Raw genomic sequence first — 57,671 nt, 5'->3', positions numbered from 1 at the left:
AGCCATCATCGCCAATCATCATTTCGCTCATAAACATATCGACGTAATCGTACATCGGCGGGACGTCTTCAGCGTGCTGGTTCTTCACGTAGAACCACAGTGAACGCGCGATAGGATAGTCACCGGAGCTGATCGCCTCAGCCTCAGGATCGACGCCATCAATACTGGCAGCGCTGATCGTGTCAGTATTCTCTTCAAGGAAAGAGTAGCCGAAGATACCAAAGGCACCGGTGTCTTCTGAAAGGCGCTGAACGATCAGGTTGTCGTTTTCACCGGCATCGATGTAAACACCGTCAGAACGAATATCGGTGTAGCCTTCATCGCCGTAAACATCCATACCCTCAGACGCAGATTCCATTACCAGCTCTTCAAAAGCATCGCGGGTACCCGAAGTTGTCGGCGGCCCATAAATGGAGATTTCACGGTCTGGCAGCGAAGAATCGATCTCGCTCCAGTTGGTGTAGGGGTTTTCAACTAACTCGCCATCAACCGGCACCATGGCAGCTACCGCCATGAAGATCTGTTCGCGGGTTAAAGCAATGTCATCGTTTTCGCTTGATTGACCCAATACGATGCCGTCAGAACCGATTTTAGCCTCGGTGATATCGGTAACGCCGTTCTCTTCACAACGCTCAAACTCAGACACTTTCATGCGACGAGAAGCGTTAGTAATGTCGGGTGTGCCTTCACCAACACCATTACAGAACAGACGCAAACCGCCGCCCGAACCAGTCGATTCAATAACAGGCGTCGGGTTACCAGTAGTCGCACCGAACTCTTCCGTTACGTAGCTGGCAAACGGGTAAACGGTACTGGAACCAACGATTCGGATTTGATCACGGGCTTGAGCAACACCGGCAACGCTCATTACAGCAGCCGCGATAACGGTGGTTTTTAGAATACGGTTCATGCGAAATACTCCTGTTCATGTAGGGATCTGGCCTTCGCAAGGCATACCTTGCACTGGTTCCATGACAACTTCATGACAGCGAGCAAAACGTAGAAAATTTTTCGTTACATAGAGGCAACCCGACCTTACATCACCACAAAAGTCCTAGCGCCGCGAGGGTGCATAACGCCAGCGAGGCACCTTGCAGCATGCGTCGGTCTAAACGGTGGGCTACGGTATCTGCCAAGGCGTTACCTATTAATACTGCAGGTAGGAAGGTAAGCGCGACCTGGAAATGCCAAAGCTGAATCTGGTCAGCCAAGGCAAGGGTGATTAAGGTCAATAGAGAGGTCAAAATGAAAAAGGCGGCTAGATTGCCGCGCACACGATCAGTGGGTAAGCCGTGCATCAGCAGCACGATGGGTGGGCCACCAATAGCCGCAACGGTGCCAAAAATGCCAGAGAGCACCCCAGCGCCAAACAGCGTTATTCGGTTTACCGGCAACTGAAAGCGGCACAAGGTGACGAGTACCGCAAACAGGACGATGACCGCAATCAGCTTTTCTAACACAGACATGGGGGCGGCGAGTAGCAGCCAAATACCCAGCGCATTGCCGGGAAGGCGCCCCACTAGCGCCATGCCAATGGAATCCAGGCGCACCTCGTGCCAGTAATGACGCACCATCATCAGGGAGACGGTAAATCCGAACAGTACCAGAGTGACCGGCACCAGACGAGGCTCTAGCATCAACAGTAGCGGTGCGCCAATAATGGCCAAACCAAAGCCGGTAGCGCGCTGCACAAAAGCACCCATTAACAGTACGGCGGAGCAAGCTAACCAAGTGCTCATCGGCATATTGACCCAAGCCAGCATGCTATCCATTCAACTTACCCATTCAAACTATCCATATGCTCTATCCATACGCCCTATCCATTTGAAAACTATTCATCCGCAGCAGGTGCTTTAGTCAGTTTGCGCACACCGATATTGCCTAGCAACGCAGCGCCCAGCATGGTGAGTACCATGGGCCAAAGATGCTCTACCTCGAACAGCCCTACCATCACTCCCGCGAGGGCGCCGCAGGTAAACTGGATCCCGCCCAGTAGCGCCGTTGCCGTGGCGCTGATATGGCCAAAATGATCCAGTAACGACGAGATCGCGTTGGGTGTAATCAGCCCGATCATACCGGTAAACAGCATAATCAACGGCACCACGATCACTAGCGACGCGATGTCCAGGGCGGTCACCGCTACCAACCCAAGCGCGGCCACCAGTTGTATAAGCAACCCTAAACGCAAATTCTGCTGAGGAGTGCGCTTGCGGAGCAGATGAATATTGACCCGATTAGAGAGCGCAATAACGACCACGTTGACCCCAAACACTAGCGGATAAGTGCCGGGCGAGAGGCCAAAATAGTCGAGATAAAGAAACGGCGAAGCGGTCACAAAGGCAAACAGGCCCGCAAAGGAAGCCGCTACCGCACAGATATAGCCCATGCCTTCACGATGCTTAAGCACGCTGGCGTAGTTGCGTATTACCTGCCGTGGTGAAGCTGCCGGCAGCGACATATCGCGGGTTTCAGGTAACCGCGTTCCTAGCAGCCAGAGCAAAAAGCCTGCGTAAACGGCTAAGAACACAAAAATCAGCCACCAGCCGGCCACGTGCAGTAGCAAACTGCCCACTGCAGGCGCCACCAGCGGCGCCAGCATCATAATCATTGCCATGGTGGACATCACTTTGGCGGCCTCACGCCCGCTAAAGCAGTCGCGCACAATCGCCGCCGAGTTGACCACGCAGGCCCCGCCTCCCAGCGCTTGAATAAACCGCCAAGCCAGCAGCGTGGGCAAACTGTTCGCCATCGTAATAGCAAGACTTGCCAGCATAAACACCACCAATCCGCCCAACAGCACAGGCTTTCTACCCATCCGATCCGAAAGCGGCCCAAAGCATAGCTGGCCCAATGCAAAGCCGAACAAGAATACGCTGATGGAGAGTTCAGTACGGTGAATACTGGCGCCAATGCTTTCAGCAATGATACCCATGGCAGGCAAATAAGCGTCGATAGCAAAGGGTGCCAGCGCCGTATTGGCGGCAACCAACAGTGCTACCCGGCGAGGATTAAGATCCATGGGTCTCCTTAAGGCGATAATGTACGCACTGGAATAGATAGGCCGCTAATCATAGCTGATTTTAAGGCCTTTGTCGGGATTGGAGACTATCGGTAGATAGCCCTTGGGAGAGGCCAGGGGCTTATCAAGGAGAGGGGAGCTTAGTGATGCGTAGTGGCGTCTTGCGACTCAAGCATGTCAACCAGTGGCTGAAACTGCTCACGGTTATGCTCGTTCATATGCATTAAAATACGGTGGGCTTCCAGGATACGATCGCGCAGTCCCTCTTCGTCTGCCGGCTCTTGGGGCAGCTCTTCAAGCTCATTGTTGAGCGTACTCGTCTGTTGTAGCGGCGCTTCCATCAGCGTGAAGAAACGCGCAAAGCCCATCACGTCCAACATCTGCCGTACATCAGGATTATCGACAATAATCGTCGGCGGCTGCTCCAGGCGCCCTTTCACCGCCATCGCGACCTTGGCCAAAAAACCAAGCGCCGTCGAATCGACATTGGTGGCTTCACGCAGGTCAATCAATACGGCACGCAACCCCGGCGTCTCGGCAAGACGCTGGGCTTGAGTATCCAGCGTGGCGCAGAGCGTCAAACGCACATCACCACACAGTTTTAGAATAAAAACACCAGAATCGAACGCCGCTTTAATGCGGCCCTCTTCAATCAGCATGACCAAATCCGCTCACCATCATGATTGTTAGATCATCGGGTAAAGCATCGCGCTCTTGGTTGGCATCAAACTCTGCATCCCCTTCGGCAAGGAGTGCATTCGTTTCTGCTAGCCGGTCGCGCAACTGCTCAAGCGTTACACTCTCGCTTACTAATTGCTCAAGCTCCTTGAGCCGCGTGTCGAGCGTTTTACCCGGCAAGCATTCCAATACTCCATCTGAGCAGAGCCATAGACGAAATTTATTCGGCAATGCACAACTCAGCGAAGGATACTCCACATCGGGGAAAAGGCCTACCGGCATTCCCTCGCCTTCTAAACGGCGTAGCTCTCCTTCTGCTGCCAACAGGGGCATGGGAAGCTGCGCGCCGAGCGAATAGTGAAGAGTATGCGCCTCGTGGTCAATAACACCGACAAATAAGGTGGCATGTTTACCAATATCGGTGCCCTGCAGCTCGCGGTTCATCGCCTTTAACCAATCAGGCGGCAGATTTTCCGGATGCTGGCCATCCCACTCACTCAGCCAGCGGTTGCATAAATATTTGAGCAGCACGGTAACAAATGCCGACGAGGCACCATGCCCCGATACATCGGCGAAATAGAAGGCACTGTAGCGCTCGTTATAGCGTTGGTAATCGAGAAAATCACCAGACAAATAGAGCGAAGGAGCAAATACGTAGTCGTAATACACCCCGTTAATCACCTTGGGCCGCAGCGGTAACAAACGCCGCTGGATATGCCCTCCACTCTGCTGATCCATCCGCAGCAGCGCGAGATGGGTCTCTAGGCTCTCGTTTAACTCCGCCAGCCGCGCATGGTCACGCTCGCGCTCCAGCGCCAAATCGTTGAGCTTAATGGCCTTACGGATCATTCGTCGCAACAGCTCGGCGTGTCGCAGCGGATGGACAATATAGTCCACCAGCCCCACATCAATCGCTTTGATCAAGTCGGCGTCCTGACGCGAGTCACTGACTACCAGTGTCGGTAGGCGTCGCGTTAGGTGTGTCCATTGCTGCCGCGGAACTGCCCGAGCATGGGCAACAATGAGCGCCGTGTCAGCAGGCAAATGCGCGATATCCTCAGCGGCAAACACCCACATGCCATCGCAGGTAATCGCTTCAGCCAGCGCATCACGTTCACGACCAGGTTCGTCGATCACCGCGATCAACTGCTTAGAATGATCCATCATAAGCCTCAATCGGTGACTTCGTTGTCACCAAAGTCACTATCATCCTGACCGCTGTCATCAAAATCGCTGTCATCAAAGTCGAAGGTTTCGCTGGCAAAGGGGTCATCACCCAATTCTCCATCGCTCACCTCAAATTGGCGGTTCTGCAAGTAAGCGTCACGAATAAAACGGTAGCGATCACCACGAATTAATTCTTCCTGGTCAAGCAAACCCGCTCGAATATCGATCGCTTTGAGTGCGGTAAGGCCTACTCGAACAATATCGTCTTCTGCATAATTAACGGGGTTCGTTGCCATGTTCGCGGGCATACCGGTGGTATCCCGCAGCGTGCTGGGGCCAAAGAAAGGCAGCACCAGATAACGCGAATCTTCCCACCCCCACACCGCTAACGTTTGGCCAAAATCTTCTTCATCCGCAGTAATTTCCATTAGGGTGGCATAATCTAACAGTCCGCCAATGCCTACCGTGGAGTTAATTAAAAAACGTGACGTGGCGAGGCCCGCGTTTGACGGTTTGCCCTGCAGCACGCTGTTAAGCGCAGTACGCACTTCACCTAAGTTGGAGAAAAAATTACCTACGCCCGTTTCTACCGGGTCGGGGGTAATAGCACGATAGCCTGTTGCCACCGGCTTGAGCGCGTAGCGATCCAACACATCGTTAAACGCAAACACTTTGCGGTTAAAGCCTTCCCAAGGGTCTTCGGGAGCAGTATTTTCCGCCATTTGCGTACTGGCACAGCCTCCGGTTGCGAGTAACGTCACCAGTAGTAGTGGCAACCCTTTGCTACGCAGCGAAAGCGCAGGCTGCGCGTTATTAAACCACTGCCACATGACATTTTCCTTTTTCAATTCCCTTGCACCTTATACAGACATCTACAAACGACGAATAACCACACTGCCCGCGCTATAACCTGCTCCAAAGGAGCAAATCACGCCAATATCGCCCTCCACAAGCGCCTCGCGATGGAGGTGAAAGGCGATTATAGAACCCGCTGAACTGGTGTTGGCGTAACGATCCAAAATAATCGGCGCCTGTGTTTCACTCGGGTCATAGCCCAATACTTTGCGGGCAATCAAATCGTTCATATGCCGGTTAGCCTGGTGTAGCCACATGCGCTTCAGATCGCCACCGGCCAACTCTAAGGAGGCCAAATGATCGGTGATCAATTTAGCCACCATCGGGCAAACTTCTCTAAACACCCGACGCCCTTCCTGCACAAACAGCTTATCCAAGGCGAGTGGGTCACTGTCCGTTACGCGGTTAAGGAACCCTGCATTATTACGGATCGCGTTGGAAAACTGGGTAACCAGACGCGTGCCAAGAATTTCAAACTGCTCATCGGCCACCGCAATAGCGCTATTTTCTAGTACCACAGCGGTACAAGCATCGCCGAAAATGAAGTGGCTGTCACGGTCTCGAAAGTTGAGGTGCGCCGAGCAAATTTCCGGATTGACCACCAGGGCACGCTTCACACTGCCGGAGGCTATGGCGTTGGCAGCCGTTTCCAAAGCAAACGTCGCTGAACTACAGGCCACATTCATATCGAACCCGTAACCACTTGTGCCCAAGGCCTGCTGCACCTCGACCGCCATAGCGGGGTAGGCACGCTCCAGGTTTGAGCAGGCCACGATCACCAGCTCGATGTCAGCAGCTTCTACCTTGGCAGCGGCCAGCGCCTGCCGCGCGGCAGCGGTCGCCATCTCGCACTGAATAGAGGGTTCGTCATTGCCCCGCTGCGGAAGTTTAGGCCGCATACGCTGTGGGTCAAGGATCCCAGCTGCATCGAGCACATAGCGGCTCTTAATACCGGAGGCTTTTTCGATAAATTCGCTGCTTGAATGTGCCAGCGGTTCGCGCTCGCCGCGCGCAATGGCTCCGGCATGCTGTTCATTCTCGCTGTCTACCCAAGCATTAAATGCCGCCACCAGGGCCGCATTATCAATGGCGTGTTCCGGTGTATAGAGACCTGTACCGGTAATCACCACATGTGTCATGCCAATCTCCTCTAAGCGGCTTGCCGACGTGAACGGCCATCAATGTAGCGTGCGACTTACGGCGAACCCATCACGTTACTGTGTGCGTAAAATAGCGGTTTTTCCAGCAACTTTTTTCAACCCCTAGCTAAACGCTAGTGATCTCTTGCCAGCGTTTTTCCAATCGTTTTACCGACACCACCATGTTAGTCCCCAACTGCTGTGCAAATAGCGATACTCTAAGCTCCTGCAGCCACCAGCCAAAAGCGACCAATTCAGGATCTTCCACCCTTCCGCGTCGCTCGCTTTCGCGGCGGGCATCAAAGCGGGCCTCTAATGCCTGGACATCTTGCATCATCATTTGATCGCGACCGCGCTCACGGGCGGCTTTTTCAAGCCGAATGAGCGCCGCCTCGGTGTAGCGCGGGTATTCGTCCAGCCAAGCGCCCGCATCGCGAATAAAGCCTGGATAGACCAGACGCTGCATCTGCGCGCTAACATCGCTATACACCAGCGCCAGAGCAAAATTAAGCTTCCCTTTGAGCACCTTACTGACCGCCAGATGCCCTTTTAGCGCGGCCTCTACGCGTACCAGCAGTGCTTTCGCTTCGTCTACAAGCTGACCCTGAGTAGCGTTTAGTCGCTGGCTAAACTCGCCTTCCGAGCGCGGCAGGGGGTGCTGAGCAATCACCTGGGTAAACACCGCAAGCAGCAGATCGTCGATCAAAGCTTGTTTACTACCCACTTTGGCGAACAGTAGCGCGCACTTCTCAACACCCGGCAGTTGTTTAATCGCTTTAACCTGTTCAGGTAGCTTGGCAATTGCCAGCCGAGCGATGCCCTCCTGGTGGGCAGCGTCAGCTTTTGCAGGGTGATCAAACAACGCCACCTTGAACTCGCTGGCGTCAAGACCGCTGGTTTTCGCAATCCTGCTTTCAGCGACCAGGGCAGGATACGCCTCTACGCGAATACCTGCCTGGGTGGTAACGCGCGAAGCGGGCAGCGGCGTCTTGGGTAGCCCGGCCACAGCGGGCTCTTGGCTAACCTGTTCAGCCAGTGCCTGGGCGCCTGCGCTGGCTGCCGCTTCAAAGCGCTGCTCTAAAGCACGCAGATCGCGCCCCTGCCCTAAGGTTTCGCCCGCGTGATCGACCACGCGAATATTCATGATCAGATGCGGTTCGAGCACGTCGAGGCGCCAGTCGTCGGGATGCACCCGCGTCGATGTACGGCGGCGAATGAACTCCCCCAAGGCCTCGGTTAACGGGCGCTGATCGGGCACCAGGGTTTCCAGCGCCGCATCCACCCAATCAGGAATCGGCACCACCTGGCGGCGGATGCTTTTCGGCAGTGACTTCAGAAGCGCAATACACTTTTCACGCAGCAGCCCAGGTACCAACCACTCCAGAGCATGCACCGGCACCTGGGGCAACATTGCAGCGGGAACGGTCAGGGTAACACCGTCATCCTCGGCTTCGGGGTCAAAGTGGTAGCTTACCGGATACGCGACGCCCGCCAGAATCAAATGATCAGGATACTGCGCCTGGGTAACGTCCTCCGCGTCGCGCGCTTTAAGTGAATCAATATCGAAATGCAGTAATTGTGGCTCTTGCTGCTCGGCCTGCTTGCGCCAGTGCTCAAAGCCCTTGCCGTTGACTATCTCCGCCGGGATCCGCTGGTCGTAAAAGTCATAGAGCGTGTCTTCATCGACCAGAATATCTCGCCGCCGAGCGCGATCTTCCAGCGCTTCGACTTCGTCGATCAACGCGCGGTTATGAGCAAAGAAGGCACCTTTGGTGTGAAATTCCCCTTCCACCAGCGCACGGCGAATAAACAGCTCCCGGGACTCCTGGGGCGCGATTGGCCCGTAATGTACCTTGCGCCGCGCCACAATCGGCAGACCAAACAGCGTGACCTGTTCAAAGGCCACTACCTGGGCGCGCTTCATTTCCCAATGCGGTTCGCTGTAGCTGCGTTTAACCAGGTGCTGCGCCTGGGGTTCAATCCACTGGGGATCGATTTTGGCCACGGTGCGGGCAAACAGCTTGGAGGTTTCCACCATCTCGAACGCCATGATCCACTTGGGCGACTTCTTGGCCAACCCTGAGCCTGGATGAATTATAAACTTGCGATTGCGGGCGCCGAGATACTCGCGGTTCTCCACCAACGTCCCCAGATTAGAGAGCAGCCCCGAGAGTAGCGCCTGATGCACCTTGCCCGACGTTTTACGCCGCGTTTGACGCGCCTGTTCTTCGCTCTCGTCTTCATTACGGGGCGGCGGCGCGGGCACGTCGATATCCATATCGCGCAGCAGTTGGCGCAGTTGGCGGAAGGTGTCGTGCCATTCGCGCATGCGCAGGTAGTTGATGTAGTGCTCGCGGCACCAGCGGCGCAGTTGATTACCTGAAAGCGCCTCACGGGCATTCTCAATGCCGTGCCAAAGGTTCAGCAAGGCGACAAAATCGGAATCCGGATCATGCCAGCGCAGGTGAGCTTGGTCGGCCGCTTGGCGCTTATCCGCCGGTCGGTCGCGGGGGTCTTGGATGGCTAGCGCCGAGACGACGATCAGCACATCGCGAAGGCTGCCGAATTCGGCACCCGCCAACACCATTCGCGCCAAGCGCGGGTCAATCGGCAGCCGCGCCAGCTTACGCCCAAGCGGAGAAAGGCGCTGCTTGTCGTCCACCGCCCCCAGCTCGAACAGCAGTCGAAAGCCGTCTTTAACAAAGCGGCTATCCGGTGGATCAACAAACGGAAAGGCCTCGATATCGCCGAGCTTGAGCCCCAGCATCGAGAGAATCACCGAGGCAAGGTTGGTGCGCTGGATTTCAGGGTCAGTAAAGCCGGGCCGGGATAGAAAATCCTCTTCGCTGTAGAGGCGAATGCACACGCCTTCGGCAATCCGCCCACAGCGCCCTTTACGCTGGTTGGCACTGGCCTGGCTAACCGCTTCTACCGGCAGTCGCTGGATCTTGGAACGGTAGCTATAGCGGCTGATACGCACGAGGCCGGGGTCGATCACGTAGCGAATACCGGGTACGGTCAGCGACGTTTCCGCGACGTTGGTGGCGAGTACAATGCGCCGACCGCGGTGCGGCGCAAACACGCGGTTCTGCTCTTCGTTGGAGAGCCTCGCGTAGAGCGGCAGAATTTCAGTGCCTTTCAGCTCGGCGCGGCGCAGGGTATCGGCGGTTTCACGAATTTCGCGCTCACCAGGTAAAAACACCAGCACATCGCGAGGGCCATGCAACCAGCCTTTTTCGCGCTCAACGGCTTCAATCTCTTCCACCGCGTGCAGAATACCCTCTTGCAGCGTGCGGTCTTCTTCATCGTCCTCGTCGCGTACCAGCGGCCGGTAGTGCACTTCAACGGGGTAGGTACGCCCGGTGACTTCCACCACCGGTGCAGGCGCCTTGGCGGTGCCGAAGTGATTGGCAAAGCGCTCTACGTCGATAGTCGCCGAGGTAATGATGACTTTTAGATCGGGCCGCTTGGGGAGCAAACGTTTGAGGTAGCCGAGTAGAAAGTCGATATTCAGGCTGCGCTCGTGGGCTTCATCAATAATGATGGTGTCGTAACGCAGCAGCAGCGGATCATGCTGAGTCTCGGCCAGCAAAATCCCGTCGGTCATCAGTTTGACCAGGGTCGTCGGGCTGCTCTGGTCGGTGAAGCGCACCTGATAGCCCACCTGCTCACCCAAAGAGACTTCCAGCTCTTCCGCCAGGCGACTGGCGACACTGCGGGCGGCTAGGCGGCGTGGCTGAGTGTGACCAATTAAGCCACGGCGGCCTCGGCCCAGTTCCAAACACATTTTAGGCAGCTGGGTGGTTTTGCCTGAGCCGGTCTCCCCCGCCACCACCACGACCTGATGATCGCGGATGGCGTTGACAATATCCTCCCGGCGTTCGACCACCGGCAATTCTGGCGGGTAATTGAAGGCGACCTTTTGGCTTTCGCGCTGACTGAGCTGCTGCTGGGCACGACCAAGCTCGCGCTGCACCTCGTCCAAGCCACGGCTAATCGGTTTGCTATCACGTAGGCGACGGTTTAAACCAGCCAGCCGGCGCTCCAGCCGCTCTGCATCGCGCAGCATCACATCGCCCGCGGCCTGTTTCAGCGACGCAAGACGTTGACTATCGGTGGGGGCTGGGGATGTGTCGGTGGTCACGATTGAGTCGGCTTCCATTCGCTTGGGCATTTAACAAGAGATATTAGTAAGAGTTATAAAAAATCAACCCGCTCAATTGAGCGGGTCGTATAGTGTAACGCTTTCAGCTCCGCGACGCCTAACCACAAAGCAAGCAGGAAGCGGGCGAGCCCAGGTTTCCACAAGGGCGCTGTGAACCCATCCGTGGGCGCTACTTTCGCCATCTGACCGCCATGGATGGCGGAAATGCCGGAATTGTCAGGAATATTTTCCGGCCATGGCGAAAGACCCTTGTTACAACCTGCCCTCGCCCACTAATCGAGTGTTTATTAATGGCTATCTGATTACGTTTTTGAGGGCTCTTCGTCACGCAGCTGACGGCGGAGTACTTTACCCACGTTGGTTTTGGGCAGCTCATCGCGAAACTCTATGAATTTCGGCACTTTGTAGCCAGTGAGCTCTTTTTTGCACCAGTCGCGTAGTGTTTTTTCATCTAGCTGGTCATTTTTACTTACCACAAACAGCTTGATGGCTTCGCCAGCATTTTCATCTGGCACACCGACCGCGGCAGACTCAAGCACATCCGGGTGGGCTGCCACCACATCTTCAACTTCGTTGGGATAAACATTAAAGCCAGAGACCAGGATCATATCTTTTTTGCGATCAACAATGCGGATATAGCCATCATCCTGCAGCACAGCGATGTCGCCGGTGCGGAACCAGCCATCCTCATCGATGGCGTCACGGGTTTCATCTTCACGCTGCCAGTAGCCTTTCATCACCTGTGGCCCTTGCACGCACAGTTCTCCCGGCTCGCCCAATGCCACGTCGTTGCCATCGGCGTCGACGACTTTTACCGCGGTGCCTGCCACGGGCTTACCGATAGTGCCCAGTTGGATCGCATCGGTCGGGTTGAAGCTAACAATGGGAGAAGTCTCGGTCAGACCATACCCCTCGGCAATTGGGCAACCGGTGGTTTTTTCCCAACGCTGCGCCGCTGCTTTGGTCAGCGCCATGCCGCCGGAGATCGTCAGTTTCAATTTGGAAAAATCGAGCTGCTTGAAATCGTCGCGATTACATAGCGCATTAAACAGCGTATTGAGGCCGATAAAAGCGCTAAAGGGCACCCCCTTGAGCTCTTTGATAAAACCATCCAGGTCGCGAGGATTAGTGATCAGCAAAGAGTGGTTACCGGTTTCCATTAGGAACAGGCAGTTAACCGTAAAGGTATAGATGTGATAAACCGGTAGCGGTGCGATAACCAACTCTTCGCCATCGGTCAGATGAGTACCAATCGCTTCCCGCGCTTGCAGCATATTGGCGATGAGATTGCGATGGGTCAGCATTGCGCCTTTTGGCATACCCGTGGTGCCACCGGTATATTGAAGCGCGGCTAAATCGTCGGGGCTCCTCTTGACCTCGGTATGACTTAGCGAGGCACCTTTTTTTAGCGCATCACGGAAGCCAACCGCACTGGGCAGTGAATAAGCAGGCACCATTTTCTTAACGTGCTTGACCACTGCATTGATTAACCAGCGCTTGGGCACATCGTGCAAGTCAGCTAGCTGGGTGACGAGCACATGCTTGATATCTGTTTTATCGAGCACTTTCTCCAGCTTGTCCGCCATATTGGCCAAAATCACAATGGCTTTAGCGTTGGAGTCCTTGAACTGGTTGGCCATTTCCCGCTCTGTATATAGCGGGTTGGTGTTGACCACTACCAAGCCTGCGCGCAGTGCACCGAATACCGCCACAGGAAACTGCAGTACGTTGGGCAACTGGATGGCGATACGATCACCGGGAACGAGGTCGGTTTCATGCTGTAGCCATGCAGCAAAGTCTGCAGAGAGGCGGTCAAGATCAGCGAAAGAGAGCGTTTTTCCCATACAGGAAAAAGCTGGCTTGTCCTTAAAGCGTGTTACTGCGTTATGAAAAACATCCGTGACTGAATCGTACTGATCCAACCCTTCAAGCGCTGGGCCACGTAAAACGGCGGCGTTGGCGTGTTCGCTCATGGGCAATCTCCGCTATTGGCGTCGGCGTAAGTCACCGACCTTGTTGTTGTCGCTAGGCTCTATCTGAAAAAATAGGTTAAGAAGCCCAACGATATACGACCTCTAACAGGCTGTAAAACGATCGATTGAAACTGACGTTTCAACTTTAGCCCATAGTCGGGCTCACTTGATTTTCTGCTGCGTCCCTCATTCCAATTTAGTAGATCGTTTCTTTATGGACAGTAACGCGCCTGAATTTCTCCATCGCGCCAGACCAATAGCTCACCCGGCACCATGCGCTGCCAGGCTTCATTGTGCGTGAGCGGTTCAGTGGCAATCACTGAAACGATGTCGTCAGGCGTGGTATGTTCGGCAAAATTCACCGTCATCTCGGCGTCGGAGAGTTCCGCCTCGCCGAAGGGCGCGCAGCGGGTAATATGCGCAAGCTTCGTGGCGCAAAATGTATATAAGTAATCGCCATCGGAGAGCAACATATTGAACACGCCCAATGCTCTTAGCTGCTCACATAGCTGGTGCAAGCGCTCCCACAGCATTGCGGGATCAGCGGGCGGGGAAGGAAATTCACGGCGAAGCTCCCCCATTAACCAGCAGTAGGCGTACTCGCTATCGGTGCTGCCAACCGGGGTGTAGTCTCCTAACGTTAAACGCTCCCAGCCACTTAATTGCCCATTGTGAGCATAGCACCAGGGTCGCCCCCACATTTCGCGCGTGAAAGGGTGGGTATTGGCAAGCTTTACGCCCCCCACGTTGGCTTGGCGAATGTGACTGATCACCACATTGGACTTAATCGGGTAATCGCAAATTAGCCGGGCGATAGGGGAATCGACGGAAGGATGGGGGTCGCGAAAATCGCGGTAACCGCCCTCTTCGTAGAAGGCAATTCCCCAACCATCGCGATGAGGGCCGGTGCCCCCACCGCGATGCAAAAAGCCCGAAAAGCTAAAACAGATATCGGTGGGCACGTTGGCGCTCATACCCAGTAGTTCACACATACGCTTTACCAATACATAGACACCCGGCGCTCTCTGCAAAAGCATGGAACCTAAACACAGCCATTAACCAATCACCGGTTCGCGACGGCGTGGTGATTCGCCTTCATCGGCACTCTCTTCTTCCTGGGCGACATACTCATCGTCCCCAGGACGGCGCCACCACCACAGAGCAACGCCAATCAGCGCGCCTAATGCCATCCCTAACACCAGCCACATTAGCCCGCCACGAAGTGCTGCGCCGTTGTTTTCTAAAAACCCAACCGCCGCCACCATCGCCGAAGGTGCCCAACCGGTATAGAATTCACCCTCTTCTATTAGCGGCAGCCGGAAAGTGGCGGGTGCCCATATCGCCCCTGCCACCATCCAGGTCAGTACAAGACGTGGCAAGCGAGGCAGAAAAGTGAACGCAAAGTAGACTGCGACAATCACTAACAGCGACAGCCCGTAATAACTCAACCACAGTAGTGGCGTTGAATTTGCAAACAGCATAATACCCCTCATATGGGTGAGCTCACCCGACGTTGATTTCCCGTTATGGTACCTATCAATTTATGAAAGCACAGCAAGGCATACCTTCAGGCTTACCCGCTGCACGCTATTATCGCGCTAATGACCCGCAATGGCACTGGTTAGAAGAGCGCGATGACCCACAGGTCAGCGCCTTTTTAGAGGCCGCCAATCAGCAACAAGCCGATTGGTTTGCCCCGCTTGCCCCGTTGGAGGAAGCGTTATACCAGAGTCACCTTGCGCGCCGCGAATTAGCCGTGACCAGCCTTAAGACAACGCTTGACCACTTCACGTTCTGGAACGAGACCGGTGCCGAGGATGATTACCCCTGCTGGTGGCGCCACCCCAATCGTCAGCCTGAACAACAGGAATGCTTTTTCGACGTTAGAGCCCGTGCTGCTGAGCACGACTTTTACGACATGGGCGATATGGCGCTGTCTCCCGATGAGCAGTGGTTGGCCTGGACAGAAGATACTCAAGGCGACGAGCGTTTTACTCTGTGGCTGAAAGCGCTGCCTAACGGAACGCCCGTGCAACTATTAAGCGATATTGGTGCGGGGCTTTGCTGGGCAGAAGATCAAACTGCCACTACAGCGACGCTGCTGTTCACGCGGTTTGACGACACTCAGCGCCCCGACAGCGTTTGGCGGCTTTCGCTTTCGCTGATGGAGCCTGACGCTTCAAATGAGCCAGTATTGGTGCTACGGGAAGAGGATCCTGAGTTTTGGCTCGGTATTGGCAAAACGCGCTCGCGGTCGTGGCTGCTGCTAGAAAGCGGCTCAAAAGACACCAGTGAAATTCACCTATTGGCCGCTCACTCTCCTGATTCAGCCCCGCTGTGTATTCAGCAGCGCCAGGCGGGGGTCGAGTACAGCATTGATCACCGGCCAGGCAGCTTTTACCGCCTGCATAACCAGGCAGGTGCTCACTTCCAGCTCGACTTCCTGCCCGAAAGTCAGCTTGGTCAGCTCCAATTGAATTGGCAAACGTTAATCGCCCACCGTGAAGAAGCCACCCTGGAAGGCGTTGATGCGTTCTCTTGGGGGCTGATGCTGGCTGAGCGTGACCATGCCCAAGCGCAAGTGCATTTGCGGCGTTTGCTTTTCGATGCCCAGCATAGCTGCACCCTAGATGAGACCCTGGCACTGCCTGAACAACCCTGCTCGCAGATGCTGGAAGATGCCCCGCACTTCGATACTCAGGTAGTGCGCCTGCGCGAAGAGTCGTTTACCCAGCCGCCCAGCTGGTTTTCACTCGATCTAACCAGCGGCGAGCGAACGCTGCTGAAGCGGGTACCTGTTTACGGCAATTTACAGCCGGAACAGCTAATCAGTCGCCGCCTTTGGGCCACCAGCAGCGACGGTGAGCAAGTGCCCGTATCGGTGGTGATGCGCGCCGACCTGGCGGATCAGCCCTTACCCACGCTGCTGTATGGCTACGGCGCTTACGGTGAGGCTCTCGACCCCTGGTTCTCGATCGCCCGGCTGGAACTGCTTGAGCGCGGTGCGGCCTTTGCCGTTGCTCATGTGCGTGGCGGCGGCGAGCGCGGCGAACCCTGGTATTTAAACGGCAAGATGGCCCACAAAGAGAATAGCTTTGACGATTTCCTGGCCGCCCGGGAAGCGCTTGTGGAGCAAGGTGTCAGTGATGCACAGCGCGTAGCGGCCTATGGTGCCAGCGCTGGCGGGCTGCTGGTCGGCACCTGCATTAATCGTGCCCCGGAAAAGTTTTGCGCCGCTCTGCTAGACGTGCCCTTCTTAGACGTGCTGCGCACGATGCAGAACCCGGAGCTGCCTCTGACGACCGCAGAGTACAGCGAGTGGGGCAACCCTGAAGAACCAGAGGTCGCCGAGCGAATAGCCGCTTACTCACCTATCGATAACATTAAAGCGCAGATATACCCTGCACTATGGATTGAGGGCAGTTGGTTCGACACCCGTGTCAGCTACTGGGAGCCCGCCAAGTTTTATGCCCAGATGGCACAACAGCAGCTGGGTTCAGCGCCGATTTTGATGCGTACCGATATGAGCAGCGGCCACGGCGGCGCATCCGGTCGATTCAAAGCGTGGCGCGATACCGCCCGCCAAGACGCGTTTATTCTCTGGGCGCTGGGACTGCACTCGCCAGCATCTTCAACTGCTGAGTAAAGTGCTCGTAGGGAACTACATCGGCAGCACGGCAATAATATGCGACTCCAATTGCTGCTCGGGCACCTCATCTTGGGACACCGCAAAGCTGCGTACGCTGACGCCTTTGCGGTGAACCCGCTCGGCATCATTGCTTAACAGCGGATGCCAACCCGCCAACTTGCGCCCTTCAGCCACCCGCCGATAACCACAGCTCTGCGGCAGCCAGGTAAACTCTTTAACCAAGGCAGGCGTCAGTTGGGTGCAATCGGGAACGGTTTCAAAGCGGTTCGCATAATCGCTGCACTGGCAACTGTGAATATCCAGCAAGCGACAAGCAACGTTCAGTACTGCTAACTCCTGAGTATCCTCGTCGTGCAACTTTAGCAGGCAGCACTGCCCACAGCCATCGCATAACGCTTCCCACTCCTGGGGCGTCAACTCTTCGAGGGTAAAGCGCTCCCAAAAACGTTCGCGCATTGCGGTCTCCATCGTCTCCTGGCTCATTATTACGAAAAACTCATTATGATGGGGGTGTATCTTGGTGGCTTAATTCAGCCAATAGTTCGGGCCATAGGGTCTGGAAATCGGCCTCTAACGCTTGATAATCGTCGTACAGCCAAGGCACTAAAGCAGCCAACTGATTGGGGCCAGACAAACGCCGCCCAATCCCGGCAACGGCCCGGCAGGTAAACGCAAAGTCAGCATAGCCTCTTAGCCAGTCCTGCTCGACGAGAATCGGCATCATACCGGCCAGCCGGTTCGGCGCGGTACGGGCGGAGAGCAGTCGATAACAGCGCTCAATAATCGCGTCCTGATCCGCCTGCCCTGCCGTATCTCGAGCCAGAAAATGATCCCACACCATATCCAGGGCTATCCCCGCATAGCGCCGCTGCCCCGTTGGCGCACGGCGCCGTGCATTAACAACGCTAGGATGACTATCCACCCAGGCATCTACCCGGCGGTGATGGTGAATGCCCAGTGCAGTAGCAGCAGGCCAATCGGCCAAATTGCGCCCCTTAACGCCATCAGCAATTAAATTGCCGTAGAGGAAATCATCGCTACCAGCGCTCACCAACCATGCATGGGCAAGAAAATTCATAACCAGATGGCGCTACTGTTCGTCAGAGCAGACATCAGAGCGCGAAGCCACATGGGCACGATGCACGTCGAGCAAATAGGCCTCTTTCGGCGGCGGCATTTGCAGGTAGAACCCTTTGTCTTTAATCCCTTCCACCACGTCTGCCGCATTAACCCGTGACAATTTTTTGTCAGCGGTCAACAGCATGGTAAACACCGGTACAGGCTTGCCGAAGGTTTCAAGTAATTGCGCAGGGACGTCTGCAAATCCTTGACGCTTATCGACATATAAATACATTTCATCTTTACGCGAGCTTTTAAAAACCTCGCAAATCAGCTTGTCGCTCATTATGCTCGCTCCTCAAGGGCCTGGGCCAACGCGCCATTCAGACATTCGCCACGCCAACCGGTCGGCCAGGTGAGAGGTTCCCCTGCCAAGTCCTGCATCACCAGTGTTTCAATATCACGGCGGCGCATGAGCATTTCCGGTGCCACACCCAAGTCATTAGCTTTAGCGGTTACCGCCTTCTTGAGTGCTTTAAAGCGTGATTTGAACGTCGGGTGCATGGGGTCTGGCCAACGCTTGGGCAGCGCCTCTTCATCACAGTGCTGGGTCTGTTTGACCATTGCCAGCAGTGCGTCGCCCTCTTTTTTGATCAGCATCGGTTTAACGCCTTCCACCTCAGCAAGCTCGAAGCGATTACTGGGCATCTTTTCGGCAATCGCAAATAGCAGCTTGTCGCTAATCAACCAGTTGCGCGGCAAGTCACGACGGCGTGTCTCGCCTTCACGCCAGGTGGTCATCAGCCGATACGCTTCCATTTGCCGGGGCGTCAAGCGCCACAATTGGCGTTGACGGGTATACCACTGCTGGTCGTTATCGACGCTGCGGCCCGCCTGTTCAATTAAGCTAGCACACTCAGCGTCTACCCATTCACGCCGCCCCAACATGGCGAGTTTTTCAGCCTGGAGCGTCCAGACTTTTAACAAATAGATCACATCCAGAGCAGCGTACTGGCACTGCGCAGGCGACAGCGGGCGTAATAGCCAGTTTGAGCGGGTCTCTTCCTTAGGCAGGGTTTCGCCGACCCAAAATTCGACCAGCTTTTGATACCCCATTCCAGGATTTTCGCCTAAAAATCCTTGTACTACCTGAGTATCGATTAACGGTTCCGGCAATACACCTGCCCAGTGCTGGAAGACTTCTAGATCTTCGCTGCAGGCGTGCAGTAACTTGATAGCACTATTTTGCAGCAGGGCTCGGAATTTATCAGTACACGGGACGGCTACCGGATCAATCAGATAAGCCTCTTCCCCCGCGGTGAATTGAACCAACGCCGGCACTGGAAAGAACGTGTTCTCTCGGAAAAACTCGGTATCCAGAGCAATTACAGAAGCATCGGCTACTTGCTCACACGCTGCATCGAGCGCCTCTGGAGTATCAAGCCATTGATAAGAGGGGGTCAGAGAGGACAAAAGCATTCTTCCAGGTTGGCGCAAATACTAAAGCATTTGCGTTTTAGGTAGGCTTATTCACTGGCAAACGGCAGGCGACCATTAAATGCACGGCTCAAAGTGCCGCCATCTACGTACTCCAGCTCTCCACCCATGGGAACGCCATAGGCAAGCCGCGAGAGTTTGACACCGTGTTCTGCTAGTAGCGAAGCAATATAATGGGCGGTCGCTTCACCTTCGATGGTGGGGTTAGTCGCCAACACCACCTCTTCGATGAGCCCTTCTGCAACACGCGCTTCCAGTAAGTCTAAACCGATCGACTCAGGCCCCACGCCATCTAGCGGCGAAAGGTGCCCGTGGAGCACAAAATAGCGCCCCTTAAAACCACCGGCTTCTTCAATCGCCAATTGATCGGCAGGCGACTCCACCACGCAAAGTAGTGCATCATCGCGCCGCGGGCTTTCACATAGCATGCAGATATCTGCTTCAGTGAGCGTGCGGCAACGCTGGCAGTATCCAACTTCATCGATCGCTTGTTGAATAACCGCCGCCAGACGCTGCCCTCCAGGACGCTCACGCTCCAGCAAATGCATCGCCATGCGCTGAGCCGTTTTGGGCCCAACGCCTGGCAATACGCGAAACGCATCCATTAACTGCTCAACGAGAGGAGAAAAACGCATTGCTTAGAACGGCATCTTAAAGCCGGGCGGAAGGTTCAAACCTGCCGTCGCTTCTTCCATTTTCTGTTTAGAACTGACTTCCAATTTGCGCACTGCGTCATTGACCGCCGCGGCTAGCAAATCTTCCAGCAACTCTTTGTCCTCTTCCATGACGCTGGGGTCAATGGTCACGTTTGAAACGTCATGACGACCGTTCATGGTGACCTTGACCATACCGGCACCCGCCTCACCCTGGACTTCGGCTTTGGCGACCTCTTCCTGGGCTTGCTGCATTTTTTCCTGCATCTCTTGGGCTTGCTTCATTAAGTTGCCCATTCCACCTTTAAGCATGGTCTGATCTCCAACATACGTAGTTAAAAGGTATAGCTAAAACGAGTGTTTCTATCACGCGTCTAGAAAATGAGCTTAGCGCATAGCGTCGGCAGGCTTTACGCTGGATTCTATCAGCTTTGCCCCAAACGCCTGCTGTAACTTTTGTACATGGGGGTCGTGATTGAGTAGATCAACCGCCTGGGCATGACGCTCTTTATTAAGACGCTCTTCGCGCTGCCGTGGCGTCTCAAGGCTATTAGACAACTCGGCAACGTAAAACGCTATTCGCCTTGGCATACCCTGCTCTTTTAGCGCCCGCTCAATGCGGGTTTGATGCACTTCCGCCTGCATGGCCTCTTGGCTGGGGTCGAGGCGCAGCGTCAGCAGCGTACCGTCGTCACTCTCGACCAGACAGTTGCCCGCCAAGTTACGGGTTAAGCCGCCCAAGCCAAGAGAATCAAAGCACTGCAACCACTGCGCATTATCCAGCTTGCCGGACTGAATGTCCGGCCGGCTTTCTGGAAAGGCTTCTGGCAGGGTTTCTGACAGGGCTTCTGGAACGACCTCTGGTTCAGCTTCTGGCGCTGCAGCCGTTGAGGGCTCCACCGTTTGTGGCTCGGCATCGGGTGAAGGCGCTGAGGCTGGCACTGGCTCAGTAACAGGCTTGGGCTCAGTAACAAGTTCTGATTCAGACATAGCCTCTGGCTCAGCGGCTTGCTGGGGAGCTTCCACCTCAGCCGCTTGCGTATCCGCCTCGACTGCCCAAGGCGGTGGCTCTTGCAGCGGAGGCTCCTCTTCAGCGGCAGGCGCTGTCTGCTCAGGGCTTGGCTCTAATGGCGTTTCAGGCTGAGCATCTGGTGTGGAATGAACGTCTGGCTTTGCATCAGCTGCTGGCGAGGGCTGTGGCGCCGGTGATGGCGCCTCTGCCCCTGCCACTTGAGCACTCGTTTCGGTCGCTGCCGATTGAGAAGGCTCGCGGCGAAGCGGTAGCGGGGTACGCGGCGGTTTCGGTACACCCTGAGGGCGAAATGCCAACATACGCAGCAACGTCATCTCTAACGCGCTGCGCAGATCAGGAGCGTGCACCATGTCCCCACGCCCCTGAATACCAATTTGGTAATAGAGCTGAATGTCTTCAGCAGTGAAGCGGCTTGCTAGCTGCAGGATAACGTCACGATCACCATGGCTGTTATCCACGGCATCCGGCACCATCTGCGCCACTGCCAAGCGGTGCAGTATGCTCGATAGCTCATCCAACACCGCGGCAAAGTCCGGGCCTTGCTCGGCTAATTCGGCCACTTCGGAGAGCAGGCGCTGTACATCCACATCGGCCAGAGACTCTGCCAGCCCAAGAATATGGCGATGATCCAAGGTACCCAGCATGGCGGCCACATCCGCATGGCGAACGGCCCCCTGGCCAAACGCAATAGCCTGGTCGGTGAGGCTCATGGCATCGCGCATTGAGCCTTCCGCCGCCTTACCCAATAGCCACAAGGCGCTTTCATCAAAAGCGACGCCCTCTTCACCCAACACATAGGTGAGATGCTCCACCACGCGCTCTGGTGGCATATGTTTGAGGGTAAATTGAAGACAGCGTGAAAGTACCGTCGGCGGCAGTTTTTGCGGGTCGGTGGTCGCCAACAGAAATTTAACGTGAGGGGGAGGCTCTTCCAGCGTTTTCAGCAGCGCATTGAAACTGCTGGTGGAAAGCATGTGCACCTCATCGATCAGGTACACCTTATAACGCCCTTGGGTAGGCGCATACTGGACATTGTCCAGCAGTTCCCGGGTATCTTCTACTTTGGTTCTTGACGCCGCATCGACCTCAATAAGATCAACAAAGCGCCCTTCATCAATTGCCTGACAGCTATCGCACTGCCCACACGGTGTAGAGGTAATGCCCTCATCACCACGTCCGTTAGCCGTGCAGTTCAAACACTTGGCAAGAATACGCGCCAAGGTGGTTTTGCCCACACCGCGAGTCCCCGTAAACAGGTAGGCATGATGCAAACGACCCTGATCCAGGGCATTGACCAAGGCGCGTTGAACATGGGCCTGGCCCACGAGTTCGTGGAATGTGCGAGGCCGCCACTTACGGGCCAGAACCTGATAACTCATGAAGCTGTACTTCCTTCGGCGGGCTGACTTGCCCCACGCTGTAGCCAGCGCGGGGCAAAGGCCACGATGCATAACAAAGACGATGCGAGAACAAACGCCATTCTAACGGTTGCACCGCAGCCCGCCAACCGCCTGAATAAAGCGGGCTATTTTAGACAACGCCTAGGCGTTATCACCACCTTCCGCCGCACCAGCACGCTCAGCAGCGGCTTTTACTAGCTTTTCCAGCTCGCCACTTTGATGCATCTCAACCACGATGTCGCAACCACCCACCAGCTCGCCTTCTACCCACAGTTGTGGGAAGGTCGGCCAGTTAGCAATTTTGGGCAGCTCGGCGCGAATATCCGGATTATCCAGAACGTTAACGAACGCAAAACGCTCGCCACAGCTCATAAGCGCTTGGACGGTCTGGGCAGAAAACCCACACTGAGGCAGTTGGGGCGAACCTTTCATGTAAATCAGGATCGGATTTTCGCTAATTTGACGCTGAATGTTTTCGGCAGTTGTGCTCATACTATTTCCTCGCTTATTGATGACCGATGCCCTCTCACTCATCTACTAGGCTTAGCCCTTGAACCTGATTCTAAAACCTAGCCCTTGTAATGGGTACTTGAGACTAGTACTTAAGAAATCGTACTTAGAATAGTACCTGAGTAGAGCGCTCGGCTTTAACGTGTATATGGCATTCTACGCATGCCGTTCGCGTTGCGCATCCCCTGCAGCATAGCTAGGATAGTGTTTTTGCGCGGAGAGAAGCCCTTATGGCGACACGCCATTTCCTGACCTTGCTAGATTTGACCCCAGATGAGCTGGACTATTTGATCCAGCGTGCCATTACGATCAAAACTAATCTAAAAGCCCAAGGTCCTGTTTACACACCCTTCCCCAACCGTACCCTGGCGATGATCTTTGAAAAATCATCGACGCGTACACGGGTTTCGTTTGAAACGGGAATGGCACAGTTTGGCGGCCATGCACTCTTTCTCTCCCCCCGCGATACTCAGCTGGGTCGTGGCGAACCAATTGAAGACACCGCTCGCGTACTGTCTGAAATGGTCGATGCGGTGATGATTCGCACCTTCTCCCACGCTGGGCTGGAAACCTACGCCAGCGCCAGCAGCGTACCGGTGATTAACGCCTTAAGCGATGACTACCACCCCTGCCAGCTACTTGCCGACGTGATGACCTGGACTGAGCTACGCGGCAGCGTAAAGGGACGCACAGCAGTGTGGATTGGTGATGGTAACAACATGTGCCACTCCTGGATCAATGCCGCTCGCCAATTCGGTTTCCATCTGCGCATTTGCTGCCCGAAAGGCTACGAGCCCCGAGCCGATATTATGGCGGCCGCTGGCGATCAAGTAACGCTGCTGCACGACCCTCAGGAAGCGGTAAAGCACGTCGACCTGATCACCACCGACGTTTGGGCCTCCATGGGCCAAGAGGAGGAGCAGGCGAAACGTGAAGCCGACTTCGCAGGTTTCCAAGTTACTGAAGCCATGCTCGATCAGGCAGACCAAGACGTCCTCTTCCTGCACTGCCTGCCTGCCCATCGCGGAGAAGAGATCAGCCACACGCTGCTCGACGACCCACGTGCCGTGGTTTGGCAGGAAGCAGGCAACCGCCTGCATGCACAAAAAGCGTTGATCGAGTTTTTGCTTCTGGGTAAGGTCACTGAATAAACGATTTACTGCAAACAAAAAAAGCCTCGTTTAAACAACGAGGCTTTTTTCTAATATTGGGTGAAATTTTTGTTGGTGGAGCCTAGCGGGATCGAACCGCTGACCTCAACACTGCCAGTGTTGCGCTCTCCCAGCTGAGCTAAGGCCCCACGTGCTGTCTTTCCAACAGCGAGGCGGATACTACGGTGAACATTTACCGCGGTCAAGTTTTTACATCAGCAGCGGACAACTAATTCTCCTTTGTCGTTAGCTGTGGCACTCTATATGCACATATAGTTAACAAGATAGAGTAGTGTCCAAGGCCAACGCCTGAGTCCATGATGTTTCCAAGCAGGAGCCTGTCCATTGATCAGTGTACTTATCGCCGATGATCATCACCTAGTAAGAACTAGCATTGCTCACCTGCTAAATGAAGAGTGTGACATTAAAATTGTGGGCGAGGTCGACGATGGCGAAAGTGCAGTAACACAGTGTCGCCATTTAAAACCCGACATCGTGTTGATGGATATTCGCATGCCGGGCATAGGCGGGCTCGAAGCCACTCGACGCATTCACCGCAACATGGAAGACGTGAAGGTCTTGATCTTGACCGCGCATATGGAAGACAGCGTGCTGCGCCGCATGCTTGAAGCAGGTGCTTCAGGCTTTTTAAGCAAAGGTGCAGATGCGATAGAGATGACCGATGCCATTCGCCAAGTGTTTCATGGCCGCCGCTATGTCAGTCAGGAAATTGCCCAACGCCTGGCGCTTTCGCACTTCACCGAGGAAGATAATCCGTTTAGCCACCTCTCCCACCGTGAGCTACAGATTGCCCTGATGATCGTTAACTGCCAGCGAGTGCAAGATATCTCCGATCGCCTGCACTTAAGCCCTAAAACGGTAAACACCTATCGTTACCGACTCTTTGATAAACTACAGGTTGCCACCGACGTCGAGCTTACTCACTTAGCGCTCCGTCACGGGCTGGTCGAGGGGTTTGACGCCACCCAAATATAACCCCTATCTTCCCTGCTGTTATCGGGTACCGACACGCTAATATGACCTTTGATTCAAAACAGTTCTTGAGCTCGGTAAGCTCCTCGCCAGGGGTTTACCGCATGCTCGACGAGCAAAGCAATACGCTCTATGTGGGCAAAGCCAAGCGCTTAAAGGCACGCCTAGCCAGCTATTTCCGTGGTCAACTGAATACCAAAACCCAGGCCATGGTGGGGCGTATCGCCGACGTTCAGGTCACCGTCACCCGCACGGAAACTGAAGCCCTTCTGCTCGAACAGACGCTGATCAAACAATTGCGTCCGCCTTATAACATTTTACTGCGCGACGATAAGTCCTACCCGTTTGTCTTTGTTACCGACCGCCATCCTTACCCGGCACTTGAGTATAAGCGCGCCCGTCAGCGCAGCGACGATGGTCGCTACCTAGGCCCCTACCCTAGCAGCGGAGCCGTGCGTGAAAGCTTGGCGCTGATGCAAAAGATATTTCATATTCGCAACTGCGAGGACAGCGTCTTTGCCCATCGCTCACGCCCCTGCTTGCAGTATCAGATTCATCGCTGTAGCGCTCCCTGCGTCGACTATATCTCCGCCGAAGACTACCGGCGCGACCTCGAACACGCAGTGATGTGCCTGGAAGGCAAAAGTGAGAGTGTTACTCAAGAACTGATGGAGGCGATGGAAAAGGCCAGCCAGGCACTCAACTTCGAGGAGGCCGCCCGTCTTCGCGACCAGGTTCAGCAACTGCGCCAGCTTCAGCAACGCCAGTTTGTCGACACCGGCGGCGGTGATGCGGATATTTTCGCCCTCGCCCAGCGCCCCGGTGCACTGGGCGTTTCGGTGTTGAGCGTGCGCGATGGTCGCCTGCTGGGGGCGCGTCATCACACGCCGAAAAACGATCTGGATCTACCGCTTGAAACGCTGCTCACCGAAGTAGTCAGCCAATACTATTTCGGTCAACCGCACAACGTGCCCAGCGAAGTGATTACCAGCCACCCGTTAGACGACAGCGAGCTGATTGCCGAAGCGCTGACCCAACAGGCGGGCAAGCGCATTCGCGTTACCAGCCAAGTGCGCGGCCACCGCGCCCAGTGGCAACAGCTCGCCATTACCAACGCTGAGCAGCAGCTAGCCTCTCAACTGGCCAACCAAACCCAGCTCACTCAACGCTTTACCGCCCTGCAGAAAGCGCTGGGCTTAGCGGACACACCGCAACGCCTGGAGTGTTTCGACATCAGCCATAGCCACGGCGAGGCGACCGTTGCCTCCTGCGTGGTGTTTGATCACCAAGGCCCACGCAAAAGCGATTACCGCCATTTCCGCATTGAAGGGGTAGCCGCCGGTGATGACTACGCTGCCATGCAGCAGGCCCTAACCCGACGCCTTAAGCGCGTGAAAAGCGGTGAAGCAGTCGCCCCTGACATCCTGATCGTCGACGGTGGCAAGGGCCAGCTCAATATGGCCCGCGAGGTGTTTAAAGAACTCGACATCGTCAACATCATTCTATTGGGTGTCGCCAAAGGCACCACGCGCAAGGCGGGGCTTGAAAGCCTGTTTGTGGAAACAGCGGACAATCCGCTAGATTTGGACCCTGCCTCCCCCGCCCTACACTTGATCCAGCATATTCGTGATGAATCACACCGTTTTGCCATTGCTGGCCACCGCGCTCAGCGCGATAAAGCGCGACGCACTTCAACCCTACAAGATATCCCCGGCATTGGCCCCAAACGTCGACGGGAATTACTGCGCTTTTTCGGCGGCCTGCAGGGCGTGCAAAAGGCCAGCCGCGATGAACTCGCTCGCGTACCGGGCATTAATGCGTCGTTAGCCGAGAGTATTTACCGAGCACTCAACGGATAAACGCCCGTTTGGCATGGATGCCATCGGCCAAGGGGGATAGAATGAGGCCAGACACTTCGAATCCTCTGATTTTCCGGCAAGGATCGCTCTCTGCGATGAATATACCCAACATACTGACACTGGCGAGAATCGCCTTTATTCCGCTGCTAGTGGTGCTGTTTTATCTACCCTTCAGTTGGAGCATGCCCGTGGCGGCCGGTCTATTTGGTCTGGCCTCCATTACCGACTGGCTGGATGGCTATTTAGCGCGACGCTGGAATCAGTCAACGCCTTTTGGCGCTTTTTTAGACCCAGTGGCTGACAAACTCATGGTGGTCGTCGCCCTAGCGCTATTGATCGAGCGTTACGACACCCTGGTGCTGACGCTCCCTGCGCTGGTGATTATCGGCCGGGAAATTGTCATTTCGGCGCTGCGTGAGTGGATGGCTGAAATGGGCAAACGCGGCATGGTGGCGGTTTCTTGGATAGGCAAGCTTAAAACCACTCTGCAAATGGTGTCACTGCTGATCTTGCTGGCGCTTCCACCGACGCACGAATTTGCGCTGTTAGGCGTTGTAGTACTATATACCGCCGCTATCCTAACGCTGTGGTCGATGATTCAGTACCTAAAAGCCGCCTGGCCGCATCTTAGCCGCTCCATGTAAGCTGCTGATAAGTAAATAAGGAACACACGCTAATTCATTGATTGACAACGCGGTGGCGATCCGTATAATTCGCCCTCGAGTCGAGCGGGAATAGCTCAGTGGTAGAGCATCGCCTTGCCAAGGCGAGGGTCGGGAGTTCGAATCTCCTTTCCCGCTCCAACGACTTTTGAGGCTGGATGGCAGAGTGGTTATGCAGCGGACTGCAACTCCGTGTACGCCGGTTCGATTCCGACTCCAGCCTCCATCTTTGTGTAGCAATGGTGTTTTAAGTAGAACGAAACAGCATTGCGATGTGATCTTTTTGTGATGTATAGCCCGGATGGCGAAATCGGTAGACGCAAGAGACTTAAAATCTCTCGGGGGCAACCCCGTGCCGGTTCAAGTCCGGCTCCGGGCACCATTTCTGTTGTTTTACTTCCCCTCCAGCTTTTCTTCTTCAGTCATTTATTTCCTGTATCGGTTTTCTTTACGCGGCCTTTTACCGCGCCTATTCGCGTACTCGAACATCGCGCAATTGTCTCCCCGAATATCACTCATTTCTTAAGCCGAAGCATCGCTAAACGCTAATCGCCGCGCTATGATGCCTGCCTTCTAACTTTTCGCGCGCGACGAAGCTAGTGACGTTTAGGGTTTGCAATATTTCGGTCAGTATCAAGGGGGAGCGGGCACCATGAGCACGCCAACATCCGATGTACTTATCATTGGCGGCGGCGTCGCTGGGCTCACCCTTGCCTTGGAAGTGGCTGACCACAGGTCCGTGACGCTGGTTCGCCCTGCACAAGATGATCAAGGCGCCAGCCGCTGGGCTCAAGGCGGCATTGCGGCCGTGCTCTCGCCGGATGACGACCTTGACGCGCATATCAATGACACCTTGGTGGCTGGCGATGGGCTATGCGATATCGAGGCCGTTCGCTTTACCGTTACCCATGGGCCCGCTGCTATTCAGTGGCTGATTGATAAGGGTGTTCCCTTTACACCCGAGCACGACCCTGCCGCACGCTACCCATATCATCTAACCCGAGAAGGCGGCCACAACGCACGGCGGATCATACATGCTGACGACGCCACCGGCCGTGCCGTGGTGGATACGCTGGTAGACAAAGTAGCGCAGCACCCCAACATCACCCAGCGCAACGATCTAACGGTGGTTGGCCTGCTACAAGATCCCCAAGGTGCCTGCCGCGGCGCCTATGGCAGCGATGCCAACCACCAGTGGCACTCGCTCACTGCGCGCCATACTGTATTGGCCACTGGCGGCGCAAGCGGCCTTTACCGCCACACCACTACGCCCGCTCCTAGTAGCGGCGAAGGCATGATGATGGCTGCTGAGCTGGGTGCTCGGTTAATGAATCTAGAGTTTCAACAGTTTCATCCAACCTGCCTGTTTGACCCCGAAGGCCCGGCGTTTTTGATAAGTGAGGCGGTTCGTGGTGAAGGCGGGCATCTGCTCAATGAGGCGGGAGAGCGTTTCATGCTGGCGCTGGATAAGCGCGCGGAGCTAGCCCCGCGGGATGTCGTCGCCCGCGCCATTGATGCAGAAATACAGCGCAGCACTCTGGGCCACGTGTGGTTGGATATTCGCCATTTAGGTGAAAAGGCAATTCGCCACCACTTCCCCACTATTCTGGCGCACTGTGCCTGCCGGGGGATTGATATCACCCAGCAGGCTATCCCCGTGGTGCCTGCCGCCCATTATAGCTGCGGCGGTGTCGCCACCGACTTGCAAGGCGCCACGAACGTTGCCAACCTCTATGCCATCGGTGAAACCGCCTGCACGGGGCTTCATGGCGCCAACCGTATGGCCAGCAACTCGCTGTTAGAGTGCTTGGTATTTGCCCGCAGCTGTGCACAAGCGCTGTTAGCCGACGTGGAACAGCACGGCCAAACGACCAGCGGTAGCGGATTTCAGCCCCCGGCGCAGGCTGCGGCGACTGTCTTACCCAAGGCAGTACTCAGCGATATACGCCAACAAATGCGCACCACCATGAGCCAGCATGTCTCCATTGTGCGCAGCGCCACCGGGCTAAGTACTGCCCTGACGCACTTGAAGTCACTGCTAAACAGCGTGGAAGAGATTCAGGGAGCCCTAACAGCCCCGGAAGGCAAACGCCTGCACCAGACCCTACAGTTAGCACTATTGACTGTTCTCGCCGCTCAGCAGCGGCATGAGTCACGCGGACTGCATTACTCCACCGACTGGCCTAGCCGGCAGCCTGAAGCCGTTGCTTCTTCGCTTGCGATGAACGACTTAACAGACGCGTTAGCAACAAACCGCTAGCGGCCCGGACGATGAAAGAGCTTGCGCGCCTCACGCAAGCTTTGTTGAGGCGCGCTATCAGGCCAGAGCCAAACCCGCTGCTTACCCACATAAAGCCCTATTAACCAGGGCCCTAGATAGTCACAGCGTACTCGATCCGTATCGCCCAGAGCCTCATTTCGCGTGAGAGCCCCCTCTTCAGGCTGCGACTCGCGCAGCCAACGACCTTGAACTTGTGGCGCCGTCGACGTCAGCGAGAGCACGCCTTTGGGTTGACGAAGATAGCCGCGCCATCCAAGGACAACGCCTAACACCGTTATCGCCACCGCCGCTGGCATGCCCCCTACCCAATAGCTCAGCGCCACAATGCCGATCAACAATCCACATTGGGCTAGTAGCCAATACTTAGAGGGTACGATAGGCAGAATTATCGGTGGTTTCAGCATGTTCAACGATCATTTGTACGATACGCCGCTGGCTAGGCTCCTCGGGCCACTCTCGGTGCATCAGCCAGACAAAAAGATCCTGATCCTCGCCTTCAATGAGCTGCTGGTAGGCCAGTTGATCCGCTTCGCTAAGATGGTCAAAACGCTGTTCAAGAAATGGAATAAGCAGCAGGTCAAGCTCCCACATACCGCGCCGGGAGTGCCAGTAAAGCCGTTTGCGCAAAATGGCTGCTGGGGAATTATCGTCGTTCAACGTCAGCCGCTCCAGTTATATAAATGAAAGGCCAGTATACCTAAGCTGTGGGGTCGCGCCAGCGCCCTCCATCGCCTATGCTATTAAAGAGTGTAGAACCTTGTTTTATCTGAATTGTTTTATACTGAATTGCGCAGTATGCTGAATTTGATGTTAGCGAGGTCGAGAGCGCGTCACGGCCTTCAATGTTCGCAGGGAGCCAACCGATGACTAAATCTGAATTAATCGAACAAATTGCGATGCGTCAGCCGGAGTTATCCGCCAAAGATGTTGAAACGGCGGTGCGTATTATCCTGGACGACATGACGGATTCTCTAGCTAGCGGCGGTCGCGTTGAAATTCGTGGTTTCGGCAGCTTTTCACTGCACTATCGGGAGCCGCGGGTAGGGCGCAATCCAAAAACAGGCGATGCAGTCGATCTGGAAGGTAAGTATGTGCCGCACTTCAAGCCTGGCAAGGAGCTACGCGAGCAGGTAGACGCTAGTCGAGCACTAGGCTACTAAAACGCGACTATTAATTTCTGTGGGATGACGTCGCCGCTTGAGTCGTACACAATAGCGCTACCGTGAACGTCACAGACTAGGAAACTCACATGCGTTGGATCAAAGGGCTGATTTTAGCCGTTATTTTGCTGATAGTAGTGCTGGTAGGTATTCTGTTTGCCGTTAATAATCAGCAAACCATTGCCTTAAACCTTATCTGGCTGGAGCTGCCAGCGGTATCACTCTCGGTTTGGCTACTCGCGACCCTGGTGTTTGGCGTCATACTCGGCATGCTCGCCATGCTAGGTGTCTACGTGCGGTTAAAAGCCACCCTGGCCCGCAGCCAGCGCCAGAATAAGCAGCAGCGTAAAGAGCTCGATAGCCTACGCACCCAGGAGTTTAAGGAACTGGCATAAATGCTGGATGTCGCGCTGCTAAGCGTACTGTTGGTCGCCATTGCCATTGGTTACGGGTTAGGTTATCGCCAAGCCTTACGCCGCCGACATCGCACCCATCCGCCTGCGGCCTCTTCTCAAGGCCTCTCCCGGGACTACTTCGTCGGGCTTAATTACCTGCTTAATGAGCAGCCCGACGAAGCGATCAATACTTTTATCAACGTGCTAGCGGTCAACAGTGACACGGTTCACACCCATATCGCCCTCGGCAAGCTGTTTCGCGCCCGCGGAGAGGCCGACAAAGCCGTTAGCATTCACCAAAACCTATTGGCTCGCCCTGCCCTTTCGCAGCACACCAACGAACAGATCCAGCTTGAACTTGCTCGGGATTTTATGGCGCTTGGTGTTCATGACCGCGCCCAGCGGCTACTCAATACCCTGCTGGAGCATAGCGGTGATGATGATCACCGCTATGCTGCCAAACAGCTGCTCGTCGACTTATTAGAGCGTGAAAAAGCGTGGCAGCAAGCCCTTGACGTTATTCAGCCGCTGCTTAAACAGTATCCTAAGATGCGTCGCCCCGCGGCGCACTGGCTATGCGAGCTGGCACTGGAAGAAATTAGTGAAGCCAGTCGACCTCTGGCGAAAAAGCATCTCAAAAAAGCCCTGCAGCTGGATGAGAAATGCGTTCGCGCCACCCTGATGCTGGCCGAACTAGAGATGGACAACGGGCACTATGCCCGCGCTATTGAGCGATTAGACAACATCCCCGGCCAGGAGATAGCGCATATCCCCACCATGCTGCCTGCCCTTAAGCACGCCTATATGCGCAATAATGATGACACCGGCTACGAAGCGCACCTCTATCGCCTGCTTGAGCTAGCGCCTTACACCAGTACCATTATTGCCCTAGGTCAGCTCGTTCATCAGCGTGACGGCGTCGACAAAGCGATTGAGTTGATTGGTGAGCGATTGCGCGCCGTGCCGAGTTTAGGCGGGCTGGATTATTTGATCGATCTGTATATTGAAAGCCAGCGCCTTAGTGGAAAACCTTCCCCGGATACGCGCCTACTGTTACTAAAACATCATACCGATGCGCTGCTGCTTAACCGCACGCGTCATCGCTGCCAGCGCTGCGGCTTTGCTAGCGACGCGTTACAGTGGCAGTGCCCCAGTTGCCGCTTCTGGGGCACGATTAAGCCGGTCATTGGCGTGGAGGGCGAATAGTGCTCACAAAGCTAAGGTATGCAGAAATATTTAGTGCCCCTCTAGCTCCGCCTCAATCGCCTCAAGCGCTACCATGGGGTCGTCAGCCTGAGTAACGGGGCGACCAATGACCAGGTGGCTGCTTCCCGCTGCCATAGCCTCATTGGGGCCCATCGTCCGCTGTTGGTCATTAGCGACTGCAAAACTTGGCCTAATACCAGGGGTCACTTTCAAGAACGACTCACCGCATAGCGTTTTGATTCGCGCAGACTCCTGGGCCGAGCAGACCACCCCTTGCAAACCACTCTGCTTGGCCAGGAGCGCTAAGTGCTCCACGTGTTCTGCCAGTGGAGTCTTGATCCCCAGCTCTGCCAAATCATCGGTCTGCATACTGGTCAATACGGTAACGGCGATTAGATGGGTCGTTAAGGCATTCTGATCCAGGCGTTGCACGGCCGCCTCCATCATCCGCCGCCCACCGCTGGCATGTACGTTGACCATCCACACGCCCTGCTCCGCCGCCGCCTGCACAGCGCTGGCAACGGTATTGGGAATATCGTGGAATTTAAGATCCAAAAACACCTCAAACCCGCGCCCATGCAGCGCCTCAAGCACTGCCGGGCCGCTACGGGTGAACAGTTCTTTACCCACTTTCACACGGCATCGGGTGGGATCCAACTGATCAGCCATGCACAGCGCGGCGTCTAGCGACGGGTAATCAAGGGCAATAATAATCGGGGAATCGGTGACCACAACGTTACTCCAAGTACGTTTTTGACCATTATATCAGCCTCTCCCTACTCCTCGCGCCCTCATCATGTAAGCCATTTGCCATATATCCATAGCTAAAATCTTACAACTGCTGTCATATATCGCTGACATAAACACGCTTTAAATAAGGCTAAGTTAACAAGTGCAGCGGCGTTTATCTTGCCCACTGATAACGCGGGCACAGGTAGAAACCTCTACACGACGTCGCATGTGTAAACACAAAAAACCAACGCTATTAAAAGGATCATTGCATATGAAAATGACACTTAAAGGAATGCTGGCCGCACTACTGTTTAGCATTAGCTTAGGGCTTTCCAGTGGCGTGCTGGCACAAGATGTAGCCCCGATTAACGTCAATACTGCCGATGCTGAACTGCTGGCCGAACTACCAGGGATCGGCCCCAGCCGAGCCGACGCGATCATTGAAGAGCGCGAAACCAATGGCGTCTTTGAAAGCGCTGCAGATCTTGAGCGCGTCAGCGGCATTGGGCCTGCCACCGTTGACCGCATGCGCGATCAAGTGACATTTGAATAGCCTCATTGGAGAGCATGTCGCTCGTTAACACCACAGTGCCCGGTGTGTATAAGCACCGGGCACTGTGAATAGCGCACGTTAAATCATCCACATATCCATAAATTTGTGTACCGGCATCGCTTCAAGTGTTGTTTGATGGCTGCACAGCTCGGCGATTTTTTGGCAACGACTTGTCGGAAAGCGAGTTGCCAGATTGCGCTCAAACTTTTCAACCAATAGCGGCATCCCCTCTTCCCGACGACGTCGGTGGCCGACCGGATACTCCACTGTCACTTTATCGGTCGCACTCCCATCGCTAAAAAACACCTGCACTGCATTAGCGATAGAGCGCTTCTCAGGGTCGTGGTAATCCGCCGAATACTCGGCGTTTTCTTCTACCACCATTTTATTACGCAGCTCATCTATTAGCGGATGAGCTGCATGAAAGCTGTCTTCATAGTGCTCGGCGGTAAGCGCACCAAAGATAAGCGGCACCGCTGTCATGTATTGCAGGCAGTGGTCACGATCCGCCGGATTGGCGAGTGCGCCGGTTTTGGAAATAATCCGAATAGCCGAATCGTGGGTGGTGAGCACGATTTTCTCGATATCGGCCAAGCGGTCTTTCACCTGCGGATGGAGCGTCACGGCGGCTTCACAGGCGGTTTGAGCGTGAAACTCAGCGGGGAAGGAGATCTTAAACAGAATGTTCTCCATCACGTAGCTGCCAAACTCCCGCTGAAAGCGTAGGCGGCGGTCAGCTTCCGGTTTGAGGCTCAAATCTTTGTTGGCATGACTGAACAGCACATCGTAGAAGCCCCATTGGGGCGCCGAGAGCGCGCTGGGAATACCCATTTCACCGCGCAGGGCGATATCCGCTAAGCGCACGCCCCGTGAGGTGGCGTCCCCTGCGGCCCAGCTTTTACGTGAACCAGCATTTGGCGCATGACGATAGGTGCGCAGGCTCTGACCATCCACCCAGGCGTGTGAAAGCGCCGAGAGCAACTGTTCACGATTGGCGCCCAACAGCTTGGCGGCCACCGCCGTAGAGGCGACCTTCACCAGCACCACGTGATCGAGGCCAACCCGATTGAAGCTATTCTCCAGCGCCAGCACGCCCTGAATCTCATGGGCCATAATCATGGCGTTGAGCACATCGCGCATCGCAAGCGCAGCGTCGCCTTGTGCAACCCGCTGCTGGGAAAGGTGGTCAGCAACGGCGAGTATCGCGCCAAGATTGTCGGAAGGGTGCCCCCACTCGGCGGCAAGCCAAGTGTCGTTATAATCCAACCAGCGAATGATACAGCCGATATCCCACGCCGCCTTAACCGGGTCAAGGCGAAGCGAGGTGCCCGGTATCCGCGACCCAAACGGTACTACCGTGCCCTCCACTATCGGGCCTAAGTGCTTTGTGCACTCTGGAAAACGCAGCGCCAACAGCCCGCAGCCAAGCGTATCCATTAAGCAGTAGCGAGCGGTTTCCAATGCCTCATCGGACGCCACCTGATAATTGAGTACGTAATCGGCAATAGCCTGTAGCTCGGGGTCGTAATCGGGCCGCTCATTGGCTTCGGATGTGGCAGACATGGATCTATCTCCTACTGTTGAATCACCTACTCAGTATGGCCCAAGGAATGCGTCCTAAAAGCTGTCACCAGGAATTCTCACAAATCCTTCCATCAACACCCGCGCGCTGCGGCTCATCAGTGCCTGTTCGATATGCCAACGCCCTTCCACCAGGCTTGCCTCAGCTCCCACCCGCAGGCTGCCGGAAGGATGCCCGAAGGTGACCTCGTTTCGTTTACCGCCACCGGCGGCCAGGTTCACTAATGTGCCTTCAATGGCCGCCGCCGCAGCAATGGCAACGGCGGCGGTGCCCATCATGGCGTGGTGCAGCTTGCCCATGGAGAGCGCTCGCACCAGCAGGTCGATATCCGTCGCCAGTACGTTTTTACCGCTCGATGATACGTAATCCGCCGACGGCGCTACGAAAGCCACTTTGGGCGTGTGCTGTCGTTTACCCGCTTCGCTGACATCACTGATTAGCCCCATGCGCACAGCACCATGGGCACGGATAGTTTCAAACATCTCAAGCGCCCGGCTGTCACCATTGATGGCATCCTGCAGCTCGGCGCCGGTATAGCCAATGTCGGCGGCGTTAATAAACACGGTGGGAATACCGGCATTAATCAAGGTTGCTTTCAATATCCCCACGCCTGGCACATCAAGCTGATCAATGAGATTACCGGTGGGAAAAATGGCTCCCTCGCCATCGGCCGGATCCATAAAGGCCACCGGAATCTCGGCAGCAGGAAAGGTCACGCCATCCAGCTCAAAATCGCCAGTTTCCTGCACTTCGCCATTGACGATAGGCACCCGTGAGACGATGGTTTTCTGTATATTCACCTGCCAAATGCGTACCTCGGCCACCCCGTTTTCAGGAATACGTGCAGGGTCAACAAGACCATTGCTAATCGCAAAAGGGCCGACCGCCGCGGAGAGGTTGCCGCAGTTACCGCTCCAATCCACATAGGGCTTGTCGATGGAGACCTGACCGAACAGGTAATCCACATCGTGTTCTGCCGATTCACTTTCAGACAGAATCACCGTCTTGCTGGTACTTGAAGTGGCGCCCCCCATACCATCAATCTGCTTTTCGTAAGGGTCGGGGCTACCGATGACACGCAGTAGCAACTGATCCCGCGCCACGCCCGGCTGCTGGGCCGCTTCAGGTAGATCGTTGAGCTTAAAAAATACGCCCTTACTGGTGCCGCCGCGCATATAGGTGGCTGGAATTTTTATCTGCGGCACATGTTTGTTTTGAACTGACTCGCTCATCATTACCACTCCTAAAAAATAACCCGGTGCTCTAAGCCTGATTCGAAAAGCTAGGTTCGAAAAGCTAAAGGCACCGGGTTCACTTGGTCAGCTAGGCCGTTTCAATTAAGCCGCCGTGGACTCAAGAAAGTCCTGGGCAAAACGCTGCAGTACACCACCAGCAGTGTAAATAGACACCTCCTCGGCGGTGTCCAAACGGCACTTCACCGTAACCCGCTCGCTTTCACCGTTTTGGCGGTGGATCACTAGGGTGAGCATCGCCCCTGGCGAAACGGCGCCTTCGACATCAAAGGTTTCAGTGCCGTCCAGGCCCAGTGTCATACGCGTAGTCCCGGGCTCAAACTCCAGCGGCATCACCCCCATCCCGATCAGGTTGGTGCGGTGAATACGCTCAAAGCCTTCGGCGGCGATCGCTTCCACGCCCGCCAGCGCCACGCCTTTAGCCGCCCAGTCCCGTGAGGAGCCCTGACCGTAATCCGCCCCGGCAATAATGATCAGCGGCTGCTTGCGGGCCATGTAGGTTTCAATCGCCTCCCACATGCGGGTGACTTGGCCTTCCGGCTCTACCCGCGCCAGCGAGCCCTGTTTAACGTTGCCGTCGGCATCGCGCACCATCTCGTTGAACAACTTCGGGTTGGCGAAGGTAGCGCGCTGGGCAGTCAGGTGGTCACCGCGGTGGGTGGCGTAGGAGTTGAAGTCTTCCTCCGGCAGGCCCATTTTGGCCAAGTACTCCCCTGCCGCGCTGTTCAACTGAATCGCGTTGGAGGGTGAGAGATGATCGGTGGTGATATTGTCCGGCAAAATTGCCAGCGGCCGCATGCCTTTCAGGGTGCGCACTTTAGCCATATTGCCCTCCCAGTAAGGCGGGCGACGGATATAGGTGCTCTGGGGCCGCCAGTCATATAGCGGGCTGACCTGAGCGCGGGCACTCTTATCCAGATCGAACATGGGAATATAGGTCTGGCGGAACTGCTCCGGCTTCACCGACGATTTAACAATCGCATCGATCTCTTCATCCGCTGGCCAGATATCCTTCAAAGTGACAGGATTTCCCGCCTGATCCACGCCCAGGACGTCTTTTTCGATATCAAAGCGAATCGTGCCCGCGATGGCATAGGCAACTACCAGAGGCGGTGACGCCAGAAAGGCTTGTTGGGCATGGGGGTGGATACGGCCGTCGAAGTTACGGTTGCCGGAAAGCACGGCGGTCGCATAGAGATCACGCTCAATAATCTCCTGCTGGATTTTTGGATCCAGCGCTCCAGACATGCCGTTACAGGTGGTGCAGGCATAGGCCACCACCCCAAAGCCGAGGCTTTCCAGCTCGCTCATCAACCCAGCTTCTTCCAGGTACATCTTGACGGTTTTCGAGCCCGGCGCCAGCGACGACTTCACCCATGGTTTACGCAGCAGACCCAGCCGGTTAGCGTTGCGGGCGATAAGCCCGGCGGCGACCATATTTCGTGGGTTAGAGGTATTGGTGCAGCTGGTAATGGCGGCGATGATAACCGCGCCGTCGGGCATTTTGCCCGCTTTCTCTTCCGCCTGTGCCGCCTCAAGCCCAACAGCAATACCACGCTGGGCAAGCTCTGAAGTTGGCAAATGGGCGTGGGGGTTGGAGGGCCCCGCCAGGGTGCGGGTTACCGACGAGAGGTTAAAGGTCAGTACCCGCTCGTACTCAACCTCGGTCAAGCTATCCGCCCACAGGCCGGTGTGCTTGGCGTAGGTTTCGACCAGCGCCACCTGTTCATCTTCACGGCCGGTAATTTTCAGGTAGTCGATAGTTTGGCCATCGATGTAGAACATCGCCGCGGTCGCGCCGTATTCGGGGGTCATATTGGAGATAGTGGCGCGATCTCCGACCGTTAGCGCGTCGGCACCTTCACCGTAGAACTCCAGGTAAGCACCAACCACCCGCTCTTTACGCAGGAACTCGGTAATCGCCAGTACCATATCGGTGCCGGTAATGCCGGGCTGCAGCTTGCCGGTCAGCTCCACGCCGACGATATCCGGCAGGCGCATCATGGAGGCACGGCCCAGCATGACGCTTTCGGCCTCCAGACCACCCACACCTACGGATATAACGCCAAGGGCATCGACCATGGGCGTATGGCTATCGGTACCCACACAGGTATCCGGATAGGCAATGCCGTCACGGTTCTGCACCACCGGTGACATCTTCTCCAGATTGATCTGGTGCATGATGCCGTTGCCGGGAGGAATTACATCGACGTTCTCAAAGGCCGTTTTAGTCCAGTTGATAAAGTGGAAGCGGTCATCGTTACGGCGATCTTCAATGGCGCGGTTTTTCTCGAAGGCGCCCTCTTCCGACCCTGCGTGCTCCACTGCCAGTGAATGATCGACGATTAGCTGGGTGGGCACTACAGGATTAACCTTGGCGGGGTCACCACCCTTCTCGGCAATAGCGTCACGCAGCCCGGCCAAATCGACCAGAGCAGTCTGGCCTAGGATATCGTGGCAGACGACACGCGCGGGGTACCAAGGAAAATCCAGGTCACTCTTGCGCTCGATCAACTGTTTTAGCGCATCGGTGAGCAATTCAGGATCACAGCGACGCACCAGCTGCTCCGCCAGCACACGAGAGGTATAGGGCAGCTGTGCATAGGCACCGGGCTGGATATCTTCCACCGCCTCGCGAGCATCAAAAAACTCAAGCTCTGTGCCAGGCAGCGGTTTACGGTATTGGGTATTCATAGCAGGCAGACTCACAAGAAGGGGGCTGAAAAAAGCCCGGTGTCCAAGTCACCGGGCAGCAAGCGGTTCAGTCTCGCGCTTCTATCGGCACCCACTCGCTCTTCTCGGGGCCAGTGTAATCGGCGCTAGGGCGAATAATGCGGTTATTGGCGCGCTGCTCAAATACGTGCGCCGCCCAGCCGGTCAGCCGAGAGCAGACGAAAATCGGCGTAAACAGCTTGGTGGGTATATCCATGAAGTGGTATGCGCTGGCGTGGAAGAAGTCTGCGTTACAGAACAGCTTCTTCTCACGCCACATGACCTCTTCGACCCGCTCAGAAACCGGGTAAAGCACCTTATCACCCACATCGTCAGAGAGCTTCTTGGACCAGTGCTTGATAATCGCGTTGCGCGGGTCGGACTCGCGATAAATCGCATGCCCGAAGCCCATAATTTTATCCTTACGCTCCAGCATGCCCATGATCTTGCTTTCTGCTTCTTCCGGCGACTGCCAATCCTCGATCATCGCCATGGCCGCTTCGTTGGCGCCGCCATGCAGTGGGCCGCGCAGCGACCCAATCGCACCGGTCACGCAGGAGTGCATATCGGAAAGCGTCGAGGCGCATACCCTTGCGGTAAAGGTAGAGGCGTTAAACTCGTGCTCGGCGTAAAGAATCAGCGATACGTTCATGACCCGCGCATGCAGTTCAGAGGCGGGCTCGCCGCGCAGCATATTAAGGAAATGCCCGCCTACTGAGTCATCATCCGTTTCGGTATCGATGCGCACACCGTCGTGGGAGAAGCGGTACCAGTAACAAATAATCGAGGGCAGCACCGCCAGCAGCCGATCAGCAACGTCTTGCTGCTGATCAAAATTCTCCTCGGTTTCTAGATTGCCCAGCATTGAAGTGCCGGTGCGCATTACGTCCATCGGGTGAGCGTCTTTGGGGATCTGCTCAAGTACCGTTTTTAATGCATCGGGCAAGCCGCGCAGGCTTTTGAGCTTGCTGATGTAGTGGTCTAGCTCACCCTGATTAGGCAACTTGCCTTTTAACAGCAGGTAAGCGACCTCTTCGAATTTGGCTTTTTCAGCCAGCTCTTTAATATCAAATCCGCGGTAGGTCAGGCCTGAGCCTGTTTTACCTACCGTACACAGCGCGGTGGAACCAGCGCTCTGGCCACGCAGTCCTGCTCCTGTTGCGGGTTTATCAGCCATGGTGTGTCTCCTATTACTGCTTTTATTTTTACTATCGATTTATGAATAAGGTCGTTCATTAAACTTTCGGCAAAGCTATCTTGGTGAGAGGACAGGTTTCCGCGAGGGCGCTGTGAACCCCTCCCTGGGCGCTACTTTTGTCATCCATGACAAAAGACCCTCGCTTCAACCTGTCCTCTCACCAGTTTGCAGAAGAAATCATTTCCAACTGCGCTTCATCTTAACTGGCGGTTTATTGGTCATCGCCTTTCTCGGCAAACAGCGCGTCCAGCTTCTGCTCAAAGTCGTGGTAATTGAGAAAATCGTAGAGTTCGTCGCGGGTTTGCATCAGCGGCACCACGTCTTTTTGGTGGCCGTTGTCGAGGATGCTTTGATAGACCTGCAGTGCCGCAGCGTTCATGGCGCGGAAGGCCGAGAGCGGGTAAAGCACCATGCGGCAGCCAACCTCGCCAAGCTCCGTTTGAGTAAACAGCGGAGTAGCACCGAACTCGGTGATGTTAGCCAAAATGGGTGCATTGACCCGTTCACAGAAGGCTTTGTAATCATCCAGGGTATGAACCGCTTCAGCGAAGATGGCATCTGCACCGGCTTCAACGCAGGCGTTGGCACGCTCAATGGCAGCATCAAGCCCCTCTTTTTGAAACGCATCGGTGCGAGCAATCAAATAGAAGTCGGGGTCGATCTTGGCATCGGCGGCAGCTTTAATGCGGTCGACCATCTCCTGCTGAGAGACAATTGCTTTATTGGGGCGGTGTCCACAGCGCTTTTGAGCCACCTGGTCTTCCATATGTACCGCGGCCACGCCAGCGCGCTGCATTTCTTTTACCGTGCGTGCAATATTGAAGGCACCGCCCCAACCGGTATCGATATCCACCAGCAGGGGCAGCTCGGTAGCGCCGCAGATACGGTGGGCATCTTCCACCACATCATTCATGGTCGTCATGCCCAGATCCGGCAAGCCGAACGAGGCGTTAGCTACGCCGCCACCAGAGAGGTAAATGGCTTGATGGCCAACCTTGTCGGCCATTAGCGCTGTATAGGCATTAATGGTGCCTAAGATCGGCAGCGGACGGTTAGCCTCAAGCGCGGCTCGAAACCGGGCGCCGGGAGTCATCTGGGACATGGGGTGTTTCTCCTATTGCTAATTTCTAGTTATGTTTTAGCTGCGTGATTAAGAGCTTTGCGATTTAGATGCTGACTCTTCGAGGGTCGCTGCATAGCGATCCGCCACATTGGCGCGGGAGGCGCTGACATGGCGGCGCATGAGCAGCTCGGCCAGCTCCGCATCGCCAGCTTCAATGGCATCAACAATGCGATGGTGTTCCACAAAGGCGCGCTGCGGTCGCGTGCCGCTAGCACTGAACTGAGTGCGATAAAGGCGCACAAGGTAGTAAAGGTCATCACAGAGCAGGTTCATTAGCATTTTGTTGTGGCTGCCCTGAACGATGCAGTAGTGAAAATCGAGATCGCCTTCGCGCTGGTAGTAAGCTTCGCCACGCTTTAAATCCGCCTGACCTTCGTGCAGCGCCAGCACATCCCGCAAACCCTGAACCTCTGCCGGTGACATATGCTCAGCCGCCAAGCGCGCCGCCATACTTTCCAGGGCTTCACGCAGGTCAAACAGCTCTAAAAGCTCTTTCATTGAGAGCTTAACCACCCTTGCGCCCACATGGGGAACCCGCTCGATGAGGCGGTGTGCTTCCAGGCGGCGCATCGCCTCGCGCAGCGGCCCACGTGAAATACCGTAGGTTTTAGACAATCCCGGCTCGGTGATCTTACTGCCGGGAGCAAGCTCGCCGCGTACGATGGCATCCTGCAACTGATGAAATACCCGCTCGGCGAGCGTGCGTACTTCAGGGGTTGCCATTTCATGCGGCGAGGAATCGGAATAAGAAGAAGAAACAGGTAAGCTCATGGCGAATTGTCGACAATTAGAAACATAGCGAAACTTTAGCCCCGCGAACCACCGCCGTCAACCTGCTTATAAAGCGACTTTATACATCTTTCGTTGTAGGCAAAAAGTCTAGCTGCAAAAACAGTGTCAACAATCCTCTTCCGAGCGTGAGAAATGCGTCAATCGTGCGACTGGTGCCGATCTTCAACGACCTCTAACATATGCAGCCCTTTTACCGGCCAGGCGTTTGCTTAATGAACCAGGCGTTGACGATAACTGCCCTGCCCTATTCACCCGACCCATTGGGTATATTCGCCTGCCTACGTGCTAGGCCCGGCGCGGTGCTGCTCGATAGTGGCCGCCCTATCGCCACCGGTCGCTTTGATATTATCAGCAGCGACCCACTTGCTACGCTGGAAGTTACTCATCATGGCGAAGCGAGTATTGCGTCAGATCAGCTTAGCCCACCGGCGCACTTGGCTAACGATGCGTTTGCCCTTCAGCAGTGGCTACTGGATCAACTGGATATCCCTGATGAAACCAGTGAACTCCCTTTTCTAGGCGGGCTAATAGGCTACTGGGGCTACGATTTAGGGCGTAAAACCTTATCGGTTCAGAGTGCTCAGGCAAGCCCGGTCACCTTACCGCAAGCCCGTTTGGGGCTTTACGACTGGTGTATCACCCTGGATCACATGGCCCAGCAGGCGTGGCTAATCGCCACTCCGCAGCGTCGTGAGCAGGTGGAAAACTGGCTTACCAAGACGCCAGAGCCAACTAGCGCGTTTACATTAACGAATACCTTTAAAGCAGAACTTAGCCACACCCAATATGTCGCACGCTTTAACGCCGTGCAGCGCTATATTCGCGCGGGTGACTGCTATCAGATCAACCTGGCTCAACGCTTTTATGCCGACTACCAAGGGGATGAGTGGCAGGCGTACCTGCAGTTACGCAAAGCGACCCCCACACCCTATTCAGGTTTTATGGCCTGGGGCGATAAGGCCGTACTGTCACTTTCACCCGAGCGGTTTATTCAGTGCAGCAACGGCGAGGTCGAAACACGGCCGATTAAAGGTACCCGCCCGCGAGGGGCCACACATGAAGAGGATCAGGCGCTGGCGGCACAGCTATTGAGCAGCACTAAAGATCGCGCTGAAAATGTGATGATCGTTGACCTGCTGCGCAATGACCTGGGTCGCGTCTGCCAGCCAGGCTCCATTCGCGTTCCGCAGCTATGTCGCTTAGAGAGCTACCCTAACGTGCACCACCTAGTTAGCGTGGTGCAGGGAACGCTGGCCGGTAATTACACCCCGCTGGCACTGCTTAAGGCGGCCTTTCCTGGCGGCTCAATTACCGGTGCACCTAAAATTCGCGCGATGCAGATCATTGATGAACTAGAACCCTGCCAACGCAGTGTTTATTGCGGCAGCCTTGGCTATGTCGATGTACGTGGCAGCATGGATACCTCCATCGCTATTCGCACTATGGTTGCCGAGGCGGGAAGACTGCATGTATGGGGCGGAGGGGGCTTAGTAGCAGACTCTCAAGCGGACGAAGAGTACACCGAAACTCTGGATAAAATTCGCCACCTTATTGGCGCTTTGGAATAAGCAGTGCGAGCTCTATATCAAAAAGGAATATAAAAGCCAAACTAAACGGTATTGGGGTTCGCTGCCTCCTGTTTGGTAGCCTAGTCAGTATTATTTAATTTCCGATTAGGAGGCAGTATGTCCTCAGAGCTTGAAGCGATTAACAGAGATTTCGCAAATAATCCTCAAGGGTTAGTTGAGTGGGCGCTGACCCAGGGTGCACGACCTATTTGCACCACCAACTTTCGCCCTTTTGAGGCGGTGATTCTTCATATGGTGACCCAGGTGCGCCCGGATATACCCATTGTGTGGATGGACAGCGGCTACAACACCGAAGCAACTTATCAATTCGCTGACGAAGTGATTCAACAACTCAACCTGAACATCGTGAGCTTTGTACCCCGGCGCACGCGCGGCCACCGCGAGGCGCTGGAAGGCCCCATGCCGGGTATCGACGACCCGCGCCACGCAGCCTTTACTCAGGAAGTTAAAATCGAGCCCTTCGAGCGTGCGCTGCGTGAAATGCAGCCCGACGTATGGTTCACCGCACTGCGCGCTGAGGACACCCCCGAGCGCGCAAAAATGCAGCCGGTTAGTCGCAACAGCGATGGCCTATTGAAAGTTGCCCCGTTGCTGCAGTGGAGCGCCAAAGATATGTACCAGTATCTACAGGCGCATAATCTGCCCAATAACTTCGATTACTTCGACCCTACCAAGGTGGAAGAGAAGCGCGAGTGCGGGCTACATTTGCAGCACTAACTCCACACTGCGGGTTAATACTCCGGCAGGTCCAGGTCGTCAAACAACGACTGCTCATGGCGCGGGCCTGCCGTTAATGCTTCATCAACCCGGTCGCGGGTTAAATGAGGCGCAAAGCGCTCCAAAAAATCATACATGTAACCGCGCATAAAGGTGCCACGACGGATACCAATTTTTGTCGTAGAGCTGGCAAACAGGTGGCTTGCATCCAGTGCCACCAAGTCATCATCAAGCGCCTCGTCCACAGCCATATGCGCCACAATGCCAACCCCCATGCCCAGCCGTACGTAGGTCTTGATCACGTCGGCATCGGCGGCGGTTAGCACCACATTGGGCGTTAACCCTTTCGCTTTGAAGGCGTCGTCTAACTGCGAGCGGCCGGTAAACCCAAACACGTAGGTGACCAGCGGATGTTCACCGAGCGCCTCCAGGGTCAACGGGCCCTGATGAGTGGCTAGCGGGTGCCCTTTAGGCACCAGTACGCAGCGGTTCCAACGATAGCAGGGCAGTAGCACTAAATCGGTAAATAGCTCCAGCGACTCGGTCGCGATGGCGAAATCGGCCTGGCCTTCACTGACCATCTGTGCAATCTGCTTGGGCGTACCCTGCTGCATATGCAGCGCCACATCAGGATATTTAAGGGTGAATTCGCTGATAATGGGCGGTAGCGCATAACGGGCCTGGGTATGGGTCGTAGCAATGGCCAGGCTACCGCGGCGCTCATCGCTATGCTCCTGAGCCACCTGCTTGATGTTTTCGGTGAGACGCAGTACCTGCCCGGCCAGGTCAATAATTGACTGCCCGGCAGGCGTCACACGTGTCAAGTGCTTACCACTGCGCGCAAAAATCTCGACGCCAAGCTCATCTTCTAACAAACGTATCTGTTTAGAGATCCCCGGCTGTGAGGTAAATAGACTTTGCGCTGTGGCCGAGACGTTCAGGTTATGTCGATTGACTTCCCAGATATAGCGGAGCTGTTGTAGCTTCATATCCTCACCTTATTTATTCTCTATACAGATCTATGTAGACCGTATCTTGATGTAGGCCGAATCTTTAAGCACACACAGGCGCTGATGCCACATCACGCCTGACGGATCGTGTCGTCACACTCGGCACTCTACAGCACCATATAGAATAAAAAACACCAAAATAATACTTTTATATTATAAAAAAAACGCCCTACCAGCACCCTTTAATTTCTGCTATTTAGTTAACTCACTGTGCAGGAAATTTGCCAGCAACCTTCGCGCCCGCTAACATCTGCCCACACTTATCGCGATAGACACGAGGCGCGCTTAAAGAGCACCAATGGATCGCGTAATGACCGTTGCTCCATTTGAGGCAACGAAACAGTAAGAGCAACGCAAACGGGAGAAGCAAATGGCTAATAATGTTGATGTCACCAACGCCAATTTTGAGCAAGAAGTCCTCAACGCTGAACAGCCTGTGCTAATGAAGTTCTGGGCGCCCTGGTGTGGCCCATGCAAGGTCATGGCCCCGGTCGTTGATGAAGTAGCTGCAGAACGTCAGGAAAGCCTGAAAGTTGTTAGTGTCAATGTAGACGACGCACCAGAAATTGCTGCCGAGCAAGGCGTCCGCGGTGTACCTACCGTCATGCTGTTTAAATCTGGCACCAAAGTCGCTTCACTGGTTGGCGCACAATCTAAGTCACAACTGACGCAGTTCATCGAACAAAACGCCTGATGAATGTGTAGCACTTGTAATAGCCGCCGACTCTGTCGGCGGTAACACGCCTTCGCTAAATTTCCTGCCTAATTTTTGCGTTTCCACGGCGGCAGACTCGCATCGCTTACCCGAATATCTTTTACACGACGCCTTCCAGGCCCTAACAGCCTAGCGATCCACCGTGTTTGTGGGTGACTATCAAGTGCGATCTTCAACGTCATCGTTAGTACCACCGAAAGTAGCATCCCCGCCGCACCAAAGATCCACCCCCATACCACCAGCGATAAAAACGCCACAAATGTAGAAAGCCCCAACGCCTGCCCCATTACCCGCGGTTCAATCAGATTGCCGAGCACAAAGTTGATGACCAAATAAGCAGAGGCTAGCAGTAACGCCTGAAAAGCACCGCCGTCTTGGGCGACCAACAGCAACAACACGGGGGGGATCGCCGCCAGCGCGGAGCCAATATTGGGAATAAAGTTGAGTGCAAAGGCCAACACGCCCCACAACAGCGGAAAATCCACGCCTACAATCATGCAAGAGAGCCATACCAGCGCCCCAGTGGCCAGGCTAATCATGGTTTTTACGGCTAGATAGCGCTTCAGCGTTAAGCTGAACTCACTAAAACGCTTCAAGCTAGGCGCCGGATTTTCCAGTGCGCGGGAAATTTTATCGCGCACGTTCAACGTCTCGAACAGCATGAATATAACCAGCAGTCCAACAATGATGCCCTGCATAAAGAGGTTGCCTAGCTGACCCAGTAAGGCAGGCATCCAAGAGCCCTCATCCTCCATTTCAAACAGCGAGTTAATCTGGTCGGGATTAATTGCTAGCCCGCGTGAAGAGAGCGCATTAAGTAAATTCCAATACTGTTCATAAAGCCGCGACTCAATTTCCGGCAACGCTGCCACGAAGGTACTGAAGCTATTGACCACCAGCAGGCCAATCAGCGATATAAACGCCAGCAATACCATCAATGTTAGAAATGCCGACATTCGCATGCTTAAGCCACAGCGATGCAGCCACTGCACCGGTGAAGTACACACTACTGCGATAAATATCGCGAGCAGCAACGGCACTAACAAATCAGCACCTGCTTTCATTCCAGCGATGATCACTACCAACGCAGCGAGTGCCAAGGTGGCATTGAGAGGAATACTGCGGTAATCCTCGTCCGACAAGTTCGACATAATCCATCCCTAGCTTGTTGTCCATATATGATGGCTGCATTCGGCGTATTGCACAAACCGTGCAAATAATAAGCAACTGTTTTGCGTCCACTCTTCCGTACTGAACTTTCTTTTCTACTTCGCTTCAAAGCTGCGTCTACTTGAATGATTTATACCCGGTTTTAACTTGGCGGCGCCACTGCCCGCTCACTAAGGAAAACATTTATGCAAGCCATACCAGCTAACCTTCAAAAACCAGGCTCTAAACGTTTACGCAATGGCCTACTAGGCGGCGCTCTATTGGCACTCCTTAGCGCTCCTTTTGCACACGCTTCACCGTCAACACCGCCCCAGCCAAGCTTGCATGTTCAAGCGCAGTCTTGGGTTGAGGTAGAACCCGACAAGGCCACCCTGAATGCACGATTGTGGGAAAACACACCCGCCCTTTCCACCTTGGAAGAGAGCGATAGTAGCGCACTTAGCGATGCCCGCGAGCGCTTAGAGACCCGCGCCAGCGAATTAATCGAACAAATGGAAGCCACCGGCCTTGAACGCAATGCCATCAATGCAGGCTCGCTAAATGTCTATCCTGAGCATATTCAAGGGCCACGCAATGAAGATGGCGAGCATGAGACCCTGCAGCGCACACGTCTTGAGCGCCCGATCACCGTCGAACTCACCGACCTTGGTCAGTTAAGCGAGGTGTTAGACGCGCTAATAGCCGCTGGTGTTAACTCATTGGATGGCGTGCAGTTTGACCTACAAGACCGCGACGCTGCCACTGACGAAGCGCTGGTCAAAGCGCTGGAGAAAGCGCAACACAAAGCAAACCTGATGGCCGACAGCTTAGATGCTGAGCTTGGTCATGTGCAGCGCATTGAAGAGACGCAATCACCTATCTTCCAGCCGCGCATGATGGCGATGCGTGCAGAAAGCGATGCCGCTGGCGCCAGTCAATCCAGTGCCGCCAGCGATTACAGCCCCGGCACCATCCGCATTGATGCCGGGGTTAGCGTTGAGTGGGCGCTTAAAGGGCCAGACGCTCCACGCCGCCCAGATAGCGACGTAGCGGCTCAGGAATAATCACCGAGCCATCTGCCTGCTGGTGGTTTTCAAGCACCGCCAGCAGGCAACGACCAACCGCCAGCCCTGAACCGTTCAGCGTATGTAGCAACTGCGGCTTTTTGGAATCCGGATGGCGATACCGCGCTTGCATACGCCGGGCCTGGAAATCCTCGCAGTTAGAGACAGACGAGATCTCCCGGTAAGTCTCCTGGCTGGGCAGCCACACTTCCAAGTCGTAGGTCTTCGTGGCCCCAAAGCCCATATCCCCAGTGCATAGCGTCACTACGCGATACGGCAACGCCAGTGCCTGCAGGATCGCCTCTGCATGACCACGCATCTCTTCCAACGCTTCGTAGCTCTTCTCCGGCTCCACAATCTGCACCATCTCGACTTTATCGAACTGATGCTGGCGGATCATTCCGCGGGTATCGCGCCCGTGCGAGCCCGCCTCGGAGCGGAAACAGGGCGTATGTGCGGTAAGCTTCATCGGCAATGCCGCTTGCTCGATAATTTCATCGCGTACAAAGTTGGTCAGTGGTACTTCTGAAGTGGGAATCAGGTGATACTCGCGCTCATCGTCCAGCTTGAACAAATCTTCGCCAAACTTCGGCAGCTGGCCGGTGCCCATCAGCGAATCGCGGTTGACCATATACGGCACGTAGCACTCTTCGTAGCCGTGCTGTTCGGTTTGGGTATCCAGCATAAACTGCGCCAACGCCCGATGCAGGCGCGCTATGGGCCCGCGCATGACCGCAAAGCGAGCGCCAGTGATTTTAGCCGCCAACTCAAAATCGAGATAACCCGACTGCTTACCCAGATCAACGTGATCCAACACCTCGAAATCAAACTCCCGCGGCGTGCCCCAGCGGTGCAGCTCGACATTCTCGTCTTCGCTTTTGCCTTCCGGCACGCTTTCATGGGGCAGGTTGGGAATACCGCTGATAGCGTCGTCCCATTCTTCCTGGACGTCGGCTAGCTCGCGCTTGGCTTTATCCAGGCGATCACCTAAATCGCTGACTTCATCCAGCAGCGGCTGAATATCTTCACCGTTGGCCTTGGCTTTACCAATCGCTTTGGAGCGCATATTGCGCTCATTTTGCAGCTGCTCGGTTTGCGTTTGCAGCTCGCGGCGACGCGACTCCAGCGCCTGCAATCCCGCTTTATCAAGCACAAAGCCCCGCCGGGCCAGTTGTTGAGCAACCGTGTCAAGATCACCGCGCAGCAGTTTCGGATCGAGCATGAATCCTGTCCCTTGGCCTGAAAACAATAAAAGCACCGCGCCAATGCGCGTGCATAAAGGGGTCTATTGTAGGCAAAAGCGCGGCGAGGAGCTATGGCCGGTATCACCAGACGCACGTTTAGCTACGCTAAAAGGCTCCAGCACCAGAGAAGTCAGCACTAGCTAACGCCACACTCCAGTAGCGCGTGGTAAGCCTACGGCGCACCCGCGAATGCAGCGCATAGCGCTGCTAGAAGGTAGCGGCACGTAATAAGTTTGCACTATCGCTAAGCAAGGTTCAGTTATCGAATCGACTGTATGTGCTATGACCACTCGGCATATCCATCCCAGCCCGTTAGCCAAAAGTGATAGAGTGCCCGCCGATTCGTCTAACGAATCGATAAATAATAGGTTTTAACACTTTTGACAGGAGAAGCGCAGTGCAGGAGACAGCACAGCAAGGAAAGTTTGCCTGGTGGCGACGAATTGCCCTATGGAAGAAGATTCTCGCCGGCTTGGCGTTGGGTATTTTGGCAGGCGCGCTGCTAGGCGACACCGCCAGCGTGTTTAAGCCGCTTGGCGATATTTTTATTAACGCCATTATGATGCTGATTGTGCCGCTGGTATTTTCCACCTTGGTGGTGGGTATTACCTCCATGCGCGACCCTCAGAAAATGGGCCGCATTGGCGCGCGTACCATTACGCTCTATTTGGTCACCACCGCCTTTGCTATCTCCATCGGTCTGGTACTTTCCACCCTGCTGCAGCCGGGCGTGGGCGTTGATTTAAGTTTTGACTCTGAAGTGGCCGCTAACGAAGCGCCATCGCTGGTCTCTATTCTGGTTAACTTAGTGCCGCGTAACCCGTTGGATGCCCTGGCCAACGGCAACATTATGCAGATCATTGTGTTTGCCATTGGTTTAGGTATTTCGCTGACGTTGATCGGCGATAAAGGCGAGCCGGTCATGAAGGTCTTCGATAGCTTTGCCGAGGCAATGTACAAGCTCACCGGCATTGTGATGGCCTTCGCGCCCTTCGGCGTCTTTGGCTTGATCGCCCACGTCTCCGGCCAGTACGGTTTAGAGATATTGCTGCCGCTGGCCAAGCTAATTGGCGTTGCGTACCTGGCCAGCATACTTCACGTGTTAGTGATCTACTCGGGTTTTATTTCGCTACTGGGGCGGCTAAACCCCATGCGCTATTTGCAGGGCAGCCTGGACGCTATTGTCGTGGCGTTCTCATCCGCCTCTTCTGCGGGCACCCTGCCGGTCTCTATACGCTGTGCGCAGAAGAACTTGGGCGTTTCCGAGGGGGTATCGGGGTTTGTGCTGCCCGTGGGCGCCACCATCAATATGGACGGTACCGCGCTTTACCAGGGCGTGGTGGTGCTATTTATTGCCCAAATGACTGGCACTGATTTGAGCATGATGGATTACGGCATGATTGTCGCCACCGGCACGCTGGCTTCCATTGGTACCGCAGGCGTACCAGGCGCTGGCCTGATTATGCTCTCGATTGTGATGGCCCAGGTTGGCCTGCCGCTGGAAGCCATCGCCGTGGTCGCGGGGATTGACAGGATCCTTGATATGGCACGCACCAGCGTCAACGTTGCAGGCGATTTAATGGTCACCACGCTAGTAGGTAAAAGCGAGGGTGAGCTCAACGAAGAAATCTACAACCGTCGCTAACTTTAACGCTAGCATTTATAGCGTATGAAAAGGCGTCCGCTGTGCTTAGCAGCGGGCGCTGCGCTTTACCGCCTTTCATAACCTCCCCTCCCATACAGCAGTTGTGATTCGCACGGTTTCTCGGCAACCTATTAGCATCATTTTTAGCCGAGCAACGCTGCTATGCCTACCGCTTTTGATCAAACGCTCATCGCCATCGATGCCCTGCATGCCGAAGACCCGCGCTCCACGACGCTTGCCGATGGCACATCCATGCCCCAGGAACTGGCTTATGCCCAGCGCATGAGCGACTGGCTAGACCGCGTGCATGACGCTCCAGATGAGGTGCTGCGCTTAGCCGTACGCGCCCAGCACTTACAGCGCTGGTTAGTGCCGCGTGAGGAGTACCCCGAAGGGCGCGTAGGCTACTTAACCTGGCGACGCGACCAGGGCAAGCGCGCAGGCGATACCACCGCCCAGCTAATGCGCGACGCAGGCTATGCAGACGAAGATGCCGCCAGAGCCGCAACGATTATCGGCAAGAAAGGCCTGGGCCGCGACCCCGATGTACAAGCGCTGGAAGATTGCGCCTGCCTGGTGTTTCTAGAGAACTACTTTGCCGATTTCTCGCGCAAGATCGAGCACGACCATATGGTGCGCATTGTGCAGATGACCTGGCGTAAAATGTCACCCCGCGCCCATGCACTAGCCTTGAAGCTACCGATGTCGGATGCCTCATTAGCGCTGGTAAAAGAGGCCCTGGGAGCAGAGTAAAGCGCTACAGTGAGATGCAGCGAGGCAGCCGCTGCGGTAAAGTAGCGGTCTTCTTTTATTGCGCCCCCGGCACTGACGGCTTGATCAACTATGATTGCATCCTTGGACACCCGTACCGCCCCGTTCGCACGCTTGGGCAATGAGTATGTACGTTTTTTACAGGCTCTTAAAACGCGCGGTTTTGAAGGCGAAATTGCTCCCGATTACGCCAACCGCACGGTGCTGGCGACGGATAACTCAATTTACCAGCGCCTGCCCCAGGCGGCGGTCTACCCCAAGCATGCCGAAGACCTAGAGCGCCTTACCCGGTTGGCCGTGCAAACCACTCACCGCAGCATTGTGTTAACGCCCAGAGGCGGCGGCACCGGCACCAACGGCCAGTCGCTCACCGATGGCATCGTGGTGGATGTCTCCCGCCATATGAATCAGATCCTAGAGATCGATGTGGAAGCACGGCGGGTGCGCGTTCAGGCGGGCGTGGTGAAGGATCAATTAAACGCCGCGCTCAAACCCCATGGGCTGTTTTTTGCCCCGGAGCTTTCGACCTCCAACCGCGCCACTATAGGCGGCATGATCTCTACCGATGCCAGCGGCCAGGGTAGCTGCGAATACGGCAAAACCCGTGATCATGTGCTGGAGCTCGATACCATTTTGATCGGTGGAAAGCACCTGCACAGCCGCGCTTTAACATCGGACGAAGAGCAGGCTGAGTGCCAGCAGGAAGGTATTCTGGGCCGCGTACATGCCACCGCCGCCAATATTATCGACCAACAGCGCGAATTGATTGCAGCCAAGTTCCCACCGCTCAACCGCTGCTTGACCGGCTACGATTTGGCCCACCTGCGCGATAGCGAGGGGCAGCTCAACCTCAACAGCCTGCTGTGCGGCTCGGAAGGCTCGCTGGGCTTTTTGAACGAGGCGGTGTTGAATGTGCTGCCGATTCCCAAGCACTCCACTCTGGTCAATGTGCGCTACACCAGTTTTATGGATGCACTGCGGGATGCCAAAGCGCTGATGGCCGCTAGCACCTCTTCACAACCTCAGCCGCAGGCGCTACAACCCCAGCCGCAGGCGCTTCGCCCGACTTCCATAGAGACCATCGATGACACCGTGCTGCAGTTGGCCATGGAAGACTTCGTCTGGGACAGCGTAGCGGAATTCTTCCCGGCGACCGCTAACACGGCGATTCGTGGCATTAACCTGATCGAGTTTAATGACGACGATGAAAGCGCCCTCGCCGAGCGGGTACAAGCCTTTACCGACCACCTAAGCCAAGACACCACCGTTGAACGCCTAGGCTACACCTTGGCCGAGGGGCGTGGGCAGATCCAGAAAGTCTACGCCATGCGCAAGCGCTCGGTGGGTTTGCTCGGCAATGTGCAGGGCGAGAAGCGGCCGATTCCGTTTGTGGAAGATACCGCCGTGCCGCCGGAGCACTTGGCGGACTTTATCACCGAGTTCCGCGCCGCGCTGGACGCCCGAGGCCTCGCCTACGGGATGTTTGGCCATGTAGATGCTGGGGTACTGCACGTGCGCCCCGCCATCGATATGAAGGATCCCGAACAGGAAACACTGATTCGCGCGGTATCCGATGAAGTGGCAGCGCTGACCCAGAAATATGGCGGCCTGCTGTGGGGCGAACACGGTAAGGGCGTGCGCTCGGAGTATTCACCTAAATTCTTTGGTGAGCTTTATCCCAGCCTACAGCGGGTAAAAGCCGCCTTTGACCCCTATAACCAGCTAAACCCTGGCAAGATCGCCTCGCCTCTCTCTAACCCGCCCGGGGCCGCGGGCATTTCCACCTCGCCCGACGCTGCGAGTAAGCCTCAAAGCAACGAGCTAATTGCCAGGGATAGCGACCCCGATCTGTTGACGGTGGATGGCGTGCCCATGCGCGGTCAGTTTGACCGCACCATCGATGAGCGCGCCTGGCAGGCCTACGACGCTGCGGTGTACTGCAACGGTAACGGCGCCTGCTACAACTACGACCTTGATGACCCCATGTGCCCCTCCTGGAAGGCGACGCGGGATCGTCGCCACTCGCCCAAAGGCCGCGCCAGTCTGATCCGCGAGTGGCTGCGCCTGCAGACCCAGGCGGGAATCGATGTTGTTGAGGAATCGCGCAAGAAAAAAGCCGAAGGCGGCTGGGGCTTCATTAAACGCTTTCCGCTGCGGGTGGCGAATACTCTAAGCCGCAAGCAGCACCACGACTACTCCCATGAAGTTTATGACGCCATGGCGGGTTGCCTGGCGTGTAAGTCCTGCGCGAGTCAGTGCCCGATCAAGGTCAACGTTCCCCAGTTCCGCTCGCAGTTCTTGGAGGTCTACCACGGCCGTTACCTGCGCCCGCTGCGCGACTACGTGATTGGCGGCACCGAGTTTATGCTGCCTACCCTGGCCAAAGCCGCACCGCTGTATAACGCCGTGATTGGCCAGCGCTGGGTAGAGCAACTGATGCGCCGTACGCTGGGCATGAGCGACTCCCCGGCGCTTTCACGGGCCAGTGTTAAAAAGCAGCTGAACGCCTGGGGCGTCGCCGAGGCAACACCGCTCTCACTGGCCCTGTTAACCGAACAGCAGCGTGCCAATAGCGTGATTATTGTCCAGGATGCCTTCACCACCCACTTTGAAGCCAAGCTGGTGATGGACGTGGTGGAACTGCTCTCGCGCCTCAATCTACGCGTGTTTGTGATGCCCTATTCGGCGAACGGCAAACCACTCCAGGTGCAGGGCTTCTTGGGCGCCTTCGAACGTACCGCCGCCAAGCAGGCCGAGCGGCTACGCACCTTGGCCCGCTTTGATATCCCCCTGGTGGGCATCGACCCGGCGATGACGCTCACCTACCGCCAGGAGTACGTCAAAGCGCTAGGTAATGAGGCGGTGCCGGAGGTGCTGATGCTGCAGGAGTGGCTCATGACCCGCATCAATACGCTAGCGCACAACCAACTTAAGCTAACCGACCCCGGCTTTAAGCTGCTCTCCCACTGCACCGAGAAAACCAATGCACCGGGTAGCCCTAAAGCATGGCAGCAGGTATTTGCGGCGTTTGGGTTAGAGCTTGAGCTGATGGGCACCGGCTGCTGCGGTATGTCCGGCACCTATGGCCACGAAACCCGCAATGCCGCTACGTCCAAAACGATCTACGCCCAGTCGTGGCAGCCCCAGGTGGAGGCCGAAGAAAACACAGGCAAGCTATTGGCCACCGGCTATTCCTGCCGTAGCCAAGTGAAGCGTTACTCGGAACAATCATTACCGCACCCGCTTCAGGCACTGCTTGTGTGCCTAAAGCAAGCAGGTTAAAAGAACAGCCTTTTCAGCGCCAATCCCGGATCACTTTCGCGCATAAAGGCTTCGCCAACCAGAAAGCCGTTAACGTTATGATCGCGCATTAGCTCAACGTCATCGCGGGTATGAATACCCGATTCGGTAATCACCGTGACGTCCTCAGGAATGCGCGGCAGCAGATCCAGGGTGGTATTCAGGCTGGTTTCAAAGGTATGCAGATTACGGTTATTGATGCCGACCAGCTTTAGATCCAGTGCCAGGGCACGCTCAAGCTCGTTGGCGTCGTGCACCTCGACCAGCACACCCATACCCAACTGATTGGCCTGCTGATGCAGGTCGCGCAGTTGAGCATCATCCAGGGCGGCAACGATCAGCAGAATACAGTCCGAACCAATCGCCCGCGCTTCACAAACCTGATAGCCATGGGTGATAAAGTCCTTGCGAATCACCGGCAGCGTGCAGACGTCCCGAGCGGCAATTAGATAGTCTTCATGGCCCTGGAAAAAGTCGGCGTCGGTAAGCACAGAGAGACAGGCAGCACCGCCCTGGGCGTAGCTTTTGGCGATATCCGAGGGGTGAAATTCTTCGCGAATAACGCCTTTTGACGGTGAGGCTTTTTTCACCTCGGCGATAATCGCCGGATCACCCGTTGCGATGCGCGTATTAAGCGCCTCAATAAAGCCACGCGGGGTGCTCTGCTGCTCTCCTAACGCGAGCAAATCCGCCTCTGAAACGGCCTGACGGCGCTCTGCCACTTCCTGGTCTTTGCGAGCAAGAATGCGCGTTAAAATAGTCGGCGTTGCCTGTTGAGTCATGGTGGTCTCTTACTGTTTAAAAACGCTGGTGAAGTGCGAAAGCTCTCTAAGCTTCTCAAGCGGCAGTTTAGAAGCTTGCGCGTCCTGGGCTACCATCACACCCTCTTTTAACGTATCCGCAACGCCCGAACAGTAGAGCGCGGCCCCTGCATTTAGCGCGACCATATCGGCAGCGGCACCTTCACCGGAAAGCGCGGCCTTAACCAAGCGCAGGCTGTCTTCGGCGCTGGCGGCTTTCAGTGTTGCCAAGCTTTGGCGCTCAATACCCAGTTCTTCGGGTGTAATGGTGTACTGGGTAATCTCACCCGCTTTAAGCTCGGCTACCAAGGTGGGGCTGGCCAGAGATATCTCATCCAGACCGTCCTCGGAGTGAACGACCATCACATGGCGGCTACCCAAGGTTTGCAACACTTCCGCCATCAGCGGCACCAGCTCCTGCGCGTAAACACCCAGTACCTGATTGGGAGCACCAGCAGGATTGGTCAACGGGCCCAAAATATTAAACAGCGTGCGCACGCCCATTTCGCGGCGGGGGCCAATGGCATAGCGCATGGCCGGATGATGATTAGGCGCAAACATAAAACCTACACCCACCTGCTCGATACAGCGCGCTACCTGGTCAGGCTTGAGATCCAGGTAGATACCCGCCACATCGAACAGATCCGCACTACCCGATGAAGACGAAACGCTTCGGTTGCCATGTTTGGCCACATGGGCACCAGCGGCAGCGGCGACAAAACTGGCGGCGGTGGAAACGTTAAACAGGTTGGCACCATCGCCACCGGTGCCGACAATGTCCACAACGTTTTCAGCACTCAGTTCAACGCGCTTCATCAACTCGCGCATTACTTGAGCAGCGGCGCTAATTTCCTCGGCACTTTCACCTTTCATGGCGAGGCCTACTAACAGGCCACCAATTTGTGCATCGCTTGCATCGCCGGTCATAATCTGACGCATCAAAGCGTGCATGGCATCGAAAGAGAGGTCTTCGCGGCGCATCACCGCATTAATCGCATCTCGCATTTGCATGAGCAGAGGGGCCCCTAAAAGCGTGTGAAACCGGCTATCAGCCGCGTTTTAAAAAGTTGGCCAACAGCTCATGGCCTTGGCGGGTAAGAATCGACTCGGGGTGAAACTGCACCCCTTCAATATCCAACTCGCGGTGACGAAACCCCATGACTAAACCGGGGGTTACGTCGTCATCACCTGTCCAGGCAGTGATTTGTAAACAGTCGG

The 57,671-nt window shown here is 55.5% G+C and carries 51 protein-coding genes and 4 tRNA genes (2 of these 55 cut by a window edge); 20 read left to right on the top strand and 35 right to left on the bottom strand.

The annotated features are described in order from the left end of the window. From RO22_RS20055 to RO22_RS20005, 11 genes are all read right to left on the bottom strand, one after another. Window positions 1–910 carry the 5' portion of a PstS family phosphate ABC transporter substrate-binding protein gene (locus RO22_RS20055; RefSeq protein WP_009288020.1) on the bottom strand. It extends 104 nt beyond the left edge of the window, so the window shows 910 of its 1,014 coding nt (coding positions 1–910); the start codon lies at window positions 908–910; its stop codon lies off the left edge, out of view. Between the two features lie 130 nt (window positions 911–1,040). Then, the gene (locus RO22_RS20050) at window positions 1,041–1,772 is read right to left on the bottom strand and encodes a sulfite exporter TauE/SafE family protein (RefSeq protein WP_052475727.1); all 732 of its coding nucleotides are present in this window, start codon (window positions 1,770–1,772) and stop codon (window positions 1,041–1,043) included. A gap of 59 nt (window positions 1,773–1,831) precedes the next feature. Continuing rightward, window positions 1,832–3,019, bottom strand: a complete 1,188-nt coding sequence (locus RO22_RS20045; RefSeq protein ID WP_009288019.1) for a multidrug effflux MFS transporter — start codon at window positions 3,017–3,019, stop codon at window positions 1,832–1,834. Window positions 3,020–3,159: 140 nt separating this feature from the next. Beyond that, entirely contained in the window at window positions 3,160–3,678 is a 519-nt protein-coding gene (locus RO22_RS20040; protein ID WP_022522924.1) for an STAS domain-containing protein, read from the bottom strand. After that, a complete protein-coding gene (locus tag RO22_RS20035; RefSeq protein ID WP_027958456.1) occupies window positions 3,668–4,861 on the bottom strand; it encodes a PP2C family protein-serine/threonine phosphatase in 1,194 nt (397 codons plus the stop codon). The genes RO22_RS20040 and RO22_RS20035 overlap by 11 nt, the downstream gene beginning before the upstream one ends. An 8-nt stretch (window positions 4,862–4,869) precedes the next feature. Beyond that, on the bottom strand, window positions 4,870–5,694 hold the full coding sequence (locus RO22_RS20030; RefSeq protein WP_035537982.1) for a VacJ family lipoprotein: 825 nt from the start codon (window positions 5,692–5,694) through the stop codon (window positions 4,870–4,872). A gap of 42 nt (window positions 5,695–5,736) precedes the next feature. After that, entirely contained in the window at window positions 5,737–6,858 is a 1,122-nt protein-coding gene (locus tag RO22_RS20025; protein WP_027958455.1) for a beta-ketoacyl-ACP synthase III, read from the bottom strand. A gap of 127 nt (window positions 6,859–6,985) precedes the next feature. Beyond that, window positions 6,986–11,020: an ATP-dependent RNA helicase HrpA gene (gene hrpA, locus RO22_RS20020; protein ID WP_041159214.1), complete on the bottom strand. Its 4,035-nt coding sequence runs from the start codon at window positions 11,018–11,020 to the stop codon at window positions 6,986–6,988. A gap of 305 nt (window positions 11,021–11,325) precedes the next feature. Next, on the bottom strand, window positions 11,326–12,996 hold the full coding sequence (locus tag RO22_RS20015) for an AMP-binding protein (protein WP_027958453.1): 1,671 nt from the start codon (window positions 12,994–12,996) through the stop codon (window positions 11,326–11,328). A 212-nt stretch (window positions 12,997–13,208) separates the two neighbouring features. Continuing rightward, window positions 13,209–13,988: a class II glutamine amidotransferase gene (locus tag RO22_RS20010; protein WP_041159213.1), complete on the bottom strand. Its 780-nt coding sequence runs from the start codon at window positions 13,986–13,988 to the stop codon at window positions 13,209–13,211. Window positions 13,989–14,051: 63 nt separating this feature from the next. Beyond that, window positions 14,052–14,477 carry a hypothetical protein gene (locus tag RO22_RS20005; protein ID WP_041159212.1) on the bottom strand — a complete coding sequence of 142 codons (426 nt, stop codon included), beginning with the start codon at window positions 14,475–14,477 and terminating at the stop codon, window positions 14,052–14,054. Between the two features lie 62 nt (window positions 14,478–14,539). Here RO22_RS20005 and RO22_RS20000 point away from each other — a divergent pair, with 62 nt between their 5' ends. Then, entirely contained in the window at window positions 14,540–16,642 is a 2,103-nt protein-coding gene (locus tag RO22_RS20000) for a S9 family peptidase (protein ID WP_041159211.1), read from the top strand. A gap of 15 nt (window positions 16,643–16,657) precedes the next feature. Here RO22_RS20000 and RO22_RS19995 read toward each other — a convergent pair whose 3' ends face one another. From RO22_RS19995 to grxD, 8 genes are all read right to left on the bottom strand, one after another. Continuing rightward, the gene (locus RO22_RS19995; RefSeq protein ID WP_041159210.1) at window positions 16,658–17,113 is read right to left on the bottom strand and encodes a YcgN family cysteine cluster protein; all 456 of its coding nucleotides are present in this window, start codon (window positions 17,111–17,113) and stop codon (window positions 16,658–16,660) included. A 31-nt stretch (window positions 17,114–17,144) separates the two neighbouring features. Next, window positions 17,145–17,723: an ACP phosphodiesterase gene (locus RO22_RS19990; protein WP_041159209.1), complete on the bottom strand. Its 579-nt coding sequence runs from the start codon at window positions 17,721–17,723 to the stop codon at window positions 17,145–17,147. Between the two features lie 12 nt (window positions 17,724–17,735). Beyond that, complete coding sequence (locus RO22_RS19985; RefSeq protein ID WP_041159208.1) at window positions 17,736–18,050, bottom strand: YcgL domain-containing protein; 315 nt, start codon at window positions 18,048–18,050, stop codon at window positions 17,736–17,738. After that, window positions 18,050–19,183 carry a ribonuclease D gene (rnd, locus tag RO22_RS19980; protein WP_041159207.1) on the bottom strand — a complete coding sequence of 378 codons (1,134 nt, stop codon included), beginning with the start codon at window positions 19,181–19,183 and terminating at the stop codon, window positions 18,050–18,052. Before rnd ends, RO22_RS19985 begins: the two co-directional genes overlap by 1 nt. 47 nt (window positions 19,184–19,230) lie before the next feature. Next, complete coding sequence (gene recR, locus RO22_RS19975; protein ID WP_041159206.1) at window positions 19,231–19,836, bottom strand: recombination mediator RecR; 606 nt, start codon at window positions 19,834–19,836, stop codon at window positions 19,231–19,233. 3 nt (window positions 19,837–19,839) lie between these two features. Next, complete coding sequence (locus RO22_RS19970; protein ID WP_022522912.1) at window positions 19,840–20,166, bottom strand: YbaB/EbfC family nucleoid-associated protein; 327 nt, start codon at window positions 20,164–20,166, stop codon at window positions 19,840–19,842. A gap of 75 nt (window positions 20,167–20,241) precedes the next feature. Then, window positions 20,242–22,266 (bottom strand): DNA polymerase III subunit gamma/tau, encoded by a 2,025-nt coding sequence (gene dnaX / locus RO22_RS19965; protein ID WP_041159205.1) that lies wholly within the window; start codon window positions 22,264–22,266, stop codon window positions 20,242–20,244. Window positions 22,267–22,428: 162 nt separating this feature from the next. Continuing rightward, window positions 22,429–22,779 carry a Grx4 family monothiol glutaredoxin gene (gene grxD / locus RO22_RS19960; RefSeq protein WP_022522910.1) on the bottom strand — a complete coding sequence of 117 codons (351 nt, stop codon included), beginning with the start codon at window positions 22,777–22,779 and terminating at the stop codon, window positions 22,429–22,431. Window positions 22,780–23,027: 248 nt separating this feature from the next. Between grxD and argF the strand changes: the two genes are divergently transcribed. Continuing rightward, the gene (gene argF, locus RO22_RS19955; protein ID WP_009288008.1) at window positions 23,028–23,948 is read left to right on the top strand and encodes an ornithine carbamoyltransferase; all 921 of its coding nucleotides are present in this window, start codon (window positions 23,028–23,030) and stop codon (window positions 23,946–23,948) included. A gap of 73 nt (window positions 23,949–24,021) precedes the next feature. Here the strand turns inward: argF and RO22_RS19950 are convergent. After that, window positions 24,022–24,097: transfer RNA gene (locus RO22_RS19950), tRNA-Ala, on the bottom strand. 196 nt (window positions 24,098–24,293) lie between these two features. On the opposite strand from RO22_RS19950, the gene uvrY reads away from it, so the two are divergent. From uvrY to nadB, 7 genes are all read left to right on the top strand, one after another. Further along, window positions 24,294–24,944 (top strand): UvrY/SirA/GacA family response regulator transcription factor, encoded by a 651-nt coding sequence (gene uvrY / locus RO22_RS19945; protein WP_009288007.1) that lies wholly within the window; start codon window positions 24,294–24,296, stop codon window positions 24,942–24,944. A 41-nt stretch (window positions 24,945–24,985) separates the two neighbouring features. Next, a complete protein-coding gene (gene uvrC, locus RO22_RS19940) occupies window positions 24,986–26,800 on the top strand; it encodes an excinuclease ABC subunit UvrC (RefSeq protein WP_009288006.1) in 1,815 nt (604 codons plus the stop codon). A gap of 95 nt (window positions 26,801–26,895) precedes the next feature. Then, a complete protein-coding gene (pgsA, locus tag RO22_RS19935; protein ID WP_027958445.1) occupies window positions 26,896–27,444 on the top strand; it encodes a CDP-diacylglycerol--glycerol-3-phosphate 3-phosphatidyltransferase in 549 nt (182 codons plus the stop codon). Between the two features lie 84 nt (window positions 27,445–27,528). After that, window positions 27,529–27,603: transfer RNA gene (locus tag RO22_RS19930), tRNA-Gly, on the top strand. 11 nt (window positions 27,604–27,614) lie between these two features. Then, window positions 27,615–27,688: transfer RNA gene (locus RO22_RS19925), tRNA-Cys, on the top strand. A 69-nt stretch (window positions 27,689–27,757) separates the two neighbouring features. Further along, window positions 27,758–27,844, top strand: a tRNA-Leu gene (locus RO22_RS19920). 270 nt (window positions 27,845–28,114) lie between these two features. Continuing rightward, window positions 28,115–29,722, top strand: coding sequence for an L-aspartate oxidase (gene nadB, locus RO22_RS19915; protein ID WP_039860105.1), 1,608 nt, complete (start codon window positions 28,115–28,117; stop codon window positions 29,720–29,722). Here the strand turns inward: nadB and RO22_RS25090 are convergent. Then, a complete protein-coding gene (locus RO22_RS25090; RefSeq protein ID WP_230805493.1) occupies window positions 29,719–30,147 on the bottom strand; it encodes a hypothetical protein in 429 nt (142 codons plus the stop codon). The genes nadB and RO22_RS25090 overlap by 4 nt on opposite strands. Next, window positions 30,107–30,400, bottom strand: coding sequence for a succinate dehydrogenase assembly factor 2 (locus tag RO22_RS19905; protein ID WP_039860102.1), 294 nt, complete (start codon window positions 30,398–30,400; stop codon window positions 30,107–30,109). The genes RO22_RS25090 and RO22_RS19905 overlap by 41 nt, the downstream gene beginning before the upstream one ends. A 206-nt stretch (window positions 30,401–30,606) precedes the next feature. Here RO22_RS19905 and RO22_RS19900 point away from each other — a divergent pair, with 206 nt between their 5' ends. The 3 genes from RO22_RS19900 to lapB all read left to right on the top strand — a co-directional run bounded on the left by RO22_RS19900 (window position 30,607) and on the right by lapB (window position 32,504). Beyond that, window positions 30,607–30,903, top strand: coding sequence for an integration host factor subunit beta (locus RO22_RS19900; RefSeq protein ID WP_008959540.1), 297 nt, complete (start codon window positions 30,607–30,609; stop codon window positions 30,901–30,903). An 89-nt stretch (window positions 30,904–30,992) separates the two neighbouring features. Further along, complete coding sequence (locus RO22_RS19895) at window positions 30,993–31,298, top strand: lipopolysaccharide assembly LapA domain-containing protein (protein ID WP_027958442.1); 306 nt, start codon at window positions 30,993–30,995, stop codon at window positions 31,296–31,298. After that, on the top strand, window positions 31,299–32,504 hold the full coding sequence (gene lapB, locus RO22_RS19890; RefSeq protein WP_009288003.1) for a lipopolysaccharide assembly protein LapB: 1,206 nt from the start codon (window positions 31,299–31,301) through the stop codon (window positions 32,502–32,504). It begins immediately after the preceding gene. A 30-nt stretch (window positions 32,505–32,534) separates the two neighbouring features. Here lapB and pyrF read toward each other — a convergent pair whose 3' ends face one another. Further along, window positions 32,535–33,236, bottom strand: a complete 702-nt coding sequence (gene pyrF / locus RO22_RS19885) for an orotidine-5'-phosphate decarboxylase (RefSeq protein WP_041159204.1) — start codon at window positions 33,234–33,236, stop codon at window positions 32,535–32,537. A 271-nt stretch (window positions 33,237–33,507) separates the two neighbouring features. Here pyrF and RO22_RS19880 point away from each other — a divergent pair, with 271 nt between their 5' ends. Continuing rightward, window positions 33,508–33,789 (top strand): ComEA family DNA-binding protein, encoded by a 282-nt coding sequence (locus RO22_RS19880; protein ID WP_022522901.1) that lies wholly within the window; start codon window positions 33,508–33,510, stop codon window positions 33,787–33,789. Between the two features lie 78 nt (window positions 33,790–33,867). Here RO22_RS19880 and prpD read toward each other — a convergent pair whose 3' ends face one another. From prpD to RO22_RS19850, 6 genes are all read right to left on the bottom strand, one after another. Next, on the bottom strand, window positions 33,868–35,352 hold the full coding sequence (gene prpD / locus RO22_RS19875) for a 2-methylcitrate dehydratase (RefSeq protein WP_009288001.1): 1,485 nt from the start codon (window positions 35,350–35,352) through the stop codon (window positions 33,868–33,870). 54 nt (window positions 35,353–35,406) lie between these two features. Continuing rightward, window positions 35,407–36,606 (bottom strand): 2-methylaconitate cis-trans isomerase PrpF, encoded by a 1,200-nt coding sequence (prpF, locus tag RO22_RS19870; protein WP_052475726.1) that lies wholly within the window; start codon window positions 36,604–36,606, stop codon window positions 35,407–35,409. A gap of 102 nt (window positions 36,607–36,708) precedes the next feature. Beyond that, window positions 36,709–39,318, bottom strand: coding sequence for a Fe/S-dependent 2-methylisocitrate dehydratase AcnD (gene acnD / locus RO22_RS19865; RefSeq protein ID WP_041159203.1), 2,610 nt, complete (start codon window positions 39,316–39,318; stop codon window positions 36,709–36,711). A gap of 67 nt (window positions 39,319–39,385) precedes the next feature. Then, window positions 39,386–40,513, bottom strand: a complete 1,128-nt coding sequence (gene prpC / locus RO22_RS19860) for a 2-methylcitrate synthase (protein ID WP_022522897.1) — start codon at window positions 40,511–40,513, stop codon at window positions 39,386–39,388. 232 nt (window positions 40,514–40,745) lie between these two features. Next, window positions 40,746–41,636 (bottom strand): methylisocitrate lyase, encoded by an 891-nt coding sequence (prpB, locus tag RO22_RS19855; RefSeq protein WP_022522896.1) that lies wholly within the window; start codon window positions 41,634–41,636, stop codon window positions 40,746–40,748. Window positions 41,637–41,684: 48 nt separating this feature from the next. Continuing rightward, window positions 41,685–42,428, bottom strand: coding sequence for a GntR family transcriptional regulator (locus RO22_RS19850; protein ID WP_041159202.1), 744 nt, complete (start codon window positions 42,426–42,428; stop codon window positions 41,685–41,687). Between the two features lie 233 nt (window positions 42,429–42,661). Here RO22_RS19850 and pabB point away from each other — a divergent pair, with 233 nt between their 5' ends. Together pabB and RO22_RS19840 are read left to right on the top strand one after the other, a co-directional pair. Then, entirely contained in the window at window positions 42,662–44,017 is a 1,356-nt protein-coding gene (gene pabB, locus RO22_RS19845) for an aminodeoxychorismate synthase component I (RefSeq protein ID WP_022522894.1), read from the top strand. Window positions 44,018–44,134: 117 nt separating this feature from the next. Next, window positions 44,135–44,755 (top strand): phosphoadenosine phosphosulfate reductase family protein, encoded by a 621-nt coding sequence (locus RO22_RS19840; protein WP_041159201.1) that lies wholly within the window; start codon window positions 44,135–44,137, stop codon window positions 44,753–44,755. Window positions 44,756–44,769: 14 nt separating this feature from the next. Here the strand turns inward: RO22_RS19840 and cysB are convergent, their stop codons facing one another. Then, window positions 44,770–45,744, bottom strand: a complete 975-nt coding sequence (gene cysB / locus RO22_RS19835; RefSeq protein ID WP_009287995.1) for an HTH-type transcriptional regulator CysB — start codon at window positions 45,742–45,744, stop codon at window positions 44,770–44,772. 391 nt (window positions 45,745–46,135) lie between these two features. On the opposite strand from cysB, the gene trxA reads away from it, so the two are divergent. After that, a complete protein-coding gene (trxA, locus tag RO22_RS19830; RefSeq protein ID WP_007113240.1) occupies window positions 46,136–46,459 on the top strand; it encodes a thioredoxin in 324 nt (107 codons plus the stop codon). A 68-nt stretch (window positions 46,460–46,527) separates the two neighbouring features. Here the strand turns inward: trxA and RO22_RS19825 are convergent, their stop codons facing one another. Next, complete coding sequence (locus tag RO22_RS19825) at window positions 46,528–47,631, bottom strand: AI-2E family transporter (RefSeq protein WP_009287994.1); 1,104 nt, start codon at window positions 47,629–47,631, stop codon at window positions 46,528–46,530. A 204-nt stretch (window positions 47,632–47,835) separates the two neighbouring features. Here RO22_RS19825 and RO22_RS19820 point away from each other — a divergent pair, with 204 nt between their 5' ends. Continuing rightward, the gene (locus RO22_RS19820) at window positions 47,836–48,693 is read left to right on the top strand and encodes an SIMPL domain-containing protein (protein WP_022522891.1); all 858 of its coding nucleotides are present in this window, start codon (window positions 47,836–47,838) and stop codon (window positions 48,691–48,693) included. Here the strand turns inward: RO22_RS19820 and serS are convergent. Further along, window positions 48,638–49,915, bottom strand: coding sequence for a serine--tRNA ligase (gene serS / locus RO22_RS19815; protein ID WP_041159200.1), 1,278 nt, complete (start codon window positions 49,913–49,915; stop codon window positions 48,638–48,640). The genes RO22_RS19820 and serS overlap by 56 nt on opposite strands. Before the next feature lie 419 nt (window positions 49,916–50,334). Between serS and RO22_RS19810 the strand changes: the two genes are divergently transcribed. The 3 genes from RO22_RS19810 to RO22_RS19800 all read left to right on the top strand — a co-directional run bounded on the left by RO22_RS19810 (window position 50,335) and on the right by RO22_RS19800 (window position 55,635). Continuing rightward, window positions 50,335–51,582, top strand: a complete 1,248-nt coding sequence (locus RO22_RS19810) for a dicarboxylate/amino acid:cation symporter (protein WP_041159199.1) — start codon at window positions 50,335–50,337, stop codon at window positions 51,580–51,582. 162 nt (window positions 51,583–51,744) lie between these two features. After that, a complete protein-coding gene (locus RO22_RS19805; protein ID WP_009287992.1) occupies window positions 51,745–52,335 on the top strand; it encodes a DUF4202 domain-containing protein in 591 nt (196 codons plus the stop codon). Window positions 52,336–52,425: 90 nt separating this feature from the next. Further along, window positions 52,426–55,635, top strand: a complete 3,210-nt coding sequence (locus RO22_RS19800) for an FAD-binding and (Fe-S)-binding domain-containing protein (protein WP_041159198.1) — start codon at window positions 52,426–52,428, stop codon at window positions 55,633–55,635. On the opposite strand, the gene trpC is transcribed toward RO22_RS19800, so the two are convergent. The 3 genes in view from trpC to RO22_RS19785 are tightly spaced (at most 37 nt apart) and all read right to left on the bottom strand, a layout consistent with a single transcriptional unit that may run on beyond the window. Continuing rightward, window positions 55,632–56,435, bottom strand: a complete 804-nt coding sequence (gene trpC / locus RO22_RS19795; RefSeq protein WP_041159197.1) for an indole-3-glycerol phosphate synthase TrpC — start codon at window positions 56,433–56,435, stop codon at window positions 55,632–55,634. The two genes, RO22_RS19800 and trpC, sit on opposite strands and share 4 nt — an antisense overlap. A gap of 9 nt (window positions 56,436–56,444) precedes the next feature. Next, window positions 56,445–57,464, bottom strand: a complete 1,020-nt coding sequence (trpD, locus tag RO22_RS19790; protein WP_041159196.1) for an anthranilate phosphoribosyltransferase — start codon at window positions 57,462–57,464, stop codon at window positions 56,445–56,447. Between the two features lie 37 nt (window positions 57,465–57,501). Continuing rightward, a protein-coding gene (locus tag RO22_RS19785) for an anthranilate synthase component II (protein ID WP_052475725.1) crosses the window boundary here: on the bottom strand, window positions 57,502–57,671 show its final stretch. Its footprint extends 463 nt past the window's final position; the window shows 170 of its 633 coding nt (coding positions 464–633); its start codon lies off the right edge, out of view; the stop codon is at window positions 57,502–57,504.

This window comes from Halomonas sp. KHS3 (assembly GCF_000830495.1).
Classification (GTDB): Bacteria; Pseudomonadota; Gammaproteobacteria; order Pseudomonadales; family Halomonadaceae; genus Vreelandella; species Vreelandella titanicae.
This window is presented reverse-complemented; position numbering and strand designations above follow the sequence as displayed.

Coding starts and splice junctions, on each gene's coding strand:
- RO22_RS19800 (WP_041159198.1), top strand. CDS start 52,426: ATGATTGCATCCTTGGACACCCGTACCGCCCCGTTCGCACGCTTGGGC.
- RO22_RS19970 (WP_022522912.1), bottom strand. CDS start 20,166: ATGCTTAAAGGTGGAATGGGCAACTTAATGAAGCAAGCCCAAGAGATG.
- prpC (WP_022522897.1), bottom strand. CDS start 40,513: ATGGCTGATAAACCCGCAACAGGAGCAGGACTGCGTGGCCAGAGCGCT.
- acnD (WP_041159203.1), bottom strand. CDS start 39,318: ATGAATACCCAATACCGTAAACCGCTGCCTGGCACAGAGCTTGAGTTT.
- RO22_RS20040 (WP_022522924.1), bottom strand. CDS start 3,678: ATGCTGATTGAAGAGGGCCGCATTAAAGCGGCGTTCGATTCTGGTGTT.
- RO22_RS19850 (WP_041159202.1), bottom strand. CDS start 42,428: ATGAGCTTACCTGTTTCTTCTTCTTATTCCGATTCCTCGCCGCATGAA.
- dnaX (WP_041159205.1), bottom strand. CDS start 22,266: ATGAGTTATCAGGTTCTGGCCCGTAAGTGGCGGCCTCGCACATTCCAC.
- argF (WP_009288008.1), top strand. CDS start 23,028: ATGGCGACACGCCATTTCCTGACCTTGCTAGATTTGACCCCAGATGAG.
- prpD (WP_009288001.1), bottom strand. CDS start 35,352: ATGTCTGCCACATCCGAAGCCAATGAGCGGCCCGATTACGACCCCGAG.
- RO22_RS19990 (WP_041159209.1), bottom strand. CDS start 17,723: ATGAATTTTCTTGCCCATGCATGGTTGGTGAGCGCTGGTAGCGATGAT.
- rnd (WP_041159207.1), bottom strand. CDS start 19,183: ATGCTTTTGTCCTCTCTGACCCCCTCTTATCAATGGCTTGATACTCCA.
- RO22_RS19985 (WP_041159208.1), bottom strand. CDS start 18,050: ATGAGCGACAAGCTGATTTGCGAGGTTTTTAAAAGCTCGCGTAAAGAT.
- RO22_RS19805 (WP_009287992.1), top strand. CDS start 51,745: ATGCCTACCGCTTTTGATCAAACGCTCATCGCCATCGATGCCCTGCAT.
- RO22_RS25090 (WP_230805493.1), bottom strand. CDS start 30,147: ATGCTGAAACCACCGATAATTCTGCCTATCGTACCCTCTAAGTATTGG.
- uvrC (WP_009288006.1), top strand. CDS start 24,986: ATGACCTTTGATTCAAAACAGTTCTTGAGCTCGGTAAGCTCCTCGCCA.
- RO22_RS19825 (WP_009287994.1), bottom strand. CDS start 47,631: ATGTCGAACTTGTCGGACGAGGATTACCGCAGTATTCCTCTCAATGCC.
- RO22_RS19880 (WP_022522901.1), top strand. CDS start 33,508: ATGAAAATGACACTTAAAGGAATGCTGGCCGCACTACTGTTTAGCATT.
- RO22_RS19840 (WP_041159201.1), top strand. CDS start 44,135: ATGTCCTCAGAGCTTGAAGCGATTAACAGAGATTTCGCAAATAATCCT.
- RO22_RS20050 (WP_052475727.1), bottom strand. CDS start 1,772: ATGGATAGCATGCTGGCTTGGGTCAATATGCCGATGAGCACTTGGTTA.
- RO22_RS20045 (WP_009288019.1), bottom strand. CDS start 3,019: ATGGATCTTAATCCTCGCCGGGTAGCACTGTTGGTTGCCGCCAATACG.
- lapB (WP_009288003.1), top strand. CDS start 31,299: ATGCTGGATGTCGCGCTGCTAAGCGTACTGTTGGTCGCCATTGCCATT.
- RO22_RS20035 (WP_027958456.1), bottom strand. CDS start 4,861: ATGGATCATTCTAAGCAGTTGATCGCGGTGATCGACGAACCTGGTCGT.
- RO22_RS20010 (WP_041159213.1), bottom strand. CDS start 13,988: ATGTGTGAACTACTGGGTATGAGCGCCAACGTGCCCACCGATATCTGT.
- RO22_RS20015 (WP_027958453.1), bottom strand. CDS start 12,996: ATGAGCGAACACGCCAACGCCGCCGTTTTACGTGGCCCAGCGCTTGAA.
- RO22_RS20025 (WP_027958455.1), bottom strand. CDS start 6,858: ATGACACATGTGGTGATTACCGGTACAGGTCTCTATACACCGGAACAC.
- trpC (WP_041159197.1), bottom strand. CDS start 56,435: ATGACTCAACAGGCAACGCCGACTATTTTAACGCGCATTCTTGCTCGC.
- recR (WP_041159206.1), bottom strand. CDS start 19,836: ATGCGTTTTTCTCCTCTCGTTGAGCAGTTAATGGATGCGTTTCGCGTA.
- nadB (WP_039860105.1), top strand. CDS start 28,115: ATGAGCACGCCAACATCCGATGTACTTATCATTGGCGGCGGCGTCGCT.
- RO22_RS20030 (WP_035537982.1), bottom strand. CDS start 5,694: ATGTGGCAGTGGTTTAATAACGCGCAGCCTGCGCTTTCGCTGCGTAGC.
- RO22_RS19820 (WP_022522891.1), top strand. CDS start 47,836: ATGCAAGCCATACCAGCTAACCTTCAAAAACCAGGCTCTAAACGTTTA.
- cysB (WP_009287995.1), bottom strand. CDS start 45,744: ATGAAGCTACAACAGCTCCGCTATATCTGGGAAGTCAATCGACATAAC.
- RO22_RS19900 (WP_008959540.1), top strand. CDS start 30,607: ATGACTAAATCTGAATTAATCGAACAAATTGCGATGCGTCAGCCGGAG.
- trpD (WP_041159196.1), bottom strand. CDS start 57,464: ATGCAAATGCGAGATGCGATTAATGCGGTGATGCGCCGCGAAGACCTC.
- RO22_RS19995 (WP_041159210.1), bottom strand. CDS start 17,113: ATGGAGACCGCAATGCGCGAACGTTTTTGGGAGCGCTTTACCCTCGAA.
- trxA (WP_007113240.1), top strand. CDS start 46,136: ATGGCTAATAATGTTGATGTCACCAACGCCAATTTTGAGCAAGAAGTC.
- RO22_RS19895 (WP_027958442.1), top strand. CDS start 30,993: ATGCGTTGGATCAAAGGGCTGATTTTAGCCGTTATTTTGCTGATAGTA.
- RO22_RS20000 (WP_041159211.1), top strand. CDS start 14,540: ATGAAAGCACAGCAAGGCATACCTTCAGGCTTACCCGCTGCACGCTAT.
- grxD (WP_022522910.1), bottom strand. CDS start 22,779: ATGAGCACAACTGCCGAAAACATTCAGCGTCAAATTAGCGAAAATCCG.
- hrpA (WP_041159214.1), bottom strand. CDS start 11,020: ATGGAAGCCGACTCAATCGTGACCACCGACACATCCCCAGCCCCCACC.
- prpB (WP_022522896.1), bottom strand. CDS start 41,636: ATGTCCCAGATGACTCCCGGCGCCCGGTTTCGAGCCGCGCTTGAGGCT.
- pgsA (WP_027958445.1), top strand. CDS start 26,896: ATGAATATACCCAACATACTGACACTGGCGAGAATCGCCTTTATTCCG.
- serS (WP_041159200.1), bottom strand. CDS start 49,915: ATGCTCGATCCGAAACTGCTGCGCGGTGATCTTGACACGGTTGCTCAA.
- RO22_RS20005 (WP_041159212.1), bottom strand. CDS start 14,477: ATGCTGTTTGCAAATTCAACGCCACTACTGTGGTTGAGTTATTACGGG.
- pabB (WP_022522894.1), top strand. CDS start 42,662: ATGAACCAGGCGTTGACGATAACTGCCCTGCCCTATTCACCCGACCCA.
- prpF (WP_052475726.1), bottom strand. CDS start 36,606: ATGATGAGCGAGTCAGTTCAAAACAAACATGTGCCGCAGATAAAAATT.